Below are 57,671 nucleotides of genomic sequence, written 5' to 3' on the forward strand. Positions count from 1 at the left end.
TGCCACCTGAGGATACGTACAACAGTCCGGCCGCCCCACGTTCCATTGCCAAAGCAGAGCGGGAGTATCTGGACAGAAATGTTTCCAGCCACGCATTGATGCTCTTTGGCATTGGAGACGGCGGCGGCGGGCCGGGAGAAGAGCATTTGGAACGGCTGGAGCGGGAGAAGAACCTGCTCGGTCTGGCGCCTGTTGTGCAGGAACCTTCCTGGAAATTTTTTGAACGGTTAAATGAAGAAAGAGAGCGATTCCAGACCTGGCGTGGGGAGTTGTATCTCGAAAAGCACCAAGGAACCCTGACCAGTCAGGCACGGAGCAAGTGGTATAACCGCAAGATGGAGAAAGCTCTGCGCGAGCTGGAGTTTGCAGCTGTACTGGCTGCCCGCATGGGCAAGTCTTATCCGGCCGAAGCATTGGAGACGATCTGGAAGGAAGTGCTTCTGTACCAGTTCCATGATATCCTCCCCGGATCTTCGATTAAGCGAGTATATGATGAGTCGTTAATACGGTATGAAGCATTGCTTCAGCAGACGGAAGGCATGATCACCGAAACCTACAGCTATATTACAGATTATATCTCTTCCCAAGAGGGAAGCTCCAATTCAACTGTGGTATTCAACTCACTGCCGTGGGAACGTCAGGAGTGGCTGCACCTCCATGGACGATGGCATAAGGTGCAGGTTCCATCCATGGGCTACACCGTGATATCTGATCATGAAGACCAGGAGGTCATGGGGGAGATCGCAACTGGTATTGAAACGGATGTTGCTACGCTGGAAACAGATTTCCGTGACACAGCCAAGGAGTACAGTATGGAGAATGACATTCTCATCGTGAAATTTGACCCCAATGGCGGCATCACCTCGATCCTGGATAAGCTGGAGGCACGTGAAGTTATCCTACAAGGACAGCAGGGGAACGACCTTCGTGTATATCATGATGAAGGCGATGCCTGGGATTTCCGCCATGATTATTCAGCGCAAGTGGGGATGCCATTAATTCTGAATGATATCCGTGAGCTTCGGGATGGTCCGAAAGTTGGGTTGGTTTTTGATTACAGCTACGGAGAATCGTCTCTAACCCAAACCGTTATTTTAACGGAGGGCAGTCGGCGTATTGATTTTGAGACGGTCGTGGATTGGCAGGAATACGGTAAAATGTTACGCACTTCGTTCCCGGTGCAGATTCGTACCGATCAGGTTCACTGTGAAATCCAGTTTGGCAGCCTGAGCAGGCCGACTCACCGCAATACGATGTGGGACTTTGCCAAGGATGAGATATGCGCTCACCAATGGGTGGATATATCGGAACCGGATTACGGAGTCGCCTTACTCAACGATTGCAAATACGGGCATCGAGCCATTAACAATGTGCTTGACCTTCATTTGCTGCGCAGCAGTTCCTACCCGGATCCGGTGGCGGATCGTGCAGAGCACCAATTCACCTATTCGTTATATCCGCATCAGGGGAACCATGTTCAGGCTGAAATCTATCGAAGAGGCAATGAGCTCAATATTCCGCTGCGCCTGAGTTCCTTGTCTGCACCTTCAATGGATGTAGAAGAGGAAAAGCTGCCTTACACGAAAGCATTCCTGCAGCCAGATCATCCGCACATCATGGTGGAGTCCATCAAAAAAGCCGAGGACAGCAATGACATTATCGTCCGTCTGTATGAGACCTCGGGAACCCAGGTTAAAACGAAACTGTCTATCGGATGGGATACTGCTGAAGTTTGGGAGGTTGATCTCATGGAAAATAACATTTCATCGCTGGAGCTTCAGGATCAATCTGACGTAGTTGTATCCTTCACACCATTCGAGATCATCTCGCTGCGATTGAACGGTTAGATTAGCAAGAATAACGGTTTCAACCTTCCGCAAGAGAAAGGAGCGTTGGGAATGTGATTAAGAACAGTGTGTTAATGAAGCGAATCTGGAAGCATAAGCTCTTTTACTTGTTCATGTTACCTGGCATCATCTGGTTCTTCCTATTCTCTTATGTTCCCTTATATGGAATTCAGGTTGCCTTCAGGGACTATACCTTTGTTGGCGGTTTTACCGGAAGTCCCTGGGCAGGCTTCAAGTATTTTCAACAGTTCTTTAATTATTATCAATCCGGTGATATCATCCGCAACACAGTGATTATCAGTCTTATGAAGCTGTTAATCGGTTTTCCGATGCCAATCATTCTTGCCATTCTTTTAAACGAAATACGCATGATCAGGTTCAAGAAAACCGTTCAGACACTTTCCTATTTACCCTACTTTGTATCCTGGATTGTGGTTGTCACCCTGATGCAGAGATTGCTCACGCCATACGGCGGGCCAGTGAATGATTTGCTGGGGTCGTTCGGAACTGATCCAATCCAATTCCTGAACAATCCCACCTGGTTCTATCAGATGATTGTTGGATCGGATATTTGGAAGAACATCGGCTGGAACTCCATCATATTCATGGCTGCGATTGCCGGAATTGACCAGCAGCAATATGAAGCTGCCAAGATCGATGGTGCAGGGCGTTTCCAACAGATGTGGCATGTGACCCTGCCGGGTATACGTAATGTCGCCATTATATTATTTATTCTCGCCGTGGGTAACTTGATGAGTGCGGGTTATGAGCAGCTGCTTCTCCTGAATGGACCTGCGACCGCTGGCATGGGCAGTGTACTCGACGTGCACGCCATTAACTCGGGTATCCGGGAAGGGCGTCTGAGTTACGCGGCAGCTGTGGGGCTGTTCCAGAGTGTAATTGGGCTGATTTTGGTGCTAACGGTCAACCGGATTGCCCGCAAAGTCAGTGATGTATCCCTGTTCTAAGGAGGTGATGTGATGACACGCAAATGGTCCTTATTTTCAGTTATAAACTATACCATTCTCGCTTTGGTCGGATTCTCCATGATCTACCCGTTTATTTACATCCTGGCGTACTCGCTGAATGACGGCAAAGATTCCATGCAGGGCGCGATCTATTTCCTTCCACGACAATTTACATTGGAGAACTATGCCCAGGTATTTGATAACGCACGCATCTGGAAGGCGTACCAGATCACCATCATGCGAACCGTGCTGGGTACGTTCCTTCATGTGATTCTGTGTACATTGATGGCTTACGCGCTCTCGAAGAAATCATTGCCGGGCCGTTCATTTTTCACCTTTTACATCTTCTTGCCTACGATTTTCAGTGCCGGATTCATCCCGTTCTTCATTACGCTTCAGAAGCTGCATCTGATCAATACCTTCTGGGTGTACGTCTTACCGCTGTTATTCAACTTCATGCATATCATCATTATCCGGACCTTTCTGCAAGGAATTCCGGAAGAGCTGGAGGAATCAGCCCACATTGACGGGTATGGGGATTTTCAAATCTTCATTCGCATCATTCTGCCTCTCTCGGGACCCGTACTGGCAACCATCTCCCTCTTCATTGGGGTCGCCCACTGGAATGACTGGTTCTCAGGTGCCTACTATGTGTCCAACAAGGATCTGATTCCGGTGCAAACCCTCTTGCAGGAGATGCTGACCGAAGCGGAGTCGCTGTCCAATTCGATGCAGCGCGCAGCACAACAGGGCGGGCAGACGATTGGCAGTTCAGGCGGAGCGGGTGCGACACCCGAATCCCTGCGTATGGCTTTGCTCGTCATTACGGTCTTCCCGATCCTGTGTATCTACCCGTTCCTGCAACGATATTTCGTAAAAGGAGTGATGATCGGTTCGGTGAAAGGTTAGGTGATCCTAACCTGGAATTTGCTGAGTTTTATCAGGCTTGACCCAGATCATTCATCATCATATTTCAGGAGGCGATTGGTTTGAACCGAATTTGGTCGAAAGGCGTATCCGTATTACTCGTGTCCATCTTGGTTGGAGGATCGTTGAGCGGATGCACGGATTCATCAGGAAACGGGAATAGCGGAGAAGCAGCTGATGGTTCATACAAGCTCAAAATATTGCACAACTGGAACGGTTCGGGTGGTTCGGATAACGGAATAACGCCTGTGGAAGAAGTCATCAAGGAGAAGACTGGCGTCACGCTGGATTGGGAGTATACCAAAGGCAGTGAGACCGAGAAGGTAAACCAGATATTTGCTACGCAGGATCTGCCGGATATCTATACCGGACCCGCATGGGGGGGCGAGTTGGATGGCATTATCAAGGCGGCCAAAGAAGGGCAGCTCGTCGATATTTCCGACAAATTGGGGGACTATCCTAACCTCGCGAAATCCATTGCTGAAGAAAATGTACCCCCAGCGCTTTACGAAAAAGCAATAAATGCATATGACGGCAAAAAATATTTGCTTCTGCAAAACCAGCCTTCCCAGAATGAAGATGGCATGGATTGGCTGTACGGCTTTTACGTTCGTAAAGATATCGCGGATAAGGTGGGTATAGACCCTCAATCGGTCGTAACGAAGGAGGAATTCTATAACTTCCTCAAAGCCATCAAGGATGCCAATCTGCAAGAGAACGGGCAGCCGGTCTTTCCACTGGGTGGCTTCAGCAACGGCTGGTCCGTCGGCATCGGCAATACCATGTTCAATTCGGGTGGCAGTTATGTTGACAAAGGTGACGGAACGGTAGAGCATAACTTTTTCACCAAAGGTTATGAAGAATACACCCTGTTCTATCGGAAACTGGTTGAAGAAGGGTTAATGGACCCGGAAGCATTCACCCAGACTGACCCGATCGCCAAGGAGAAAATCAATCAGGGCCGCATCGCCATTCTGGCCGCACACTATCCAGCCATTCTGGATGCCTCCAAAGAATATGTTACTTCACACCCTGGAAGCGATTACATCCCGATCGGCCCTTTGGAGCGTGCAGATGTTGAACCGAATCGCCCTGCGGATCTGGGCATTCAGGGCAACAACGTAACAGCGATCACCAAAAACTGCAAGGGCGCATGTGTAGATGCGGCGCTGAAGTTCCTCGATTACATGGCTTCCGATGAAGGATTTATGCTGGCAAGATACGGAGTGCAGGGCGTTCATTGGGATTTGAAGGAGGGTAAACCTGTTGCCAATAAGGAGTGGTTCGATAAATTTACGGCAGATCAATCGGGTAAAGTTCGCAAGAACGAAGGCATTTCCATTGGTCTGGAATCCATCACGGGGCCTGATCGAATCAATTCGGTCGCAGGCGGAGATATCTGGGCCGATCAGAAACGGCTTGATGCCATGGAGAAGGCACGCAAAATCCTGCGACCTAATGGCATTCATGTCATTACAGCCTATAACCCGGGCGATGTGATGACTAAAGCACCGGAATGGGAGATGTTGAAGCCTTCCATGGACCGGATGGGTGATGCCTGGAAGGAAGCAATCTTTGCGAAATCGGATGAAGCAGCGTTGGGCATTATCAACGAGCTTCGCGAGCAGCTTCGAAAGACCGGATATGATCAAGCCATGCAGTTTACGAACGAAAACTTAAAAGGGAAAGACGTAGTTACCGTTCAGATGCCGAACTGATCACCTCCATATTCTTACTTTTAATTTGAAGGAGTTGCATTCATATGACGACTGAGTTCAGACCGCCTTCCGTACCTCTGGTTACTGTGGACCCTTATTTTAGCGTATGGTCAGCCGCGGACCATCTGTATGAAGATCATACCCGGCATTGGACGAACAAAACGAATGGCATGGTGGGCTTGGCGGTGATCGATGGAAAGCTTCGACGATTTATGGGGAAAGTGGGATCGGAGGAGCGTACAGCTGTCCAGGAACCTGAAGTGCTGGTGCAGACCAACCTGACTGTCCAGCCCGTAACGACTCGATATACCTTTCAAGGCGAAGGAATAGAGCTTAATGTTCAGTTCACCACACCTTTATTGCTGGATGATTTGGACCTGTTATCCAGGCCGGTGACCTATTTGAATTTTCAGGTCAAATCGATCGATGGGGCCTCCCACCAAGTCAAAATTTACGTCGATGTAACAGGCGAATGGTGTGTAAACACAACCGATCAGCACGTAACCTGGGAACGCCATGTCATTGAGGAACAATGGAATGCCATTTCCATGGGTACTGTGGATCAGCCCGTATTAAAACTTGCTGGTGATGATACACGAATTGATTGGGGATATATGGTTCTCGCTGTTCCTCAATCCTCTCATATCCAGACGGCCATTCACTCAGTTACAGGCCGCGAACAGTATGTACGCTCCCGTCAATTGCCGACAGAAGATGATCATCCTCAGCCGCGAGCTGTATCGGACAACATGCCGGTTATGGCCGCCGAGATCGATCTGGGGGCTGTCCGGGACGAACCGATATCCGAATTTCTCATGCTTGCGTATGACGATATCCATGCGATTGAATATTTTCAACAGCCTTTACATGCCTATTGGAAAAGAAATGGATTAACGTTTCATGAAATGCTATTACTGGCAGCCCAACAATACGAAGAGATTCAGCAGCGCTGTGACAGCTTTAATCTTGAACTCATGGCAGAGAGTCAGGCCGCAGGCGGTGAGAAATACCGGGATATTGTGGCGCTAACCTACAGACAGGCGATTGCAGCGCATAAGCTGGTTGCCGATGAGGAGGGGAATGTTCTATTTTTCTCCAAAGAGAATTTCAGCAATGGATGTATCGCTACGGTGGATGTCAGTTACCCTTCGATCCCATTATTCCTGAGATACAACCCTGAACTGATCAAGGGCATGATGCGTCCAATTTACAAGTATGCGATGAGCCCGGATTGGACGTTTGATTTTGCTCCTCATGATGTAGGAACCTACCCTAAGGCCAACGGTCAGGTGTATGGAGAGAATAAGCTGGAATACCAGATGCCGATTGAGGAATGCGGCAATATGCTGCTGATGGCTGCGGCGGTCAGCAAATATGAGGGAGATATCGAATTTGCTCGGCAGCATTGGGAACCTCTTACGCGATGGGCAGATTATTTGCTGCACAATGGACTCGATCCTGTAAACCAGCTGTGCACGGATGACTTCGCCGGGCATCTGGCGCACAATACCAATTTATCGATCAAGGCCATATTGGGTATTGCTGCGTATTCCTACCTGTGTGAAAAGCTCGGTTTGCAGGAAGGGGCGAAGTACCTGGAGGAAGCTCGGAACATGGCTCAGGAGTGGGTGTCCATGGCAGATGCCGGGGACCATTATAAGCTGACGTTTGACAGTCCAACCAAGTCATGGAGCATGAAGTACAATCTGGTGTGGGATCATCTGCTCGACCTGTACCTGTTCCCGAAAGAGATCGCCGCCAAAGAACTTGAATATTACATGCACAAACAAAACCGCTATGGCCTGCCGCTGGATAGCCGTGAAACGTATACCAAATCCGATTGGTTGGTATGGTGTGCCTCCATGAGTTCAACGAAAGCGCAGTTTGAGTCTTTCATTTCACCGCTGTGGGATTTCATGAATGAAACTTCGTCTCGTGTTCCCGTAACGGATTGGTATGACACGATCACCGCTAAGCAGATGAATTTTCAGAATCGTTCTGTGGTTGGCGGCTTCTTTATCCAATTACTCATGCAACAGTCTACAGACTGATGGGTGTGAAGGCAGGTGGTGAATATGAAGGCAGGCGCAGAGGAAGTCTGTGATCATTTACAGCAGCTCAAGCAGCAATTTGCGAATCCGGATGCAACGTATCGTCCGCAGCCTTTCTGGTTTCTGAATCATGCGCTGGAGAAGACCGAACTGGAGAGTCAGATTCAATCCATGTATGAAGCGGGTGTTGGCGGTGTGGTTCTGCATGCCCGGCACGGAATGCTAATCCCATATCTCTCGCCGGAATTTATGGATGTGCTGGAGTTTTGCACAGCAGAATGCAAGAAACGGAATATGGTCGTCTGGCTGTACGATGAGGAGAATTGGCCGAGCGGAACCTTGGGCGGCAGACTGACACGGGAACAACCGGAATATCGCATGCGTTATTTGAGAATAGAGGAAAAGCGATATGTACGAGATGTGCCGCAGGAAAGCTTGAAGCTGGATTTTGCCTCCCATGATCACAATGAGCTGATCGCCATCCTGGCCTATCGCGCGGTTAACCTCGATGGAGAGTGGTTGCTTCATGATGAACCGGAAAATATCACACATTGTTGGGGAGAAGAGTGGAGTCCGGGTCACGCCCATGATTCTTATATTGTTCTCGCTTGCTGGTCATGTGAGATTGCCGAGGGAATCACCTTCGCTAAAGGGTATTACCTGGATACATTGAATCCGGAAGCGGTTCAGTCTTTCATTCGGATGTCTTATGAACCGTTTCTGGCATTAAAGCCCTATTACGGATCAACCATTCAAGGGGTGTTTACTGACGAGCCGGGTCTTATGATTCACGATGGCTTCTTCGGGGTGGAGGCCATCCGAACCGCCGTTCATGATGTGGAGGCTACTTTGCCGGGGCTCGTCTTCGCTTGGACTGAGGGGATGGTCGAACGATATCAGCAAGAGAACGGGTATGATTTAATCCCGCGGTTGGGGGCATTGTTGTATCCCATGACAGACGGCAGCCGATCCACAAGGCAGCAATATTATGATACGATCACCCGTTGGTATGTGGAGGGATATCATGCCGCGATTCGTTCATGGTGTGAACAATCCGGTCTGCTCTATATCGGTCATACGCTGGAGGAGCCTGTCTGGGGGCAGGCTCGATCTCAAGGCAATCAAACCCGGGTATTGCAGCAATTCCACTATGCAGGCGTGGATTATCTCACTCCCGGCATCGGGTCAAAGGCGAATCCGCATCGCATTGTGTCCGTCAAGACGGCGGCTTCTGTCGCGCAGCTGAACAGGAAGGAACGGGTGATCTGTGAAGCCTTTGGTGCAAGTGGTCATGGTTATTCCATGCGCCAGCGGCGACTTGATGCCAATTTTATGGCCTTTTTGGGAGTTAATCTGTTTATTCCGCATGCATTCTATTATTCGTTTGCCGGGTATCGGAAGACCGACTTTCCACCGACTGAATTCAAACATGCACCCCATTGGCTGCATTATCGTGCTTTTGCCGATTATATAGGGCGATTGAGTCTGCTTGGAGCAAAAGGAAAACGAACGCCGGAAGTTCTGCTGTTATCGCCTATCCATACGGTATATGAAACCATGTTCACATCAGGCGAAGCGGATATGCATCCTTCATCAGATGTGCTGTTCTCGCTTTTGTCAGATCGCTTGCTGCGATCATCTATCGACTACGACTATGTGGATGAATGCCAGCTTCGCGAAGCGCTCCTTGTTGAAGGAGAGGGTTTGCAATTTGATGGCCATGGCCATGGATATTCGATCCTCGTTATGCCGGAAATAGAGGTGCTGTCAAGGGATGTTGCAGCCAGGCTTGTATCCTTTGTTAACCAAGGCGGCACGTTAATTGCGATAGGTACGATTCCGCAGCATAGTGAATCTTTGCGGCATGATCCGGTGTTGTTGAAGGATATCCAGCAGCTGTTTGGTTCCGATCCGCCGCACGGAAAATTAAGTGCTGTTGGCAAGGGTCACAGCCTCTTTTATTCCATGGATGACGCTGTTCATCAAGGCGGTCAGAATCAGCGTCTGGATCAACTCGAAGCGTTTTGTATTCAATTAGGGGAGTTGATCAGGGAACCACCGGTAATACGATGGGATTGGATTGAAGGTCAGTCTGACGATTTGATTAGCGTCGAACGCAGAATTGGAAATCTGGTGTATGTATGGTTGATGAATTGGTCAGAGCACTCCGTGACCATTAAGCTCATTTGCGATGAAAAGAAAGGTCACTTGGAAGAGTGGGAGTTGGAGAATGGAAGAGTATGCAGCATTGACGCTGAATCGTTCCTTTCGTTCGTACCCGGAGAGCTGTGTGTGCTGTCGGTAAGCCCTCAAGAGAGCTCCTCTTTTCCGCAAGAACGTACGGATCATGCGGAGTATACAGAGCAAGCGTGCCTGGGAGATAAATCTTTTTCCACGAATGTGGTAGAAATCATTCTGGATGAGCAGTGGGGGTTCAGGACCGCAGGCCCCAACGTTCTTCTGCTAGATCGATGGCATGTCACGTTGAATGACCGACATTCCAGGATGAACGCGACCATGCCCGGGCAAGTAAATACGTTTCGCACGACGTTTGGCATGACGCCAAAATTGATTGAACGGCTTCAATCCCGGTGTGGTTCGGATCGTTCCGGTAAGGCGGGAGAAGAATCATGGGGCAGGATGGAATTGCTTCTGGATGATGTAGATCAGAACATTCCATCCCATATCGGATTTTTGCAGCGTAGGCGTAATCTGGAAATATTCGTCAATGGGGTACGTCAGGAAGCGTTAAGACGCTCTTCGTGGCAGGATGGTGATTATGACAGTGTAGATATCACTCCACATTTGTTGGTCGGCGAGAATGAGCTGGAAATTCTGACGGTTTCGTTATTGGAGCCGATGCCTGCTATTTCATTCCCAGCATTTCTGATTGGTCCGTTCGCGATAGAAAACGATACGACGTTAAATACCGATGTGGAACAATGGGGTGGATGTTGGAATACTGCTGGCTATCCTTATTATTCAGGTACGGGTGTCTACTCGCAGCAGGTGGATCTGTCTAACATAAACTTAGCTGCAGATGAGGAGCTATGGCTGGTAGCCGAAGATATAAGGGAGACAGCAAGCCTATATGTGAATGATATTGAAGCAGGTATTCGTTTATGGCCGCCTTACCAATGGAACATAACGCCATATATTCAAGAAGGATTGAATGAAATGAACTTACATGCCGCAAATACACTGGAGAATTTGTATGGAAAATCAGCGCTGACATCAGGAATTAATGGACAGATGAGGTTGATCCGACGAACGCGAAGAACATCACAGACGCAACATCACAACAAATCATAAAAAACATTAAAAATGCGTGTTCAAAAAGTCAGTTTTTCAGCACCGAGAAGGTTGGATGAAGCTAGGGACAGAGTAGCGGAGCTACACGTTTTTGGAGAAAACGGCTTCGGAAGCATGTGCTTGAGAACCTACGTGAGCAACGGAAGGCCCGGCTGAATTCAAGATTCGATGTCGAATCCGCTTCTCGAGTTACCTCGTGATCAAAATTTGACTTTTTGAATTACCTCTAAAAGGAGATATGAACTTTATGATTCGTAAATTAACCTTTTTGTGTGTTGCCCTGGTCTGTACAACCGTGTTATCGGCTAGTGCATTTGCTGCCACAGATGAGTTGAAGCATACCAACTCTTTGAAGTGGCCGCAAAATCAAGCGCTTCCAACTTTCAATAAAGTAGAACGTTTGGATGTGGCGAATGTATATGAGGAATCTGGCGATATCAAATTGCTTTTGACGACGCTTGAAGGGGTAATCAATCGAGAAAAGCCGCGAATCTACATTCAACAGAATAAAGCAGACCCTTGGCTGCAGGACTTGAACGTCCCTTATAAGCAGCATGACAACGTAATGGATGTTCTCAAGAAATATGCGAAAGAGATCAAAGGCATTATCGTATATGATCCGCAGCTGCCGGACTCCATTAATGTGGCAACGACACTTGCCGGACTCAAAAATGCTCTTGTTGCCAGTCCTGAACTGGCTCAACAATTGACTGCTGCACCGTATCATCTGTCGGTAATCGAAGACTTGCAGGACAAGTTCAAGAATCGTATGGATGCATACAACTGGCAGTATGAGCATCTCTGGAGCCAGACCACTCAACGAATGTTGGTCGGATTGAGTCCAGACACCTCCATCCCGATTCCGTCCGGAAATTTTGATTCATTCCAAACGGTTGGAGTCGAGAAGGAACAGATTCGTGATGCAAGCAACAGGAAGACCTATGACTATGACTTGTCATCCTATTTGGGAAAAGAAGCGGTCTACCTACGCTTTAATGATGCCTTTCCTCAGGATGGCTGGGGGCCTGCCGTTCATCAAGTGACGGTGAAAGCAGATGGACAGATTATTGCGGATTTCAAAACGGGTTCTTCTGAGGAAGAAGCATTTCTCTATGACCGACATAACTCCAAATTTTTGCCTGGAAGCGATCACCGCTTCGCAGATAACGGAAACTACTTTGTATACGAATTTAAGCCTGCAGCGGACACAAAGCAACTAACCGTGACGATCGAGATGTGGAACCAATACAAGGTATCTGCGAGCAATGTTCAACCACTCTCGTCAGAAGAAAAGGAACCTTATGGCTATCTCCGCGATTATGCTGTAGCGAACAAAGCCATGGTGTTCTGGTTGTCTACCAGTGTGCCAGAGGAAAAGGCGCTATTTGAGAAGATTCTGTCCGATGTAAAACCAGGGACACCTTATCTGGGTTGGTTCGACAATGATTTTGAAGGCGAAGTTGCTGGCATAGAACTCACATCTCGTCATGGTGTCTATGTTGTTCCTTCCGACTGGTTCCATAACATGACCGTATTTTCAGGAACAAACGTAAAACAACAGCCTGCTCCCAAACCGGTAAAACCCAAGCTGGAGAACAAAATCTATGTAACCTATACCTTTGGCGAAGGTGACAACCTGCAATACGATCAGAATCATATGCGCAACCTGTGGGCTGATCCCGCTCGGGGTAAAGTGCCTATCAACTGGACTTCCAGTCCGTTACTCTACGATGCAGCGCCTGCCATTCTAAACTATTACCGTTCAACGGCGACGCCAAATGATCAGCTAGTTGCAGGCCCATCCGGAGTGGGTTACTTCAATCCAAATGTCTGGCCAACAGACACATTCCCGGAGTATCTGAAACAAACCTTCTCTTATCTGAAGAAAACAAACATGTCGTACCCTTTTGTACTCAATCGTGAACTTGGAAAAGACGTTCCGCTGAGTGATTCGATTGCAGCTGCGTATGAGAAGAACTATAAACTTCCAGGCCTGTTCCTCGCAGGCGAGGACAAAGCCAATGTTCAAATCATGAATGACAGCTTTCCGGTTTCCATTCTGCGAGGCATCTCAACGGTGCAGGATGGTAAAGATATTTTGAATCGTACCAAGACCGAATGGGATGGCAAATCTCCAACGTTTATTTCGGTTGGGATTAATGCATGGAGCATGACCCCATCAGATGTGCTGGAGATTACGGAATCTCTTGGTGCCGAGTTTCAGGTGGTTAAGGCAGACGAATATTTCTCGCTGATCCGAAAAGCGTACGGCTTGTCCAAGTAAGATGTCAAAGTGAGCTTAAGGACCTTTGGGCCGTCTTCAAAGCAATCGGAAGCTCGAATCTCGCAAAGCGATTTATAGATATTTAAATATCATTCGGCCAATAAAAGACCTGCCGGATCCTTGCGGATCAGGCGGGTCTTTAGCTTGTTAATACGTTTATTATGGTAGAAAAAGGTAATTATACAATTGAAACTACATAAAGAGCAGTCGGCCGCTAGGTGGTGGTCGGAATAGACTGTTACCTTAGGGTGGGCGGTCTATTTCTTTTCATGTAAGCAAGAAGCACCAAAATAAAAATGCCGAAAAGGAATATTAATGAAAGTGTGTCTTTGCCTCAATGCTTGGGTTTATGGTTATTTCTTGATTGGACTTGCTTTTTTACCCATAATGTAAATTCCAATCCAGCCTAGCAATAATAAGATCTGAGCCAGAACGACCAGCCACAACACTTCCGTGTAACCACCTATAATGCAAAATATAGTATTGACTAGGGGGAACCCCACGAAAGTAAACATGATAGGAAAATCTTTTTTGGGAGTGATTGAATAATTAACCTTCCGGTCCCAAAACTTTATAAAAGCTAATGCTAAAATTCCGATTGTAATTACAGAAAGTGTAATCAACATCACCCATTGCATATTAGAGGTTCTTTCGAAGAACGGCCCCATATAATTAAGGAAGTTAGATAAAGGTGAGAACATACAAGCTAATGACAGAATGGCCGCCAGAAACGGATAGATATAACCAATTGATTTACTGTAGCCTTTCTTTTTATGCCACCATTCACCAATTAGAATAAAGATGGTCCAATATCCCGCTATATAAATCCATCCTGTAAAATTCATCACAGGTTCCCCATAGATTTGAGGCTCACCGGCTAGCGGATAATAAGTCCATCTTGCCATAAGTCCATCTGTAGTCTGAAATATCTGTTTAACAGCCACCGGGTCCAATGAAAAGTCAAAAACCATAGCGCTCAATCCCGTAATAAATGGTTTAGTCCAGGACGGTATATTTACAGACTTTAGAACACGCAAAGTTGAATAAATGATCAGAAACTCAATAATAGGGACAGTAATCGGTATATTAAATAACATTAAAATACTCCGCCCATAGGCGTAAAAACCTTCCCCAAGCGATGAAGCAGTAATTTCAAAAACGGCTGCGTAAAAAAACACAAAACCTATAAACTGCAGTAGAACCGTTTTGGGATGTGTTTCCTTATCAAGGATATAGAAAACCATTAGAACAGCAGCAATTAAGACTATAATATCTTGAATTATCCATACAGGTACTACAGTTATATCACCCATATTTTACCTCCATTTAAGTTTAAAAATAGAATTGAACGTTCAAATAAATTATAATTTCACTGTGTTACTTAAACAACAGGCTGTTCGATTGAGATATGTTAGTTATCATACAAACCACCTTAGATTTGTTCATTATTTTAAATTGGGAGGATATTATGGCAGCCAAAAAAACAGATCACAGAGTGAGATATACAAAAATGGTTATCAAAGAAAGCCTGTTGAAGCTTTTGACAGAACGGTCTATCAATAAAGTTACAGTGACCGAAATTTGCAGAGAAGCAGGGATTAATCGCAACACCTTTTATACACACTATGCTAATCAGTTTGAGCTTCTTTCAACGATTGAAAATGATCTTTACGAAGACATTAAGCAAGTTGGGATGAGTTCTTCAAATCCTCAAACGCTATCTTATGAATTATGTAAGTATATAAAAGCGAATAAAACGATATGTGAGGTTCTGTTCTCAGAGCATGGCGATAAAGAATTATTAGAACGAATCCTTTATATCAGTCACGATTTAACTATTGAACGATGGAAGACGGAATTAAAATATTTTGATCCACAATTATTTGAGTCCTGGTATACGTTCACCGCTCATGGCAGTATAGCTATTATTAAAAAGTGGGTGAGTAGTGGTCTGAAGGAAAGCCCCAGTAAAATTGCAGCTTTTATTGATAAAGCTACGGAATCCGTATCTAAAGCTTTTTATTCTGAAGAATTGTAGGATTTCCCCGCTTCTCACCAAAAAGCCCGGCAGCTTCTAATCAGTATGAGTGTTGAAACTCACGCCGGCAAGGTGTGCGGTATTGTATTCGTAGGTCATATCAAAGGAATTATCCCTATCGACGAAACTGAGTTTGAAAACGGGGCACGATTGAGAGATGCTGTCGGTACGACAATCTGTTATAAAGTTCTTCAACTTGACCGTAACTCAGCAATTTTTGGTGCATCAAGCAAACAAGCTATTAACCATCTTCAAGGACTGACTTGGGATCAGCTTCGAGAGAATATGGTCATTGAAGCTAAATATAGTTCATGGGACCATTGGTTTCATCCTGAATTGCATTGGTGTTCGAAGTGTATGGAGGGGGGAACATTCTTGACTGCATCAGTTTAAACTTCTGGATGAATGCGCATTTCATGATCTAAATTGAATAATACTTGCCCTAACTGTAGATCAACAATACCTTTCTTGTTGTCGAATAAACAGTTAGAACATGCATTTCAGTGCAAGTGTGGATATGCCTGGAGCTTAGAAAATTGAATGAAACGATTGAATTCCCTGAAATTTGTCCCTATGCATATGCTTTTGTTTTTTGGAAAAAACCTCTGTTAAAGGAGAAGCATTTCTACGGCTTTAATTCGTTAAGAACAAGCTCATTTAGCACCACTTCTAATCAGGGAGCTTCTGGATCAGGTCGTTAAATATCAAATGAAAGTCAGTAGAAGTATTGATATGGGGGCTTTCCTGGATTCTTGAAAAACTGATCTTGCAGTTTTGTGAGAATTTCTTCTGTGTATGGATGAAGACCGCAGGGAAGAAAAGCAAAGAAATTAGCGTACCTTCTTGGAAGGAAATTGAGAATATGAGGGATCACTCGTTTCCAGTTGTTGCTTTCAAAAATAATTTTGATGAGAGAAGCTCATCGAGCAGCATTGAATATTATCATTTACAAAACAGAGAACCGTTGTTGACTAACAAATGCAATTGCCCGAATCAACATGAAACCGCTAAACAAGATATTCAATCAATGATATCGTATATACCACAAAAAGTTGCCATGCTGAACATTAGTAATCCATGTGATGATTATAAGATTCTCCAAAATGCGCAGGCCAACCAAGTGTGGAGGGACAAGTCTGGTGCTCATGAATACACCCCAGGGCATGGCCGAATTCATGCATGACGGTTCTTTCGAACTCCGATTCCTCGGTATCCTGGTCAAACCAGCCGAAATTCATGGTTGCCCCCATATTGAACAGCAGCGTATCCGTCCCTACGGCCGAGTAGGCTTTCCCTTTGTCGCGAAAGATAATCTATATTATGAACCAAGGATCACCCGGTACCCGGATTAATTTTTGGGAAATCGGCAAATGCGCTGCAGTGGCTTAACACGTTAACAAAAAAAGCTGCTCAAGTCTTAGGTCTATCTGGCGAGCCTAATATGTACACCAGCCTGCATGGTAATATCGGTAATGACTCTGGGAAAGCATCAAGACTCTCAACATTTAAATCTTATATTAATACCTACGAAAGATATGTAGTTGATGGCTTGGAATATAATAATAAAATGGAAGCACAAAGCTGGGGCGGAGCAATTGCATCTATGGTATTATTTTACCTCACATATTCCGGCCCTGCTGGATGGGTAACCATGGTTTTAAACTCTTCTAATGCATTAACTATACTAATTGGAATTACCTCATCAGCTTATGAAACCGCTTCTAGACTTACAATAACTAAAAATACAGCTCAATACCAACAATATGCTATTGATCAGGTTTATGTTCAACGATGCTAATTACGGTATAAACTACAAACCGGGCTTCTAATTTTAAAAAAAAGGGGGTGAGATCATTTTTCAAAGAATAGGATACGCTGTCCCCCTATTAATTATTATTATAGCAGACATCGGGTTACTCATATTTATCCTTAGAAATGGTAATGGATTATCCGAAAGCGGAATCTTTGGTATGATACTGTTCGTGTTTTGTTTATTGACTGTGCTTATTATAATCTCAATATACCGTTACTATACTTGGATTAGAGACAAAAAATTATAATAAATGTAGTAAAGACCGCCTTGGAGAATACCAGGCGGTCTTTACTACTTAACTTCACTCAAACAACAAACCCAACGGACATTGGCGAACGCAGTATGCCTTTCTTAGTCAAGTTCCGGTTTTGACCTTCGTCCGAATCTGCGGCTTAAGCTGATGTAAAGAGTGAGTGTTATCTAAGAAGATAAGAGCATATGAATACATTACATTAATAGATATCAATTACGCCAACAGGAAACGATAGCTCAAATATACAAAGAAAGCAGTTGATCCCTATGATCGGCTGCTTTTTAGTCAACTACTTGAATGTGATGGAGGGGTAATTTATAAGAATAAAAAATACTTTCATCTGATAAATACCTCTAGCTATGCGTATTTTATAATTGTTCTCCCTAAATGGTTTCCGTGTTTTATAGCTTCAATCGTTTGAGATAGTTCTTCAAGTGTAATTTCTCTCACGAGAGTACTTTGACAGATATTCCATTCATTTGCTAATTTACCCCATATATATCCGCGGTTTTCAATAGGTACATTTACAGAATCAATGCCCAAGAGGCTGATTCCTCTAAGTATAAACGGCAGTACGGTCGAGGTTAGTTTTATGCCGCCTGCATTCCCACACATACTCATACTACCACCATAAAAAATTTGGGGAATTAATATGGAAGCAATATCTCCACCTACAGTATCTAAAACAAAGTCAAACTTTTGCTTATTTAGTGGCTTAATTTGCTCACCTAATGTTTCTGCGTAAACGACATCTGTAGCACCTAAAGATCTTGCCACCTCTAATTGATGTTCTTTTCTAATTAAGGCAGAAATATTTTTGTAACCGATTTTAGATAAAATTTGTAAAGCAATACTACCTACTCCACCAGTTGCACCGGTGACTAGGATTTTAGGATTTTTATTTATGTCCATACCGTTTTTCTCTAAAGCCATTATAGAAAGAGCAGCCGTAAACCCTGCGGTTCCAAAAATCATAGCCTCTTTGGGGGAGAAGTTCTCTGGCATAGGAACAATCCAAGCTGCAGGGACCCTTGCATATTCCGCAAATCCTCCTGTATGACTCATACCAACAGCAAACCCTGTAACAATGACTTCCTGTCCCACATGGTAACGACTATCTGCTGTGTGAACAATCGTTCCACTCAAATCAATTCCTGGAATCATAGGGTAATCTCTTATAACACCACCATTTTTTTGGACAGCCAACATATCCTTAAAGTTTATTGAAGAGTAAGATACCTTAATTAAAATCTCCCCATAGGAGAGACTATCCAAATTAACAATTTCCAAACTGTAACTTACTTGACCGTTATCTTCATTTACGACGATTGCCTTGAAGTTATCCATAAAATCCCCCTTAGTTCTGTAATAGAATATTTCTGTAACAGAAATGTTTTATAACAAAATCTAACATGGTATAATAGGTATTGTCAAGATGGGGGAGAGTGGGACAGAGACTATGGAACTAAATGATTGCATGAACTTTCTATTAAGTGTTAGTCAGAACAAAGTTTTTAAATATTTCAGCAAGCTTATAGAAGAATATGGAATAACACCGTCTCAATATGGCGTGTTAAATGTTTTATGGAGAGAAGGGCAATTAACCCCAAAACAAATTGGAGAAATGTTATTTTTAGAAGCTTCAACTGTCTCGGGGGTATTGGATAAAATGCACAAGGCAGAATTAATCGAACGTTCTGCAGATCCAAAAAATCGTAGAAATGTCTTCGTGATAGCCACTCAAAAATCTTTAGAAATCAGAAATGGTGTTGAAGCAGCAACTATTAAGTTGAATCAAAAGGTGCTTCTAAACATGACTGATAATGATAAATTAGCACTAAAAAATGCATTAAATACAATAATAATGACTGAATTTTAATTTTGCTGTTCAACGAGTTGTATCAATTATTGTCGCGGGACAAGAACATTGTTCCATTCAAAGTCGCTATTATAGCGGCTTTTTTGTTTTATGGAACCAAGTTCTTGTCCCATGCTGAGGACAAGAACTTGGTTCCTTTGCCGAAAAGGACAAGAACATTGTGTCATTGCTGATTTAATGTTCATCTAAAGAGATACACGCTCTAAATAGGGTGGTACTTGCAGTGAATCAATTCGTTTCAAGATGAGACAAACAGAGGTTCACCATTAGAGTCAAATATATTTATTAAAAATAGAATAAACATGATTGAAAATGAAAAAAGCTCAAGTTTATAAAGAATTCCGCTTTTCTATACGAATTTTGGAGGAAAATTATGCTTGAAATAACAGGTGATGAAATCGCTCAACTTAACGATACTGACTTGCGATCCTTAGTTGGTCTCCTTTGTGAAGCGGAGCTGGCGTCTGAACAAGTTCCGACAGCAGGTGTAACCTGGGGAGGGGATCAAAATGCTAAAGATGGTTTTGTTCTTAGGGCAAATACAGCATTTCAAGTTAAGAAACCCGATATGCCTTGTAGGGACATTATAGAAGAAATACGACCAAAAGGGGTACCGAGAGAAGTTTATAAAGAACTTAGCGGATAATAACGGTTCAACCCCTTAATATTGGACACTAGCTAGCTTTTTCTCAGATTGACGCATCATAACGCAATGGATTTGGGCGCTATGGTTCCTTCGTCCACCAGACGTAAGGGTGACGTACAATAGTTTGTGTACCATGATTTGGAGTCTATCCAAAACATAAAAAAGTAGGGTATCCTCGGGATTGCTGAATCACCAGAGAAGGAGCCCTACTCAATGACTACTATACCCGAAAATAGCTTTAACAATCTACTTGAAAATACTGTTACTCAACTGCTTCAGGAAAAACTGGAGCTGATCATGCGCGAAGAAATCAAACACTTCCTGAAGACAGAACAGCCACAGACGCGCAATAGTCGAAACGGACATTACTCCAGAAGCTTTCAAACGCAACATGGCACCATCCCGGCACTACGAGTCCCACGGGATCGTAAAGGCTTGTTCCGAACCCGTCTATTTGAGCCGTACCAGCGGCGTGAGGGATGGCTGGAGGAAGCCGATCATTCACATGTACAAAGGCGGTATGAGTACACGTGAGGTTGCGAGGTTTATCGAGTCCATGTTTGGCACGCACTACTCTCCAACCATGATTAGCAACATCACTCAAACCGTCATGGAGGATATTGAAACGTGGCAGAACCGCCCTCTGGAGAAGCGGTATTCCGTCATTTATCTGGATGGGCTTTATGTCAAACTGAAGCGCAACTCAGTGAGCAGTGAGGCCGTGTATGTCGTGATGGGCATAGATGAAAAGGGCATTCGCCAGATTCTTGGCTTCTATGTCGGGGGGCACGAAAGCTCCAATGGCTGGCGTGAAGTGCTCAAAGACCTCCAGAAACGCGGCGCAACTGATGTACTTCTAGGTGCATTCGACGGTCTGCCGGGTCTGGAAGAGGCCTTTCGCGAAATCTATCCGAAGGCGGATGTCCAGCACTGCATCGTTCACAAGGTTCGTGCGACCTTCCCTAAAATTCGTGTTGCGGATAAAACAGAATTTTTGGATGATCTCAAGCAGGTCTATACCGCGGTGGATGGGGATGTAGCACGCGCCATCTTTGACGGGTTTAAGGACAAATGGCGTAAGCAATATTCAAAGGAAGTGAAGTCATGGGAAGAGCAACTGTCTACGCTGCTCACATTCTACAACTACCCTGTGCTCACTCGGCCCGCCATCTACTCGACGAATCCGATCGAACGAATGAACAAAGAACTCCGGAAACGTCTCAAACCGATGAACAGCTTGACTCACATTGGAGCGGCTGAAAAAATCATCTATTTGCAAGCCACAGATTACAACGAGAGATGGTGTGGCAGAGCCATTCGTGGATTTGTTGATCCCGATACCAAAGCTGCATTCGAATCGATGTACCGAGAACGTTACGGGAGCAGGCCAAACCAGGAGTAAGAGTCGTGGCCTACCCTTATTTAGCTATGCTCACAATCTATACAACAACCTATATCCCATTCAACATTCCGCTGGATAATCTTACTACACAAAATACTTGACGCTACCGGAGTGAACGAATGTTAACTAAAAAGTACCTGCTAAAACAATGGCTGGTTTGACCAGGTTAACCATCAACGGTATATATTTCTTTTCCGTCAGGAAACATGAATCTAGATAAAGCAATTATTCTTAAAACAAATAGAACAATTAGCAGTCAAAGGTAGCTCTAAAGATACTAATTATATCTTATATATTGTTTCTGAAATAGAAGGCATCGTACCAGTGTGTGTTGGGCGAAGTAATAACCCTCTCAATCTCTGGAAAGTTCATTTAAAAGGCCTAGCTAGGGGACAAGGCTTGTATAAAGAGTGGTGTACTCTGCTACTTGATGATGCTGGTTTATTCAAATATAAAGTTGGCTTATTTATTGTCGCAGATTCCGTTTTATCTCATCCGCCAATTTGTGAGTTTATAACCGACGCTTATCCAAGTACTCTTTTAAATCTTGAAGGGAATAGACGATGATTCCATTTAATGAATGGCTTAAATCGTATTGTCACAGCAGAACAATTGTTCAGCAATGAACTGATATTATCGGTGAGAAAATAAGGACATCAGCTGTCAGCCGCCCCTGATTGAACAAATGCTATTCCTGTAACTTTTTTTCAGTGTCCACACGACACAAGTGGAGTGTTCTGGTATGATAAATACAATATATTCTAAATTAAGGGAGAAAGAGGAGAAGGAATGTCTATTACTTGTTACTTTCAAGGTTGTATAAAGCAGGGTGAAACTAGGGAACACATTCCACCTAAAGCATTTTTTCCAGAAGATCAACGAGAACAACTCTTAACTGTTAAATCATGTAAGAACTGAAAAATCCACTGATGATGAGTATATTCTTGCGCATATCTGCTTAAATTCTTCTCCTGTTAATAACTCAAAAGAGGTATTCCTTAGAAGTGTAATGCCTCAATTAGGCTACAATGAAGGTGCGTTTCGAAAGAAACTTATAGAGGGATCTATAAAACACAAAGATGGGACTGTAAGTTACAAGGTTGATGTTAGAAGGTTTGATGATTTTTTTACAGCACTGTCATGTGGAATTATTTATAAATCTTGTGGAAGTCTACCATCTAATTATTCAATTAACCACATATATCATAATTTGATAGATAACTACATGTCTAATGAAGAAAAAATGTTAACTGAGATGATATCTAGCTTTTATGAAGATATTGAAGAAGCTGATATTATGAAATTTGGACATCTCAAGACATTGAATTCTTCGATATATTCCGTTAAGATATATGGTCTTTCTTCTATTACAATTATCCATGAATTTTATGGCCAATTTCGCGTGACATCTATGCTCTCTCGGATATTCCCATGATTATCCTGATAGTTCAGCGGTCTCTTCGAGAGACAAATTAGATAGGGCTTAAACCATCATCCTATTGCGCTACTAAATAACATGAAGTAGGCGTAATTTATCACTTTAGACTTAATTCGTCTTGAAGTAAACAGTGAATTTTACCCTCTCATAATTTGATGCCACTATACACACCTCAGATATTGAGTCTTGCTCACTGTTGATTAAAGTGACCAATATTTGAGGTGTATTGACGGATAAGATTAAAGAGTGGGGAAGAGGGATAACTGAATGCAATCAAAAACTATTTGAGAAGCTATTGTCGTACAAAATAACGGCTCAAAACCAAAATTAGCGGTTGACGAATTGGATAAGCGCAGAACGGTATATTTAAATGGAAAAACATCTGAAGATCCTGCAATGTGCTAAGTTCTACCGACCAAAGATCAAAAGGATATGAAAGATGCCACCCACTATAGCGTCGAAATAAAGTCTAAAAATCTAAACAACAATCTTCTCCATACATACCCAGGAAGTTTCTCTTGAAGCATACCTTATAGCCACAAACAATACTGTCCCATCTGCAATTCGGAACAAGATGTTTAACGTGATGATCGGAACAAACTTGTTTTCTCTCCATAGTTACGCAACGTTTGGGAAAGTAAAGAAGCTTTTTCTATGTAGTATAAATGTTCATCAAACGTTGATATTGCCCGTTTAGGTTTACTCGCTGGCTAAAGTAAGGAGAAGAGGTCGACCATAATGAGGTGAGAAGCACCTTGAAAACGACGTGCAATTGGCAGGATGAGATGTTGAATTACCCGTTGCCTCTGAGCCATCTTAACCGTAGAAGGGCGGTACAATCGTATTAAAGCTTGCCAATGCCGGCGCTACTTTACTCGTAATCTAAAGTGCTACAAATCCAGCATTCTAATCGAATGAAATCTTCTACGTTTGCCGAGCTGAAAAAGTTCAACCGCTTATTTCTAGATAGAGTCTACAAATATTAAAATATTTCATAATACTAATAAGGAATGATTAAGTTTATGGGTAATGATCTGGATTATATATCGGTAAAAGATTTAATGAGATTTTCTTTTATTGTTCCATCCTATCAAAGAGGATACCGTTGGGGGAGTGACCAAGTCGCACAACTTATTGATGATATTTATGAAGAGCAAAATAAGAAGTATTATCTTCAGCCTCTTGTTATAAGTAATGTTGCGAGCACTGAGCTAAAATGGAATGTAATAGATGGCCAACAGCGACTAACAACAATATTTATTATAATAGGGGCTTTAAATTATTTGAATTCAAAAGATCCGGGCAACACCATTCATGATTTAAGCCTAACGATGCATTTAGAATATGAGAGCCGTAAAAGCAGTGCTATATTCTTGCGTTTTTTAACAGAGTATAAAAACTTCACTGATCTGCCAGTCGAGGCCTTGAACCAAGAGCGTTTATGGGAAACGTTTAAATGCTATACGATAGAAGGGAATGTAGAGAAAAATTTAGATTTCGATTATATGCTCGATGCATTTTGCACATCCGTCAATAAAGTAAAAAAATTATTGGGGGAAAATCGATTTAATAATCTGATTGATTTAAAGCAGCGACTGTTAAATGAGTGTGCTTTCATTTGGTACCCAATCAATTCAACAGAAAATGATAAGAGAAATTCGGAAATAACACAATTTTCAAAGATTAACATGGGAAAAATAGAACTGACAGATGCAGAACTTATAAAAGCAGAGATAATGAATCCTACCCGAATAAACAATGAACTTGAAAGAAACAAGATCAAAGAAAAGCAATTTGCCATTTCGGAAGTATGGTATTCTATTGAAAATGAATTGCGGAAACCGGATTTTTGGGCTTTTGTGCCTCATGAAAACCAGTATAGTATTAATAATCATAGTAGAACCAGAATTGATGTTTTATTTGAATACCTATTATTGGAAAATGAATTAGAACTTAAGGGTGGATTAGATCGTTATATAGAAAAATTAAGTGTATCATTTGAATATTCGTTATTTACAAGAGTGCAGAGGCTTCTAAATAATGATACAACTTGGGGGAAAATCGTAGATATTTTTGAACAATTGAAAGAGTTGTACGAAAGCGACGGAAGAACTCAAATAGAAGATGATAAAAGTAAGAAAAAAGCCGAAAAGGGCACTAGTATATACAATTTACTTAGTTTTATTACCCTTTATCAACAAAAAAAAGGCGAGAAAAGTAACTTTTTATATCTGAAAAGTTATGAAACATTTTATGAATTATTACAAAAAGACCGGAATGAACGTATTCCTTACATAAAAAATAAAATTAGAGAACTCATGTATGCGGAAGAAAATATTGAAGAAAAGATAAAATCGATCAGATACGGCAAAGGTGACGAATTGCGTGAAGTATTGCTGTTATACAATTTGATAATTTTATCAAGATCTACAGGAATTGGTAATCGTTATAATTTTCTTGAGCATAATAATGTCAAGCGTGAGTGGACTAGAGAGCATATATTTCCTCAAAAAACTAAAATTCCTAAAGAAAACATAATAAAGGCTCGAAAGGATCTTTTAAGTATTTTTGTCGGTAATTTGGACGTAAATGGAAATATTGTATTAAAGAACAACATGATCTTTAAGTATATCAACTTTTTATACGGGAAAGAGGAACATTCCCATTCGCCCTTTAAACATGATAACTCTCCCTCTAAACTTGTTAACTCTGGAATAATTAATTGGAAAAAGGATGAGGAAGCAATTAAATTATTTTTAGAACAAAAACATGTTGAGAATGGCTATGAAAAAGAATATGCCCAAAAATTAATACTGATTCAAAAATCCATAGATTTATTATCGAAAATCAGGGTTTTGGAAAGAAACAAAAAATTAATAAACAAAGAAAACCAGGAAGCAATAATTAACCATATAACAACCAATAATGATATATTTAGAAACATTAATGCGGAAAAGATTGTCTCATTGTTTGAAAAAGAACGCGAGAATTGCATTAAAGTGTTAAAGGAATTACTACCAAATATACAATTTGCTGATTCTATCAAAGGGTATATTGATAAATATATGGATGGATCCTTGTTTATATTGAATTCTAAAGTTCAGGAGGATACTGATGGTCAAGAAGGAACTGATTTCAAAGGAATATTTACAAGGATGTACGAAACTATCATCGATAATATAGAAAGCATAACTAATATAAAAAAATGTGCACATTATCATTCTTTGCTGAAGGAAATATTCACCAAAGTAAACCTGTCAATCGAAGCCGAAGTAAACCAATTTTTTAAAGATGAGTTTAATGATTTGATGTCTGATAATTCAATAGGAAATATGGCATTGTTAGATAATATAGTTAATGGAAGCGAAAGTGTCGGCAATAAACCTTTTAACGAAAAAAGACAAGAAATCTTTAAAAAAATGAAGTCGGGAGAATTTATTCCTTTGGCGACTATTTTAGCTTTTACAGATGTACATTCAAAAAAACGAACTACAGATGAATACTGGATGTATGAGAGTAGATATGCGTATGCAAATGATATTATCCAGACAATTAAAGATTTTCTAAACATTAAAAAAGTTGGGAAGGATAAAAGGAATGTTAATAGATAATAAAGATGTCTTAACCATCTCCAAACAAGAGTGTTCCTTATATAAGTTGTTAGAGGAATATAATATATGTATACCTGCCATTCAACGTGATTATGTTCAGGGACTGGATGAAGTAAGTATTAAATACAAAAGAATAAGAATGATCCAAGATGTTAAAGAGAGCTTACAGACGAGAAAAAAATTAAGTCTTAATATTGTATATGGTTTGCATGAAGATGAAGGAGATAATTTCATATTTTATCCTATTGATGGTCAACAGAGGCTTACGTTCTTATATTTACTGCATTGGTATTTGGCACTAAACTCTGCAGAGGGAGAATTTGCGCGCTTTTGCGAGCTGAAGTCTCTTTCCTATGAGACAAGAAATTATGCAAATGAATTTTTCAGCTTTTTGAGAATTAAAGATAACAAAGAAATGTGGCTAAATATTTTCAAAAGCTGTGATCGCAATAAACTCACACTGTTAGAGCATATTAAATTGAAAGCGTGGTTTAAGTCGCAGTGGCTTACAGATACTACGGTTCTTTCTATTATTAATGTGTTTAGCGAGTTTATAGACAATCCTGAAACAAAAATTGATATTTCTAAGGCTGAGGAATTTTATGATCAGTTAAAAACCAGTACTTTAATTTGCTTTGATTTTCTTTCTGAATTTGCTAAAGATGCAGAACATACTGCTTCTACCAATTACATTCGATTAAATGCTAGGGGAAAGCAGCTGGATGAATTTGAAAATATAAAAGCAATTTTGTCTTTGTTAGAGAACAAATTAGGAGAAGAAATTAAAGAAAATCAGAAATTTGTATATCAATATGATCAGAAGTTTATTGATATTTTCTATAAGGAATGCTCAGAAGAGAAAAAATTAGAGGAAAAAACCAAACAAATTAATGATAAAACCCTTAAACTGTTGATGAATACATATATCCTCTTGCGATCTATTAGGGGTGAAGCCAAGGATGAACATATAACATTTGATGCTTATTATTCCATCATTTATTCTGAATCTCAAAAAGATGACATCTCAGAATTTTGGAGAGAATATTTTGAGTTTTTAAATATTTTGCTAACAACAATAGATGGTGATGGTGGAATTCAAAAACGCATGACATTATTCTGGGAAAATATATATGAGCTTAAAACAAATGATTCTGATAACCTAGTATCTAATTTGCGATATATTTATTATTATTACATATCACAACAACAATATGTCAACGAAAATAAGCTTGATCAATTAGATTATGTGCTACTTAACCTGAAATATGGAGATTGGAAACAGACCGGGTTTCAAACAATTGAATTACTGGCTCAGTACAGTGCAGAATATGCAGATGTATTTGAATTTTTCGCTCAAGAAACACCAGATGAAATGATTGCAAAGTTGAATGTACATACGGATAATAGTGAGATTACTGATGTAGATGATATAAAAGTCAGAATTAAAGAGCAGTGTATAAAAGCAAGTATTATTAGGAGGTTAAATGAAGATTACAAGCTATTTGCATCGTTAGAAGTCAAATCGGGTAAACGGCAAATTCAATATTTATTAAGTATATCTGATATGTGGGTAAATGAAATTACGAAAGAGAAAATAGATTGTTTATTGAGATATATGGAGGTGGCAGAAAGATTTCTTTGCAGTGAGATAAATCAAGAAAAACTACTTTGGAAAAAGCTCTTCGCTGTAGCGAGTTACTGGGATGTAAACAATAATTACTTATTGACTTCTAGTATGATAAACCAACAAATAAGTGATAAGAATGAGACAGGAAAACAAAATGTTCATTATTGGAAAGATAATTATTATTTCATAAATGATGATATAGAACATAAAGATAATAAGTTAAGTGAAGAAAAATATAAAATCATAAAAATAGCATATGATAATTGGATAGCCAACGATCTATCAGACGAACTGCAAAGAAAAGTCTGGCTAAAGAATCAATTTTCTAATTCAGCTTATGAAGCTTGTTGGTTAAAGTATGCAATTGATAGAGATATTGAGGAACTATTTGATAACAATGTTTCGTATGACGATGCTCAGGGAACAGTTCATATTGACATCAAGCATAGTTACAATAAGAGATTTCATAACGGTGGTTGGGTATCTTGGAAGTGTAATTATTTCGCCACTGTTTATTTATTTGATCAAATAAATAATGGTAGCTTCAATCAGAATAATGTATATGATTCTTATATTTGGGATTATTATGGGAAAAGTTTATATCAAAGGTCTAATATAGTGGATGGGGTTATATTTGATTCATATCCGAAAATCATAAATCAATTTGGTTTGCGGTTGTTATGGGAAGGACGTGCGGAAAAATATTTATTATATGAACAAGGTGGTTCTACATGGAATTTAAGAAGTTTCTTTGGTTATATGTATTATATTTCATTTCCATATGATTCTAATTCGACCATCTCGGTAGCTGATGGAAAAGTTGTAATTACAGAGTTTTTAAGGGGGAATAGTTACAAGCAATACGAGTATGATCTTAACATTTCCACTGAAAAACAAACTATTAAAGAAAAAGAGAATGATTTCAATAGAAAAATTAAAGGTTATAAAAACATAGAGGATACCAGACAGGATAACTGGGATAAACGTAGCTACTCATACAATTCTGAGGATATATATAAGTATTGGTACAAAGATAAAGCTAGTTTCCAAATTGAGAAAGAAGATTTTGTTTCATTAGATGTTCTTCAATCTATTGAGTGCACTCATCTTCTCAAATAATCCATTGTAAGCCAACATTAATGGACTTAATCATGTCAACGCAGGGATTTTTTCATGGCTAAAAAGGTACAAACATTCCGGCGGTACTCCTTGGAATTGAAATTGGAGGCAGCCCGGCTAGTCAATGAAGAACATATGAGTATACGTGAAGTAGCGACACGTTTAGATATTCAAAATAAATCTCAGCTGCAAGTATGGGCAGCAAAAGTGAAACGGGGAATAAGTCTAGAACCTGCTACATCCAAACGGGGACGCCTAGAACCAAGTTTTCCAGTATGGAAGAAGAAATGGCTTACTTGCGGGCGGAGATTGAATATAATGAATGTCAAAGGACAAGAACATATACCCATTAAAGTCGCTATTTTAGAGGATTTTTTATTTTATCCGTACAAGTTCTTGTCCTTAGCTCGCGATAAGAACTTGTACCGATTACTGGAATGGACAAGAACATAGTCCCATTGGCAACTCGACCTGATGAAGGTGAAGATGTCGGGGGACAAGAACTTGGTTCCTTTGCCGAAAAGGACAAGAACAACATTGTTCCATTTCGGATTAGATTGTTATCTAAATATTATCATGACAGAAATTATGTGGCGAGAGAAAAGCACAATTCGCTTTCTGAAGGCAAGAACTCAGTTCCATTTGCTGAAAATATTAGGAACATGCCATTAATGTCGATAAGAATATTTTATCTGTTTCATTAAGCTAACGGGAAGGTATCGCCATAACTTCTTCAGCAGTTGTTTTGTGACCTGGTCGCCCTGATTTCGAAGCATAGTTATCCTGATTGCTCTCGGATCAGAAATGTAAAAGTACTTGGTTAAAACACGGTTAGCCTTTGTTTGAATAAATACCTTTGGGCCAGGTATCCAAAAACCAAAGCAGGGATCAAACTCCATTTAAGTGTGGCCTTTCGTGACCCCGAAACCGTGTATACCGAGAGAAAGCAGTTCTGACCTCAGCCAAGCCTGCCGACCGTACAGAGATGGATTCTTGTTCGATGAAAAACAAGTCACCTACCTTTTCGATCGTGGATATTTAATTTACGGGAAGTTCAATCAGTATGGCAGCTTGGACTGCATCTTTTTTGTCATCTTACTCAAGCATTACGCGCCCAATCGAATTTCTGAGTGAATTTGACGTGCCAGAATATTTTATCATTACGCGAGACCATATGGTGAAAATTGGTCAAGGAAAGAAGCTGTCGCAAAAAGCATCAACCTGCTAAACGAAGAAGATGCTTTTTTTGCTCAAGAAATTGGGGATGGATTTGCCGTTAGGGCCCCGAAACGAATGAAATACCTAGTACAGTGGAAGCCGAAACAATTTTAGTTCTGGTCTTATTTTAGAAAATCTCACATCACGAGGCTTACGATCGTCAATTACCTTGTGTGTGGAGCTATGTTCAAGCATTATATTATCAGGAAGCGGTCAGCACTCTTGATCCCCTTGAGATTTAAATAAACTTCACATATGATACTTTTAGATGAATGGAGGAATGGATAGTGCAGAAAGATGGTCTCACTAGTTTAGTTAATTCACTAATATTAAGAGACTTTAAGCTACCGATAGATTTGGAGGATCGTAATACTCTTTTATTTGATATATTGAATGCTGCATTTGAGCAAAGGCGAGATAATAGGCAATTGTTACTACCAAATTTCGACAAAACGAATACTGTTGCGATATTATCTGATTATGGGGGAGAAGCTCCGAAGAGTAAGTATCTTACATATACCTTTACATTTGCAGACTATGATTATCTTGGTGGTATATATAAAGACGAGATCTTAAAGATCCGCAATACGTACGGACTAAATAAGCCGTATAAAGAAATATCATTCAAAAATCTACGTTATGGTCAAGTTCAAAGAGCACTAAAAGAATACCTTCACATGATGAACTGGGGGGGGAATAGTTTCCAGTAAGTGAAAGTATAATTCAGAAATATTCGTATAGACTCATAAACTGTGGTGAGCTAAGATGTTTTGAAGGAGAGGCTTGTAAAAAATAATTAAAATCAGGACGATTAAAACATGAGTATATTTTTACTATTTGCCCGGAATGTAAATTGTTCCATTCAAAGTTGCAACAATAGATTCTGCATTTAACTAAACATGAGAATGTATATTTGAAAAGAGGTACCATAATGTTAATTAAGGAAGTCTATATAGGTAAATACAAAAAAATAAAGGATTTTAAACTCGAATTTTCAAAGATGAACAATTCTAAATTTAATTTATCTGTCCTAATCGGTGAAAATGGGACTGCAAAAACGTCAATACTTCAAGCGATCACTAATTTGTTGTCCGACTCCAAAGAGAAGCATAAGATGCTTGATGCATATATGAAGTACGAATTAAGTTCAGATGAACAATATCTCTTATCTACTATTGATATCCCTATACAACTACCAAGCAAACTAGTTATCTCTTCTTATACACCAATAGAGAGAGTATACATACAAGCGAAATATTCGAAGTCCTCCTATTGCCCGATAATTTATTCCGAAATGGGATTAAGTAAATTGAAATATGTAATTAAAGAATATGTTTGTAAACATTCAAGTAAAATGCATGACATTGTTGATTATATTGGCTATATACCAAGCGCATACTATCTTGAATTCAACATTATAGGGTTCACAACTAATCGTTTCAGAGAAAATTTGTTTAGAGGGCTTTATGATGAGATATTGAAAGTTGTTTTGCCTAATTTAAATCAAAATTTGAGTATGGATGAATTAATTGATGAATACGATTATGAGATTAGAAGTTATGATAATAGTACGAAAAAATTCAGAAAATTCGTGTCGGAATATATGCAGGATTTGTTTAAAGATGATAGATATTATGCACACAAATCTGCATTTTCAATAAATCAGTTGGAACGAGTGCTAGTAGAGTATTTATATGTAAACATGAAAATTAAAGCTTTTTCAAGTGCTTTTTCAAAGAAGCGAGAGACCTATTATAAAGGCGAAGTTCGAAAACTAGTGGATTCTGCTGATATAATTAATTATTTTGAAGGTGAATTTCAATTTTATAATGATATTAAGTTTTTGGGAATGTTTGATAGATATGTGATTTCAGATCTGTGGTTCTATCCTAATTCTGATCATTCTGATATTATTCCATTATCTTATTGGAGTTCTGGCGAACTAAGTTTATTCCTAAGACTGGTTGAAATAGCCCACTCTGTTTCAGAAAATTCAGTCTTATTAATCGATGAACCAGAAACACACTTACATCCAAAATGGATTAACGGTTATATTAACATCTTAAAAGATATAATTGATGTGAATTGCCATGTAATTATTGCTACTCATGCGCCATTAATTGTTTCAGATATACCCAAAGAAAACATTATTTTATTGAAAAAAAATGGTACTGCAATCTACCAAGATTATATTGAAGAGCAAACAATAGGTTTAGAATACGATGGGATTTTAAAGAAAATATTTGATGTTGAAGAGAAGGAAGGTACAGTTCTAGAGAGCTATGAAAAAAAAATATTGCAATATATAGAAGAAAACAACATTAACTCGGCTATTGAATTATACGATCAACTAGGCGATAGTCCAACAAAATTTCAGTTATTTTTAAAATTAAAAAAAATATACGAGGCAAGGAATGAAGACTGACTAATTATGTATAAGATAACGGAAAACATAAATTTTTTAAAGCCATATCATGATTTTATGTGTACGCTATTAAAAGCAATAAGAATATCTTCAAAGAGGAATCCCCATTATACCAAGGGTGAGTTGAAAGTGAATATGATTTTAATTAATCCCAATGTAAGGGATATTCTTAACAGAGGAGTACTCCTTGATAAACTCTATAGATTGAAAGAGTGCCCTATAGATTTATGTAAAGAATATGGAAAGTTTGTTAGAAGGTATAGATCTATACTAAACGGGAAGTGGAGAGGGAGATCTAAATTTACGGATATTTCAACTGAAGAGTTTAAAGAAATACTCATTTTTTTGTATGAAAATTTACTAAAATACAAAACTTTCAATAATGCTTATTTCACAACATCTACGTCTTTGGATGATTTTAGAGCGATGATGTCTCTGAATCAAGTTTGTCCTTATTGTGATATTACTAAAACAAACAAAGATATAGTATCAGTAGATCATTTTTTACCAAAGGCTAATTTTCCAGTATTGTCCATATTTCCAGAAAATCTTATCGTAGTTTGCAAAGCCTGTAATGAGGTTATAAAAGGAGATACTATATATCTTCCAATAGCACACCCTTATTATGAAGAAGTGTCTAGTTACTTTACTTTTGTTGTTAACGAAAACGAAAACAATGAATTCAAAATAGAAATTGAATTGAACAATACAAACTCACAGCTGATAAATGATAAAATTAATAATTTTATAAAACTATTTAAAATTATAGATAGATATGAAAAATATATGACGGCGGAATTACATGACTACCGAACTGGGGTTCGAAAAAGTGCAATCGCAGAACTTAAAGGTATAGCACGATTTAGATCAATAACTCATGACGATATTGAAAGCTGCACTTATAAATATTTCCAAGAGGCTATTATTGACAACAAAGAATTAAAAAGAGCGATGGATGGATCAAAAATTAAGAATGACTACATAAATCAAATTGTTAAGGAGAATGATTATCAGAATGACATAGAATATATAGAATCTCACTTCTTTGGTTTTATCAGTTCTAAGCAATAATGATTCTTAATCAATTCTTCTATTTGGGAAGAGTCTTTTGATAACGGTTTATCGATGAAAAGTGGAGCAAGCCTTTATTACAATTTTTAGGAAGATTGTGTCGGTGAATGGAGGATCATCATTGAAGAATTTTAGAAAATGTAGCTTATCCGGATGTATCCGACCGATTGACGCGATATTTTCCCTCAGTATAGATCAGGTTGTTCACCAATAGTCCAGTGGCATAGTAAGTGGGCAACTACCCAATGCGATTTCAGTATCAGAACTAGCGCTTGCCGACCGATGAATAGTGAGGAAAAACAATCTTAGAAAGAATCATGAAAACAGTCACTTTCCCATAGAGGATAATTACTATTCTCATATATTTTCACTTCAATTGCCACACCTCCCATCATCTAGAGAATCTTTATCATATGATTTTCACATATACTAGCACTGATAATATTTAGAAGTTAGAATAAGTGAGTCAAATATTCTATCTTGATTAGGAGACTTTACAAATGAATGGAGAGACACTTTTGAAACTTAGCAATGAGAAGGAATTTAAAAGTCTGTTTGACTATAACCTTGGTTTTAAAGAAGCTCTCGCCCGTTTTTTCGAACAAGTGGCCAACAATTTTTCTAAAGTACTTGAGGAATTTTCCTCTAAAACAGAATGGATTTTAGATCCCGGAATGTTTATGAACACAAAGGTACTGAATAGTGTGCTGTTTTATCTCAATAGCAACAACATACATAAAGCAGAAAAATTATATCGGCGATATATGTTAAAATATTATACTTTAGAGAGAATTAACGAGATTGAAAAAATATGGACCGCCAACCCTACCTTAATTAACCGAATTAATATACTTAAGCAGGTGCTAGATGCCCACAACAATGGAATGTACTTTGTATCTGTACCGACCATACTTTGTCAAATCGAAGGCTATGTTTATCATTCTTTTAATTATAGTGAACACCTAAGACAAAGAGCTCTAATAAATCTAATAAAGGATAAGAACAATTTCCTTATCTATGCTGAATCAATTGGAAAATATTGCGAGAAGGTAATTTACACTTCTTTTAGACCCGAACAGCCCATTGAATCTAAAATTAGTAGAAATGCCATTTTACATGGGTTTGACCTCAACTATGGAACAAAAGAAATATCTCTAAAATTGATTATTTTAATGAATGTAATGCAGTATTTGATCCCATTAACAATACATGAAGAAAACAAAAATGTTAGTAGTGTAGAGATTGTAACTGAAAAATATAAATAGTCGAAGTTGTACTGAAATCAATGTAATCAAGAAGACCATAGGAAGTATCCAAAAGTCTATTCAACCAATGAAGAAATAACCACAAATGCAGAGAAAATGATCAAATATTTTAAGTTCATAATTCAAAAAATCCAAAAAGCTATAGGTTTGGAAACCAAGTGGGAATGCCGGCAAATCGAATACACTTGTTGGAAATTATTAGTATGGATAATAAATTCGCATTAGCAACTGAAGGAATTCGTGAGATTTTGACTCTGGACGAACATTTTGAAATTATTGGTGAAGTAAACAACGGACAAAGTGGGGGGACAAGAACTTGATTCCATTACTGATTGTTGTAGACCGTCAGTTTACCCCTAATAAAAATAAGTAATCGGAAAATTATTTTGTTCAGTATTAATTATAATTTTTCGTGTCCTTGTGGAAGAATTCACCTATCACGAAAGATAAAAACAGATCTGCCACAACCAAAATTGAGTAGAAAGCGAATAATAAGAGCAATTATATTTTAATATTTCGATGAAGTGCTTGGAGTATATTGAAAATCTTAGTGGTGACTTCGCAAAGAAATTGAAGTGTTTATGATAACATCCATATCTCAAAAGATCATTCATTATTCATAATTTCGCTCAGGTAGAACAGAATCCTATGGGAAGATTGAGCAGTTAATTGCATACGTACAGGAATTGGAGCCAGATGCGATACTGACATTAATTTTATTCATAGGCTAATCGCCTTTAGACCAATCTAACTAAGCTTTTGAATGAAGAGTACCTTCCCTATAGATTATCAGCTCATTGGCGAGTTTCCACATCCTTGATGACCCACCAGTGATAGCTAGGGAGTGAATAGTGCTAATTCTAAATGCTAGATAATAAGATGGATAGGGAGATCGGTGACTGCTTATATGGGAAAGATGAGAAAGGGAAATTTCCGGAGAATAAATAAGAAAGCAACCAACCTCACTGCGCAGTACCGGAGGTTGTTGCTTTCTTTCCTTAAACAGTATTAATTCAAAGGATTATAGATCATTAAGAATCTTTTCTTCAACTAGAAAGCTGAGAATAAGGATCGTTGCAATTAAAATGAGTCTGTACACTATAAAAAATCAAACTCAAAGTATACTTTTTAGATCCCGTATGAACTCTGGACTGAAGACATCATTTTTTAGGGCAGATTTGAAAACAGATAGAAGTTCAGACTCAGTGAGATCAAGAGGTCTTGATTGAAAATGATATTTTCCATTCTTATTCTTGTACCAGGCAAATCGAATCTCATGGCGAGATTTACCCTTGACGAATATTTTTTGAATGGCAGCTGTGTCTTCGTGATCCATAGCATTTCGACCTTCGGTAATTAAATTGCAATAGGGAGTGCTTTTAATCAAATATATCACCTCGTTATTGTTATCATTTTATTATGTTTCGAGGAGTTATCCCTATAGTCCTTTATTTACCTGTCTGTTTATCTCACGTGTATATTTTCAAGAAAAGTTCATAGAGTCTGTTAATTTTCTTGAAAATGAATTGCTCATATATAAATACACGAATGAGTAAAAAGAAAGACTAAAAGTAAAAACAGATAAGGATAAGTAGACGGAGGGTGAGAATCAAATATACTAAAATGGAGTAGGTTTTTCTTAATATGACAAGGACATAATTATAGAAAATGTCTTATTTAGTATGATTGTACATAGAAGCCAAAGGGGAGAAAAGCATGTGGGAAGATGTAAAATCGGTAAGAGAGTTATTAAGTTATAAAAGGTACAAACCAGCTTATGAATTGATGAAAAAGAGCATTTCGATTGCAGTGAAAGAGAATAACCATGAAGCAATAATCACCTTTTTGAGAAAGGAAATGATTCTATTAAATATGTCAGGTGATCCTAACCAAACATCGCTTTTCTGTAAGCTAGTTGCAGAACATTGTTTAGCCCTTGGGTTGCAAATTGAGGATTATTCAGAGCAATGTCGTGTACTTAATGTAGAAATGGATTGGTATAGTGAAGAATACAAAAGAATTGTTCGGAAACTGCATTCTCTAGATTCTTTTACTGCATTGCATGTAATTCTAGCGACATTCGAAAACTTAAATCAGGGCCTATTAGGAGCAAAGCCTACTAAGTTGGATCGTGTATTTTATTCGTTCTACGTTTATGGTATGGAAGCTGACTTTGAAAGTGGCATATCCGCCCTAAATCGTATGTTGAAACTATGGAAAGAAGGTTCCCAAATAGGGACCTTTAAAGGAAAGTTTAAGGAGCTACCTTACGTAGCAGATGCATTCGTTGATCTGCGATACCAACTAGCGCCGATAATTCGTGGGCTGAATTATCTAGAGTGGTTAACCAAGGAGATTTCTCTCAATCATGTCACAATGAATGTTTACGAGCATGAAGTCTCATTTATAATTCGTGATAAGGAAGAGTTTCTGCGTTATAAACTTCCATTTATCCGAGATACAGCGCGTATGCAAAACGTACTACGAAATAAAGGAAAAATCGAGGAATACTTCGGCTGGGGGAGCCAGGAAATTGACTATAGCACAGTTATTAAAATTAAAGAGAGCGGCGATGATTTTAAAGTTAATATTATACATGGAGAGGTCACCGACACTAGGAAAATTTCTATACATATGTACAAAATACGAGTTTTGTGAAACAGTACTAATGATTTAAAAGCTGCACAGTGATTTTTACCCCTGCACAGCCAGTTCATTCTTCGAGTTAATCCCAAACTACTTCTGTTCCTGCTATAAAATCGTGAATCGCACGTCGATCCTCACGCAAACCAACCATAAAAGCACTCACAATAATTCCGATACCCAAAGTTATTACATACACAAGTCCAGCCACAACAACTCGCATCAGCATCGTACCAATTTTTGGCGGTTCGTGTGTATCGTATTGGCGGATTCGAATTCCACATATACGTTTGCCTATGGTTCGACCATACCAGTAAACTGGTAATAAAATTGAGTATATTGCACTAAGTAGTTTGGCAATCGGCTCATCCGTATCAAAGTTACCCGTAAGCACACCTGCAATAATCACTAACGGAATTGAAATAATAAGACTATCCAACACATTTGCTCCTAATCTAATCCAAAAACCTGCTTTATACAAAATGCTTTCCTCCAAACTACAATTTTAAACTAAACGGCTAATTTACTTCATGAACTCCCTTCATTAAAATATCTAACTTTATGTACACAACTCAAATAGTATAACAGAAAATTTTACCTTTTTACGATAAAACCCCTATTTCATTTTACTTGCATCTTTTGTGAATTTTATAACAAACTATCGAATCAACTTGACTGCTGTTCATGTTCACTACTTACTCTTACATAATCCTTTCTAATATTGTATTTAGCTTCTGAGTCTTCATGAAAACACCATAATAATTATGTAAACCAAGAAAGCTACTCAACATTTGTTAAGTAGCTTTCTGTTTGTTCTGCATCTGCCCTTTTCGCCAAATCTTATTCTCCACAAGGGTATAGACTAAACCGGCGATGGCAAATATCCATATCGATGTTATTCGGTTCAGATGGTATCCATTCACGAAATATGGATTGTAGTTGAGATCAAAAACCCACAGCCCGCCCCATCCAAACCCAATCATATAGATGAAAGTTCTCATCATAGGAAAGCATACATATTTCCGCAGCAGCCATGAGATCGGGATAAGAATAACAATATAAAAAGCGACTAAATAGTGACCGAATCCCAGGATAAGCGACAAAATATATATCAAGCCCCCTAGATTACGTAAGCCGTAATACTCTGTCGTTGTAATATGGTACCCTTCAATCCTCTCAAGAACGATGAGTGATGTAAAGAAGATCCCGATAAATATCAGTCCTAATACCATGTAACGTTGAACCGCGTTCACCAACATCAGATCACCCCAATGTCTAAACGCAGCCAGAACCGTCCAAGTTACATGATTTCGAACAAATTACACAATTACACATAGGCGTTAATAGGTTCTGTTAAATGTTAAAGTTAAAGCATCGTAAATTGTTATAACTCAACGACTACTTCTGACCTTCCAGAATCATCGTACCCAGGCGGTCCATAAGCTCATTTTATAGATCTTTTCATTCTTCACTGCATTCATGTCATTCCACACCTTGCTGTCTACCATCTTATTCTCGCTATTCTCCATCAATAGCAGACGATCCGGATTAACGGTAGCCAGAGCCTCCAGTGCAATCTGTTTACCGCCCCAGCCCTCTGGATCAGGGATCCCCTCTGTGCGCTTCAGGCCCCATTCACCGTATAACATCTCAGCTGCACCTTTATCGGAATAGATGACCAGGTTGTTTGGATATGTCTCAATTACGGCAAAGGATTCACCATGTACAGCCGCCTCCAGCTTTTGTTTCCACTCTGCCGATTTCGCATCATACTTGGCCAGATATTCATCTTTCTTGCTTTCTTCTCCAAACGTATCTGCCAAGAATGTCAGGTGATCTCTCCAATCATAGTAAGAGTAAGGCAATGCAATTGTAGGTCCCATGATGCCTTCCAACCCAATGGAAGCTGACTTCAATTTATCAAAAGAACGACGCAGCCGTTCAAAACGTTGGCCCCCCATATTGTGAGCCTTAATCTCACGAATACCGCTCAGGTATTCCTGCAGCCGGCTGGCGGCTTCGTTTTTGGCTCGAACATGGTTCTCACTCAGTCGTGCCTGAATTGAATCCGTGAGCCATAACAGAGCCACACCTAAGGGAACCGCAATTCATAGCTACGGCCATTCTCCAATCCACCAACAGAAGCCCGCCAAAAGCAAGCACAGGAAGCACAATTGCACTGATTAGCTGCGACAGATTGTGAGAGATCGTATGCTCGACCTGACCATAATCACTCAAGATCAGATTCGTCAGATCCCCAGGATCATGTTTTCCGAAAAATCTTAACGACAGATGACGAATATGTTCGGCCAACTACAACCTTCCTGAGGCCGCGAGGCTGTATGGTGCCCGATAGGTCTTGTCATAGAGCGAGGCATAAGCCGCATACTCCACCAGAAGCCACACAAACAAGATTATAAGCCCTATTGGACATATGACCTCGTCGCTTAACTTGAGAATGAATGGTGAAGTATTTACATTCTCGCCAAGCAAAAGAAGTGTTGTTGGAGAAAGTTTTCGTTTTTTATTGTATAGACAAATATGACTTATTTGATCTGTAACTCCCGCAATATTTTCCATTTAGTATGGATAAATATGTGAAGGAGTTACTTACATCATTAAACTGTCGCCTATTGAATCCAACTGCTAGTATGTTATATTATATTTTAAAATGCTATAACATACAAAAAGGAGTGATGCAATGCAATCGCCAGTATTAACCATTGGAGAACGGTTAAAAGAAATACGAGCAACTAGAAATCTTACACTTGAAGATGTTTCTAAACTTACTGATGTAAGTAAGCCTATGCTTGGACAAATTGAAAGAGGACAGTCTTCACCAACGATTACAACTCTTTGGAAAATCGCAGTCGGCTTAAAAGTCCCTTTATCTTTATTATTGGAAGAGCTAGAAGATGAGTGCAGTGTGGTTGATACACGGTCCAAAGACGCTATCATTGAAAATGATGGAAAAATGAGAGCATTTCCTGTTTTTCCTTTTGACCCTACCCGTAACGTAGAAATATTTTATATCGAATTTGATCCTGGATGTCACCATCCATCTGAAAGGCACCTTGATGGTGTGGAAGAATATGTTTTTGTGGTACAAGGTATGTTAGAAATGGTAGTCAACAAAAAGAAAATTGTTTTAAAAGAAAATCAGGCACTCCGCTTTCGTGCTAATGTTTTTCATTCCTATAATAATCTCTATCAAGAACCATGTATCATTTACAACATGATTTTTTACCCAAGAACATAGGCAAGTTTCATCTATGATCTTCTAGAAAATATTTTAAAATGAGGTGTGCTGATTATGGCAATTGAAAAAGTAAAAGATTTTTTTAAACAATATGGTATGGATTCTCAAATTATCGAATTTGAAGTATCTAGTGCAACCGTGGATTTGGCTGCAACTGCATTAGGTTGTAAGCCAGAGAGAATCGCAAAAACACTTTCTTTTATAGTGAATGGACAAGCTGTTTTAGTAGTTGCTGCGGGGGATGCAAAAGTGGATAACAAAAAATTCAAAGAGTATTTCAAAACAAAAGCAAAAATGCTTTCTCCTGATGAAGCCATTGATATGGTTGGTCATGCCATTGGAGGTGTTTGTCCATTTGCTATCAAAAATGATGCTTCTGTTTATCTAGACATATCTCTAAAACGTTTCGATACAATGTATCCTGCTTGCGGGAGTAGTAATAGTGCTATTGAACTTACAATAAAACAATTAGAAAAATTCTCTAGTTATTCAGAGTGGATTGATGTATGTAAAGGATGGAATGATTGATTTATAGTAGTTCTATATGGGTAGCGCCAACATTTTGACTGTTTTATACGCTAAGTATTAGCGGACAGTTGCTTAAAGCAGGAAAAATCCGCTGTCTTTGTGCCTTAACGTCCTTTGCGTATATTTTCGTTAAAATGTTGGCTGTACCCTCAATCAACTATGAAAAGCTTTCCAGAACGAACCTTCTGTATTAATGATATCCTTGATTTGCACAAAAGGAATCGTAAACGTTGGAAACCCTTCCGCATAGGGCGCGATATCATATGGGTTGAAGTAGAGATGCAGAGCATCCGCTGTAACAAAAAACGGCTGATCCGCACTAATGCCCGTATAAGTGTCTGGAAACACATAAGAGTATTGAGGATCATTTTTGATCTGATCCCCCACAATCTGGCTTAACACTTTTACGTAGTCACTATTCGGCTTAAATAAATCCTTCAGCTCATACAACTGACCATTCGTCAGATTAATAATCGCATAGATCATCGTAGGCATACCATGCGCTGCACCAGCCGGGTAGTTGTAACCTGTGAGTTGCAATTGCAATAATTGCTGCTGATAAAACGTAATATCAAAATCCCCTGTATACGTATAATCCAGCTGCTGATCCGCAGGGATCGGTTTAACCTGGGAGAGTTGCTTCAACCTGGCATTCAGCGCAAGCTGCTCCGCTTGGTTCGTTAATCCCTCCACCTGCGGATAATATACGAGGTAGTCCCTGTTTGGTTTGTACTTCTCTTCGCGTACACGGTACGGCGGATGAAGCGGAACGATTGTATTTTGCCGCCAGATGATCTGTCCGGCCCGATTCACATACGATAAGCGCTGGTCTACATAGGCCTTAATCAGATCTGGTGCCACGACCTCCAGCGTACCCGAACCTTCTACATGCGGATACCCAGCGGCAGGTCTTCCACTCAGATCCAGCAGATAGGTTTGTCTTCCATCCGATGCGGAAGCAAGGCCGTTTTTGTAATTACCTACTTCGCGATATAGGAACTCCGTAAGTCTTCTGCCATTGGTATCTGCAATCGCGTATACAGAGCCAATGTAAGGCTGCTCCGGATTAATTGCTTGCCCCAGCGCATAACGATGCTCGCCTAGTTCGCGGATGTCATTATAGGCGGGTTGAATGATAAACGATCCCTCCGTATTAATGACACCATAGTTCGATTTGTAATCCTCTGCTGTATTAACAATCGCTTGCCCGCCGCTAAAAGGAAATGCCGATGAAAACTTGGGCTGAATGCGAATATTACCCCGTTCGTCGATGTATCCATATTTGCCCGAGGTTTCTTTTTGAAAAGCAAGCAGTCCATCCCCCAGTGGTCCCACATAGGCATATGGATACGTTGCGAGCCGATGTCCATTGCGATTAATGAGCGCATATTCATTGTCCTTAATCTGCACAACCGCTTTACCATCTTGAAAATCATTCGCCGAAGCGAACTGTGCAGGTATCACCTCATTGCCCGACGCATCCAGATAACCATACCGACTCACCGAACCATCTGCCTGACCAGGGTTTGAATCGTAAAATAAAGCTCGACCGTCGTTCATATTCGAGATATACGGGTACGCCCGTTTGGTCAGGACTATACCTTGTTCATTAATCATCTTAAATCCTTGAGAATCAATGGTTATCGCCCGTTCTTCGTAAAAGGAATTGATGGAATCGTATACAGGTTGAACGACATACTGCCCCTGAAGGTTAATCACACCGGCTCGACCATCCTTCACAACCACAGCCAACCCATTGGGCTGAAACGCTTGCGCGTCATTCAATACCGGCTCAAGCCGAATGTGGCCTTGTGCATCCATATACCCCCAACGCGTCCCACTCGTAGTTCGAACGGAGATTGGATATAACCACGTTGTTACCCGGGCATGGCTTATAGGTACCATCGCCTGCTTAATTTTCTTTTCGAGCTCTTGTAGTACCTCTCTGGAAGGATACGCTTCCGGGAAACTGAGTGCCTTCTGAACGGAAGCGAGTGCTGCCGGATACTGGCCGGCATGGTACTGAGCATCCGCAAGGTAATACCAGTAAAAGATATAATCAGGGTATTGCTGGGTTAGTCGCTCGTAATATTCCACCACTTTGGGATAATAGGTTGCATATACATCCGGTGCAGGAACCCATTTCCCATTCTGCCATCGGATAATCTCCACACGATAGGCTTCCCCTGTATCATGAATCCAGAGTGCAATCTCCACCTTGCCATCTCGACCATGTGGACCAGGCATATCTATAATCTCTGCATAGCTATAGTATAAATCGTCAGGCGCCAGATCTTTGAGCCCGGATTCCGTCCACTCATATACGGCAAGTTTAGACCAAATAGAACCAATCCGCCAACCGATAATGAGATTATTCCTTGCCGTTGAAGTTACAGGGGCTGCAGTCATTAAAGTCACCCCGTACCCCAATCCCTTGATTAGTGCCATCTTGATCCAGTGTCCTTGAACAAATTTCAGAATGAGCAGGTACAGCTCACCATTCAACTGGTAGACTGCAGCAATCTCTGGCATACCATCACCGGTAAGATCTGCCGCGTAGATCGCTGGATGTTGAACAGGTTTATCAATAGTGACGACCGTTGCACCAGCCGGGATATGTTGATTCACAATCTGCGTTAACAGCGGTTCGCTCATGGACATCTCAGTTTCCTCCCTTATGACCGCATTCGCCTAATGGTATGCTTCATAAATCGGGATATGACATGTAATTCATTTTATATAAGTTGAACTAAAAAATACTCACACTTACCACTCTTATGACAGAACAAACTTCTGATCGCATTTACCCCCCGATTCTTTGATTCACTTTTCATATTATCTATCTTGCAAAGTTACTTTCTCCCCATTGAGTAGCAGATAGCTCACATCATTCACCGGAATGGTCTTAGGGGATATCCACTTAATGAGATCCTGATCCAGCTGGAGGAAACCAGATTTGCCAGTCAACTTGGTACCATCCTTCAGGTGAACTTCAATACTCAGATTCTCCATGCGAATCTTGCTCCGAGCCTCACCTGTAAGTGTGACGCCAACTGCGGAGAGGGTTACATTTGCCTGTGAGGCTCCATTTGCATCAAGCTGAACGTTTCCTGTTTTACTCAAACCATTTTGACTCAAGTTAAAGGTCGTTTTCCAATTCCCTTGAACAACTTCACTAATACTCGTAAAGCTGCCTTGAAGTCTCAGCTTATCTAATTCGTCAACAGCAGACAGATCATACACAAACTCCTCATAATCTCCTCCATACCCGACCCCATCTTTCATATAATGTCCATAGCTAACGGAATATTCAGGTATATCGAGCTTTCGACCTTGCTCATCCGTGAAGTAGAAATATCCATGATTATACTCGCCAATCTCATTATCCGGATTAATCTGAATGTGTAACTTGCCATCCACAAAACCCATATTGGAAATATGCATCCAATCAATACCGGAAACGGGGACATTCGTTACATCTTGATGCAGTACCGGAATTGGATCATTTTCCAAATGAATATCGGTTTTACCTCCCAAGCCACTTATACGATCTTGATCCACGATATCATAGTTATTGTTTTGCTTTTCTTGGAGCAACTTCTCCCAGTCCACTTGTACGTTGTAACCATCTTGAAGAGATGTACCTGACATTAGCGTATTGATCTGAACGGTAATCCGATTTTTGCTGACTTTTCCTTGAATGAGGAATCGGACAATAGCCGTTTTGTTAGCTTCATCATAATGAATAATCTGAGCGTTGTTTGCAGTACCTCCGGTGACCCTGTAATCATATACATCCAGCGTCTCATCAATACGTTGCCCCGTCAGATCTGACAAAGAAACATAGATTTCCGTTGTATCTCCGTCCCTGACAGCACCTATAACCTCCATTCGAATCCCTTGATCTTCACTCACCTGATGAACAGGCTGAAGAATGCCAATCCGATCTGCACCTAGAAAATGAAGAATAGAAGGCAGGTCAATGATGCCCATGGATGCAGCTGCCCCTGTAACAAGACATAACGATAACGCAGCGGTTACAGGAATATAGATGGCTTTGCGATACCTTTTTCTTTTATTCATGGACTTCTTGGTCTGTGCGGATGGATATAATACAGGTGGATAAAATGATGAATCTGATCTCGTAACGGTTGATGGTTCATTCAGCGCCAATTTATCATAGAACAACTTCTTAATGTTAAAAAGGTTCTGTTCAGTGAATTCTTTGTCGGATTTTCTCATTTGATCGCCTCCTTTATTTCCTGTTCATCCACCATGTCCTCAATCGTTGCCTGGAGCGATAAAGCTTGTTATGGACTTGCCTAACGTGTAGGGACAACGCTTCCGATATCTCATGGGGTCTCTGTCCTTCGTAAAACCGACGTTTCATAATCTCCCGTTCCGGTTCTGGAAAAGAGTCAATCATTTGATTAAGTTCCGTATATGTCTCTTTACTAATCATCTGAACCAACAAATCATCCGTTTGCACCGAATGAATCTCCTCTTCATATGTAAGCTCAGTTCTTCGATTAAGTTTCCGGTAGCGATCAATCGCTTTATGTTTTGTGATTGTTGCAAGGTAATTTTTCAAGCTACTTCGCCCAGATTGGAATGCATCCGGATTCTGCCAAAAAGCAAAAAATGTATCTGCTACGCATTCTTCAATCTCTTCTGCCGATGCATGATGTAGGATGGAATAAGCAATCTTCCATAACAAACCTGCGTAGTGGTTCATCACCCATTCCATGGCTTCAGGATCACGATTCACTACTGCCTTCCGTATCTGTTCTTCTTCCACGATTATGTATCCCTCCCTTCCATGCTCATATCACGAATGCTCGTGTTGATCCGTGCTTCCTACCTATATTCGTTTGGCAAATGACTTTTACTTACTCCACGATAAAAAAAGATTTGCAGTGACCTAGAGGCCTTCTGCAAATCTTCTATATTCTATACTATATCTTATTTATTACATCATATCGCTTCATGTGCCTTCGCTTGGAATACTAACCAATATTACGCCTCTTCTTGCACACTGAGCTGTACATATTGGGTGAGACGACAATACTGAAATAACAGCAACTCTTCATTACCTTGTCCAAGAGCCACGCTACGCCCTTCCTTGATGAGGTGATTCAACAACTCATACAGGAAACTCATCTGCAACCGCGAGGATTCCGCTGCGAGCTGCTCAAGCACCTCAATATCCCGGATCGTAAACTGGGATAACCCGCGCAGCAGCAACTCTTCTGACCAGCCGTTAATTCTCTGCATGAACTGATTATATTCTTCCAAGTCTGCCCATCCTCCCATTACCGATATCCAGTTTCAGACTGAGCACCGTTTGACCCTTCAGGAAACTAATTGGGCTAATCCGTTTGGGTTCCACACGCACAAAGGCATAGAAGTGTTCAAGTGTTTGGGAACCATATCCTGACTCCAGTCTTTGGATCATCGCCTGCCAGTCCGATGAATACGGGAGAGTGAGTGCCAGTCTTTCCCCTTCGGTATTCTCAACTGTCAGGACAAGCTCCTGCGTTTGTTTGACAAAGTTATGGTCCACAATTCGAGCAACTTTGATCACAGCCAATCGTTCTTTGGGAGCAGCAAACAAGTCGAACGATCGCGATTCCTCTTGAAGTACAGAGTTTACATCTTGCATGGTTTTGCCCAGATTCAACGTTTCCACACCCGTTCGTGGCAAAATCGCAAGTTTGGCACCTTCCCCGGAAGAGATCCGGCGTTCTTCATTCACTTTAACGGAATGGAATTGAACTTCTTCACCCACAAACTGGCGAAAGGTCAGATTAGGCAACCATGGTGTGAATGCACCATAATGCTCTGTATATGAGAACTGCTGATCATCATAATATACAGCACGTACATCGCTATAGGTGTAGATTTCCTCATCATCGAAACAATAGAAGTAATAGGTGATTCCACGGAAACCGGATCGTGTCTCCCACGCATCAGCTCCCAGTCCATACAGGTGAAGTGAAGGAACCGTAAAGTATTTACTTCGAAAACTGCCAATGAGCTGACTCTGCTGAATGACAGGTACCTTTTCTTCTTCAAGAACCTGGAGTGCAAGATACAGCTTGCTTACCCGATCCAACATGGATTGCATGGAGAAACGTATATGTCTGTTAAAAAATAACTGTAGTTCCCCTTGAATCCCTCGCAAATTGCGTTCTATGTCAGGCAGGTTGCCACTATGAGCTGCAATTGCCAAAGTCTCCAGTTGTGCCATGTAGGACTGAGGAAGGCGGGCCAGTCCCGTCTTCAACAATCCTGCGAGCATCATGCGACATTCCTGCACCGTCTGCAGAGAGAACTTGGCTTCGTACACCCTTCCACTTAATGCATCCGTATCATCCAGCCCTTTTAGCGAACGATATCGTAGCAAAGCTTCAAGTTTGGCCATCTTTCCGGCTGTCTGCGGCAACTTGCAAAGAGCTTTCGCAAGACTGGCTTCCTCGGTAAAAGACACCTCCATATCCTGACTTGTTAGCTGTACCGTAAGAAGTGAATCTACGATGATCTTCACCTCTTCAGGGTACCTTAGGCGGAATACAACTTCCTCCAACATGGAAGAGCTATACGATTTAATCAGTGTTGTAAGGTCAAACTCCGTCATCCAGTGAAAGCGAGACTCCATTTCAAGAGATGGCGAATGCGAAACTACGTTTGAATCATCCCTATTTGATGCGGAGTTTGATACTGATTCTGTTACTGATACGTCTTTTGATGCGTCCAACGAATCGTTATCCGAAATCCCTGAGTCTTTATCCAGCACATGGTTTTCATCTGCACTCATCGAATCCTCTAACAAATGTTCCCGTTGATCATATAGAATTGCGATCAGCACATGCTTGCAGATATGCTCTGACGGACAGGAACAATTCCAATGATCCAGCGTATTTTCAAGCGTACATTGTGTCCCGTCACTGAGCTGACAACTCACAGATGATTCATTCCATTTGTACGTTACACTTACACCATTGTCCAACTCTTTCAAAGACCTTTTGTACAACCCTTTGTTGGCATACCGAATCAGATAATCCTCTGTACACAGCTTCGAAAAACTTCGGAATTTCTCTTTGAATCCACTCACGTCATCAACGCCCCGTTGCTCTCAATATATCGTAGATCGTTTCACTGAATACTCGACCTGGAACGTTGCCCAGAGCAATCGGTTTGTTGTCCCCATAGTAATAATATTGCTTGTTATTCGGTTTGAAGAAATGAAGGGATTCCAGGGTAATGTCATCCAATCCCTCGTAATACGTGATGCTCGTACCGCTGAATTGTAATTCTGCAACAAGATCTCCGTACTCTTTATAAAATTCATGATACCAGCCGCCGTCCTGTGCCGGCCCTTTGATCCAGCCATATTTCTCCAGTGCTTTGGGGAAAGCCGTTGGTGAGAAATCAGACTCAGGCAGATGATCGTATTCATTCTTCGTTTTATCCTCATCTTCCGGCTGGTGAATCTCACGATTCAGTTGCTCAAATGGCTGCTTGATCTCATAATCCTCCAACTGCGTTGTCCAACCTTCAAGCGTTACCTGATCCAATTCCAACGGATGTATAAGTCCCACCTGCGCACCCGAAGGCAGATCAACCTCGTCTTCATCCACGGAATTGAATGTGCCGTCCTCCATATAACGGAAGGTGCTGATCAGTGCGCCATCCTCATACGTTCCCCAGATCAGACCAACAGCAAATTTTTGCATAATGACATTTTGTACAAACAAGGCTTTCCACTCATCGGCAGACCACAGACGTTGTTTGGACAATGACTCTTCCAGACGCTGCGCCTGAATGTTAACCATGGATTTGAGATCTTTTTTCAGCTGTGTAAAACGTGCCTTGGACTGTGCTGCCAGATCAGCATCATCTTTCTGTGCAGGAGCAGGCAGACTCTTCACGGATTTGCCCGTTTCTTCATTGAGAACAACCACTTGCAAGTCTCCATTGACCTTAACCAGGAAGGAGCGCTCTCCGTAACTCAGCTGCATGGTTCCTTTTTCATCAAAACCCAGTGTAGTGACAAGTCGATCTTCCAGTTGTTCCGAGGTAAGTCCCATATTATCGGCTGCAAGCTGCAATGCTTCTTCTGCTGCACCTTTCACCTGACGGTTCTTCACGCCACGTTTGATTTTGTCAATCGCCATAAGAGCGGATGGATCTTTCAGATAAGCAAGCACTTTCACAGCATCTGCTGCAATCGCCCCACGACTGTTTTCTGTCCATTCCTTAATTTGCGGAGTCAGAATATTTACAATCTGAATATCGCCAAAAAGTGCTGAAACATACATCACCCACTTTTCTTTCGCGGGGGCACCTTCCTGAATCCAGACCTGAAGCAATTCACTTGCAAAACGAACGAGTGATGCCTCACTTACGTAGTCCCGTAATTCATTTAATCTTTCATTGGGTCCTGACGTGTGATCCAGCGATTGCACCATAACATATAGCTTAATTCGGTCATCTAACGGCTGATTGTCCTCTGTTCGCATCAGGGAAGGGAGATCTTTCAGGGACAACCAACTTAGTCTGGACAGCTTTTTGTTATCTGCCTGATCAGCAAGTGCAGCATGAGCATACTCTGGGCTCAGATCTGCGGTATCCAGCAGAATTTGAATCAGGTCCTTCCAATCCGCTGCCTTCTCTTTCTTCAAAAGCTCACCGTACAGCTCCTTGCTGTTTTCCAGACTTCGGATTGCAGTCAGAGCCATCTCTTTGATTCCCGCTTTTTTCTCCGAGAGGTATACGAGCGTATACAAGTCCTGATCAGGAATCCGGTTGAATTCGGCTAAAGCCACGCCGCTCGCCTTCTTGGACGAATCCTGTAGTCCAGCACGAATCGCTTCGGCCAATATTTTCTTCGATAACTCATCACGCTGTTCAAAGGTAATCTCCAGAATTAAAATACGCGTATCCGTTGGCAGTTTCTTGTACTGTGTCAGTGCATAGTCCAGATTCTGCTGAATGATTCGGCGGTATTCGTCATGTGGCATGGATTTGTATCTATAGTCGGTCATGCCATTGAGTGAGATCAGGCTCGTTAGCAATTTCTCACGTTTCACCTCAGGATCTTGCCCATAACGTTGAAGAAGCTGCTCTCCACTAAACGCGTAAGAATTGTACATGTCTGAGACAATATCCAGCGTCCAATCAGGATGAGTGGTCAGGATTGCGAACCTGCGCATCGCCTCTGAGTCCAAGGGCAGAAAACTAATACTAATGAGGTTGTGAACACGCTTCTTATCCCGATTCAGTTGATTAAACAACCCGCGACTATTCGGGTCCTCCCAATATTCTTCAAGGGTGTTTTCCCCACTTAAATATCTTGCAATCGCAATTCCTTGACGTCCCCCGTCCAAAGGATGCCGCAGAGCGTTGAATACCGCTTGCTCCACTGACTCCTCCGCATTAGGCAATGCCAATCCTTGATCCTCCATGAATTTCTGAATGCAAAGTTTGAGGAATGGCGGTTTGATAATCTCGTATGCTCGAATCGCTTGTTCAGGACGATTTGCGATCGCGGATTGTAGCATGTTCCAGGATACCGTGTACGAATTAAGCTCGTCCCGCAACATTTCAACTAACTGATAAGGCTCATCCAGAGGCACAAGTCCAGCAAGCAGATCATTTGGACTCTTTGCTCTCGGGTCCATACTTAGCAGGTAACTGCGAACTTCAAGTGGATAAATCTCATGTAACTGATGCAGGGTGTGAAGCAAAACATGCCCAATCTCACTATTTGCATCAAGAAAACGTTGTTTACCTCCACTAATGTTAATCAGGTACAACAAGGCACTGCTCACCAGTACCATCGTTTGATGGAATACAGCTTGTGAACATTGCTCTTTTGGAGAGAAAGACGTATTGGGATATAGCTCCGCTATGAGCTGATTACGCTTTTGCTTGAGGAATTCATCCTTCAATTCTTGGGAAGATCCGTTATGCTTCCCTTGAATATTACTGACCACTACAGGTTCAATCAACGTATGTAGCTCTTCCCGCAACTGATCTGGATCATTAGCCATCACATGTTGAAACAACGCTGGCAACGATTGAGCAGAAGATTCAACTTCTGCATGAGAAGGGGTATTACTTAGCTTCGAATATAGTTGCAGGAGCATTAATGCATTAATGACATCCCGATAATTCCCCTGACTGTCCGCTTTTTTGGAATCAAAAAGCCACTGGGCACGTTTTAATTTACTCTTCAATTCAGCCAGAATTTCGTTCTCGCCCGCAAACTGTTTGATCTTCTCCAACCGGGCCAACAACCCGCCCATGCGATCAGAACTTTTGCTCTTCCCGCTTAAGCCGTAGGCTTCTGAATCATTTCCCATACAGATGGTAAAGGCATCCGTTCTCCATGTATTTCGTTTGGAATAAGTCGATTCCAGATATATCACAATAGCCCCGGCACGGTAAAAGATGTCGCCGTCCTCTTTTTTGGCGAGCTTCATGAGCAGATCAATCGTTTGATACACATAATGACTCGAATTTCCCAACATATCCGGGAACTTGTCTGATGTTCCCAAGACATAATCAATAATTTCGGAGCTTCGATCTGTTTTTAATGAATACTCGTTTGAACAAGTTACTGCGAATTTCTCCACCAATGTTTCTACTGCACGGTCTGTGGTAAGCATTACACATTCCTCCTCAAATTTAAGTGATGATCTCGCCAATCCAATCCGCAAGCTCGTTTGGGGTAATTGCTGCTACATGTGCGCCCATATTGGTCAACGTCTGTGCTGCATGTTTGTTATAGACTGAATCCCCGTTAAAATCGAGTGCGGTGAGAACCAGCAATTTGCATCCTGCATCGATGATATCTTTACACGCTTTGTACATCTGCGCGATTGGATAGCCCTCCTCCAGATCGCTGACAAGAATAAAGATCGTTTTGCCTGGATTATCGATTAACGTCTCGCCGTAACGCAACGCTTTGGTAATATGTGTCCCCCCGCCGAGCTGTACATTCATGAGCACGTCTACCGGGTCCTCCAGCCTGTCGCTCAGGTCAACCACCTGTGTATCAAAAATGAATAATTTCGTGCGCAGCGCATTCAAGCGATAGAAGATGCTGGCCATCACCGAACTGTAGATGACTGAATCGAGCATACTGCCGCTTTCGTCCACACCAATAATAATGTTCCACTTGTTATGCGGCTGTATATTCCCGTCGAAATAGAGACGATCAATCACAAATCTGCGCTTATTTTTATCATAATTTTTCAAATTTTTGGTGATGGTTCGTTTGAAATTCAGATTGCGCAAGGAACGTACCGAACTGGAGGTATAACGACTGCGCTTGCCCATGATACTGGCTCGAGTCTGAGATTCCAGCTTGCTGCGGAGTTCTTCAACCACGGTTCGAACGATATCCTTGGCGCTCTTTAACACCTCACCTTTCATCCGTCCTTTGAACTGCATAATGTTCTTGAGCAGATTCATGTTGGGTTCAAGGGATTCAAGCAACTTTTTGTCCGTTAACAATTCTGTCAGCCCATAACGATCAAGCGCCTGTTTCTCCAATATTTCGACCGTTGGTTTGGGGAATAGATCCCTGACCTTGTGCAGCCATTTCGGTACAGTCAGGTTAGACGCACCGCGTCCTCCCTCTTTTCGATAACCTTGTTCTTCACCGTATTCACGGTTATAGAGATACCCCAGAATCTCATCGATTTCCGTATATTGAAATTCAGCCGAAGTATATTGGTCTGTATTACACAACCCTTCTTCAGCGGATTCACCGAGAATCAGACGCCATCGATTTAAGGTTTCAGCAGAATGTTGATCCCCTCGGTTGCTTCCATCCGGATTGGAACTTTCATTGATTTCTCTGGTTTCGTCCGTGCTCCGATTCGCTTCATTCATATTAGCTTCCATGCGGTAAACTCCTTTCGAAGCGCTTCATCCCACGTCTTGGACTGAATCAGCATCTGTTCATCGACTGCTGCCCTCAACATTTCCTCTGGCTCAACCTGATGCAGACTCGCCACCCGCTCGGCAATCAAGCCCGTCTCCATTGGTGTAAAGTAGGTGAATGCCAACCGCAATTCCGGTACCATACTGATGAAGTCGTCGTATGACAGATGTTCAATCAGATAATTCAACTCAGACAAGAGCTGATCCTCATATAAAAAAGCATCACGTGCTACAGTGAATACTCCCTGTAAAAAAAGTGCCGTTTGACGGGTCTGATCCGGTGTACCATGGATATAACCGCGAGCACGATCAACAATCTCATCTCTGGGCCTGTCGCCGAGCCCTGAGGAAATAGCCACACACACACCCTCCAGCTGAGCCGGAAGCTGGTGATCCGACAGAAGCTCATTTAGATGTATTCGGAATGTCTCATCCTGAAAATGCGCCTCTGATGACTCCGCGAGCATGGCTAGTAACTTCAATCCCTGAATAATGGCTTCATGCTCATCCGGGTTGGCTCTGGAGAGCTGTAGCAGCTTGTCTACGGCATTCCTGTAAGCCTCAGATACCAGCTCAGGGAGTTGTTGCTCGTCAGATAATCCCAGTAGCCTGCGGTGCTGATGAATTCGGTTCAAGACATGCAGACTGTTACATAAGGAAAGGAAGTTCCCATCGGTTCTCAGCGCCGAGCGCACCTGTTCATAAAGCTTCATCGCTGTGTCCTGAAGTCCCATGAGCAACGCTTGAAGCATGAGTCGGGCAAGTTCACCGCTATGATGATCCGGTATGTCTTGCATCTGTTCTTCCATTTTGCGTGTGGCTGCTCCAGCAAGTGTTCCGCCATAAAGAGAGTTTTCTATCAATCTGGCTTCAATACGGGATGAGTACATATAAACCCAGGTTTCGCGCACGAGATTCATGTCCCGTTCTGCGATCCAGTCCGGCCCCGATTGCCGTTTCGCAAATTCCGGAACCAGATAGGTAATGCATTGAATCAATTGGCTGATCTGACGGTGCTCCGGTTTCGCATACAGATCCAGCACTTTCTTGTGTTGTCCTGTTGTGCGGATCTGCAGTTTGTGTCCTGTACAACGGACCTTGAAGTCCTCCACGATGGGAATACTGAATGAATTGGGAGCTACGCTTCCAATGACGTCTCCTGTCAATAATTGCTGAAGCTCTTGCAGCGGTTTATCGGTCGCTAGGGTAAGTTCCCCCTTCACAAAGGAAGAGAGTGCTGCATCCATCAACTCATAGACGCCGCCTTCCCTTTTTCCTCGAAGCCCGGCAAGACCCTGAATCATGCTGTATGCCTCAATTGCATCACTGGTTGATACATGTTCGTGACCGTCCCGTAATTTGCGCATCAGCCGAGATAACAAGTCCAGAGCCGTTAGATTGTACGGTGTACTCTTCTTGCGAAGCAGCTGGTTCCAGATCTGATCGTAATAATTCACATATGGCATGCCGCTTGCATATCCATTAAGCCGATCCGCTTCAGCAAAAGTATAGACCATCGGATACATCTGTTGGTGAACCGCACTTTGTTGAGACGTACCTGGTTTACCTTGTCCATCCGAACGTTGGTCTGCATGCTGTTTATCCATCTCTGGCTGTTCCAATTCTGTTTCATGTTCCTCTGACATCAACAATCCATACGTATGAAATCCACCGGTAATGACAAGCACACGGTCATGCTCCTGCACCGCTTGTTTAATACGTTGTTTCATATGTGCTTCTCTTATCAGATCACCTGAAGACTGTAATCGTTCCGTGGAATAACACATTCGGGATAAAGTACAATACGTGAATACATCCCGCACGAATGCCTCAGTAGATTTCTCCAGTCCACCAATCTCAAACACCTTTTCCCACAATTCATCAAAACTGCGACAGTTTGTTTTTTGACACAACCGGTTAATGAAATCAGACCCCGCAAGCAAGGTTTCGTCCTGGATGGAGATCTCCTTTTGTTCTGTCTGGCCGGATTTGGATGCACGAGTGAAGAAGTGTTGATAGTCCAGATCAATAAACTTCACCGGAATGTCCAGCCGTTTTGCTTCTTTCAAAGCTACATATTCAGGCGAATAACGAAGCATCGGATAATAGCAGGCTTCTCTCTGCAACTCACTCTCATAGGTGTAGTACAGACTGACTGGAGGCAAGGTTGCCTCATCACTCAGAACCGAAATTAATGGATTACCGCTCTCCGGTCCTTCGATTAGAATGATATCCGGCTTGTACTCTTCGATTAATCGTAATAAGTGATATGAACATGCAGGGCTATGGTGTCGTATTGGATAATAGACCGTATGATTACTCAGGTTATACACATGGGACTTGAACAAGGATTGTAACTGATCAACATCAGGGTCCCGAACTGCTGTTAACCGATCCATTTTCTCTCCTCATAATAGTCCTTCCACATTCCTTCTTCCCTGGAGCGCTCTTTAACAACCTTGGAGAAGTAGGTTTTGAGAATGGACAGATCCTTGTCGTTTTCCTTCGCAATGGTCCCCAGCATATTCTGCACTAACCGATCCAGCGCAATAGCCTTATCTTCGTAGTAATAGGAAGTCATCGCACTCTGGACATAGACAGACACTGCTTCTGCCGTACTCATGGAGGCTTGAGGTGTATCGAGCTTGTAACCTTCCCGTGTCATGCCGGTGCGCAGTTCCATAAATGTTGTAGCCAGCAATTCAACCACGTCTGGGTTAATTTCAATATCAATTCCACTATGTAACAACAGGCTCCGTGCCTGGGATTCAATGATTTTGGCTTCCATTTTCACGTTATGAATGGGCTTGATCGTTTCGAAATTGAACCGCCGTTTCAAGGCACCACTCATCTCGTTTACACCTTTATCCCGAATATTGGCTGTAGCAATAACGTTAAATCCCGGCTGGGCAAACAGTACACCGCCATCCAGTTCAGGAATGCTCATGACCTTGTCACTGAGAATACTAATCAGACTATCCTGCGCTTCGGCGGGACAACGTGTAATCTCTTCAAAACGGGTAAGAATGCCTTTCTTCATTCCGTTATATAACGGTGATGGCACAAGTGCCGCTTCCGAAGGGCCTTTATCAAGCAACATGGCGTAATTCCAGGAATACTTGATCATATCTTCCGTCGTGCCTGCCGTACCCTGAATCGTATTCAGGCTGGTTCCGGAGATTGCTGCGGTCAGCAGTTCGCTAAGCATGGTCTTGGCTGTCCCGGGTTCTCCCACGAGCATTAATCCTCGATTGCCTGCCAGAGTAACCACTGCACGTTCAATTAACACGTCATTGCCATAGAATTTGCGGGTAATCGGGATCTCTTCTCCATTCAATAATGCAGGCTTATCCCTGCCTATAATAAAATCGCGCACATAGGCGGGAGATAACAGCCAGTTCGGGGGGCGTTTCCCCTGATCTTCCTCTCGCAGCGCGCGTAATTCAACCTCGTATAATGTCTCGGCGGGTGGCTTAAGCATCTCCATCGTCAAGGTGTCTCCTCTCACTTAAACAGATCGTATGTTCTTATTCCTATTATTTTATCACAGCCCTTGAACAACTACCCCGTAAAACGTTAAAAATGGTTGAAACGTCCTTCTTATCAGCACTCTCCCTAAGTCCATGGACATAGCCTCTAGCGCAAATATGCAGGTGAAATATCCTTACAACCTTGCCAACACACTGGTTTCGGATCCGAATCAGCATGCTTATTACCCATGTAAACGCATTGTAGGCCATATGACCTCAGGATTCATTACACTTTCGATCATGTGTTTCAACCAAATGAAGCTGAATATCACAAAGAAAACACAGGCCATTAGCAGCCTGTGTCTTCTATATGTTCAAATTTCACCCAACATCTATGAATTTTAATCGAAACTAACCAATCTCTCAGAATTCCCTACTTACATTCTACGCCCGCATGAAGCTGAATACAGCTCGTACCACTCATATCGGGTAAGCTCAATATTCGTTGCATCACGACAGGCCAGAATACGTTCTGGTCGAATCGAACCAATGACAGGCTGAATCCCTGCCGGATGCTTCATTAACCAAGCCAGTACAATAGATTCAGGTGTCACCCCACGTTCCTTGGCCATTCGATCTACCAGTTGAGCCGTATACTCAATCTCCGAGCGTTGTCCCTCGACGATCCTGCCAGTAAATCGCCCCTGAGCAAGGGGACCCCAAGCTTGCAGTTGAATATGTTCTGCCTGACAATATTCCATCGTGCCATAGGGAAACACGTTGTCTCTGGCTTGGGGCCGATTAACTGTCACACCGGCTTCTACGAATCCGATTTTATCCAGACTCATCTCCAACTGGTTCACAATCAGGGGTACTTTACTATGAAGCTGAAGAAGGCGAATCT

Annotated in this window: 40 protein-coding genes and 2 pseudogenes (2 of these 42 only partly in view); 25 read left to right on the plus strand and 17 right to left on the minus strand. The window is 41.4% G+C overall.

The features are described 5' to 3' along the window. The 7 genes from ACETMN_RS17350 to ACETMN_RS17380 all read left to right on the plus strand — a co-directional run. A protein-coding gene (locus ACETMN_RS17350) for an alpha-mannosidase (RefSeq protein ID WP_411734829.1) crosses the window boundary here: on the plus strand, positions 1–1,847 show its 3' portion. It extends 1,228 nt beyond the left edge of the window; the window shows 1,847 of its 3,075 coding nt (coding positions 1,229–3,075); its start codon lies off the left edge, out of view; its stop codon occupies positions 1,845–1,847. Positions 1,848–1,900: 53 nt separating this feature from the next. Continuing rightward, positions 1,901–2,815 (plus strand): ABC transporter permease, encoded by a 915-nt coding sequence (locus tag ACETMN_RS17355; RefSeq protein WP_240661880.1) that lies wholly within the window; start codon positions 1,901–1,903, stop codon positions 2,813–2,815. A gap of 12 nt (positions 2,816–2,827) precedes the next feature. Then, positions 2,828–3,724: a carbohydrate ABC transporter permease gene (locus tag ACETMN_RS17360; RefSeq protein WP_091020055.1), complete on the plus strand. Its 897-nt coding sequence runs from the start codon at positions 2,828–2,830 to the stop codon at positions 3,722–3,724. 80 nt (positions 3,725–3,804) lie between these two features. Then, a complete protein-coding gene (locus ACETMN_RS17365; protein ID WP_091020053.1) occupies positions 3,805–5,460 on the plus strand; it encodes an extracellular solute-binding protein in 1,656 nt (551 codons plus the stop codon). A gap of 44 nt (positions 5,461–5,504) precedes the next feature. Next, entirely contained in the window at positions 5,505–7,511 is a 2,007-nt protein-coding gene (locus tag ACETMN_RS17370; protein WP_411734830.1) for a glutaminase domain-containing protein, read from the plus strand. Between the two features lie 24 nt (positions 7,512–7,535). After that, positions 7,536–10,823, plus strand: coding sequence for a glycosyl hydrolase (locus ACETMN_RS17375; protein WP_411734831.1), 3,288 nt, complete (start codon positions 7,536–7,538; stop codon positions 10,821–10,823). A 247-nt stretch (positions 10,824–11,070) separates the two neighbouring features. Continuing rightward, a complete protein-coding gene (locus ACETMN_RS17380) occupies positions 11,071–13,107 on the plus strand; it encodes a GxGYxYP domain-containing protein (protein ID WP_341073266.1) in 2,037 nt (678 codons plus the stop codon). A 238-nt stretch (positions 13,108–13,345) separates the two neighbouring features. On the opposite strand, the pseudogene ACETMN_RS17385 reads toward ACETMN_RS17380, so the two are convergent. Together ACETMN_RS17385 and ACETMN_RS17390 are read right to left on the minus strand one after the other, a co-directional pair. Continuing rightward, positions 13,346–13,435, minus strand: a pseudogene (locus ACETMN_RS17385) (putative holin-like toxin); the annotation flags it as partial. A 25-nt stretch (positions 13,436–13,460) separates the two neighbouring features. Continuing rightward, the gene (locus tag ACETMN_RS17390; protein WP_091020045.1) at positions 13,461–14,420 is read right to left on the minus strand and encodes a carotenoid biosynthesis protein; all 960 of its coding nucleotides are present in this window, start codon (positions 14,418–14,420) and stop codon (positions 13,461–13,463) included. Positions 14,421–14,575: 155 nt separating this feature from the next. Between ACETMN_RS17390 and ACETMN_RS17395 the strand changes: the two genes are divergently transcribed. The 4 genes from ACETMN_RS17395 (at position 14,576) to ACETMN_RS17410 (ending at position 16,943) form a co-directional block, all read left to right on the plus strand. After that, the gene (locus ACETMN_RS17395; protein WP_218780914.1) at positions 14,576–15,145 is read left to right on the plus strand and encodes a TetR/AcrR family transcriptional regulator; all 570 of its coding nucleotides are present in this window, start codon (positions 14,576–14,578) and stop codon (positions 15,143–15,145) included. A 45-nt stretch (positions 15,146–15,190) separates the two neighbouring features. Then, a complete protein-coding gene (locus ACETMN_RS17400) occupies positions 15,191–15,538 on the plus strand; it encodes a hypothetical protein (RefSeq protein ID WP_091020044.1) in 348 nt (115 codons plus the stop codon). A 689-nt stretch (positions 15,539–16,227) separates the two neighbouring features. Then, positions 16,228–16,497 carry a hypothetical protein gene (locus ACETMN_RS17405; protein ID WP_341073268.1) on the plus strand — a complete coding sequence of 90 codons (270 nt, stop codon included), beginning with the start codon at positions 16,228–16,230 and terminating at the stop codon, positions 16,495–16,497. An 89-nt stretch (positions 16,498–16,586) separates the two neighbouring features. Further along, positions 16,587–16,943, plus strand: coding sequence for a hypothetical protein (locus ACETMN_RS17410; protein WP_143786582.1), 357 nt, complete (start codon positions 16,587–16,589; stop codon positions 16,941–16,943). A gap of 625 nt (positions 16,944–17,568) precedes the next feature. Here ACETMN_RS17410 and ACETMN_RS17415 read toward each other — a convergent pair. Beyond that, entirely contained in the window at positions 17,569–18,558 is a 990-nt protein-coding gene (locus ACETMN_RS17415; protein WP_091020040.1) for a YhdH/YhfP family quinone oxidoreductase, read from the minus strand. A 112-nt stretch (positions 18,559–18,670) separates the two neighbouring features. On the opposite strand from ACETMN_RS17415, the gene ACETMN_RS17420 reads away from it, so the two are divergent. The 12 genes and pseudogenes from ACETMN_RS17420 (at position 18,671) to ACETMN_RS17475 (ending at position 37,570) form a co-directional block, all read left to right on the plus strand. Continuing rightward, positions 18,671–19,090 (plus strand): MarR family winged helix-turn-helix transcriptional regulator, encoded by a 420-nt coding sequence (locus ACETMN_RS17420; RefSeq protein ID WP_091020038.1) that lies wholly within the window; start codon positions 18,671–18,673, stop codon positions 19,088–19,090. Positions 19,091–19,463: 373 nt separating this feature from the next. Beyond that, complete coding sequence (locus ACETMN_RS17425) at positions 19,464–19,736, plus strand: hypothetical protein (RefSeq protein ID WP_091020035.1); 273 nt, start codon at positions 19,464–19,466, stop codon at positions 19,734–19,736. A gap of 213 nt (positions 19,737–19,949) precedes the next feature. Beyond that, positions 19,950–21,138 (plus strand): annotated as a pseudogene (locus ACETMN_RS17430) (IS256 family transposase). Between the two features lie 2,460 nt (positions 21,139–23,598). Continuing rightward, on the plus strand, positions 23,599–26,187 hold the full coding sequence (locus tag ACETMN_RS17435) for a DUF262 domain-containing protein (RefSeq protein ID WP_411734832.1): 2,589 nt from the start codon (positions 23,599–23,601) through the stop codon (positions 26,185–26,187). After that, complete coding sequence (locus tag ACETMN_RS17440) at positions 26,174–28,933, plus strand: DUF262 domain-containing protein (protein ID WP_411734833.1); 2,760 nt, start codon at positions 26,174–26,176, stop codon at positions 28,931–28,933. The genes ACETMN_RS17435 and ACETMN_RS17440 overlap by 14 nt, the downstream gene beginning before the upstream one ends. A gap of 54 nt (positions 28,934–28,987) precedes the next feature. Further along, positions 28,988–29,386: a transposase gene (locus tag ACETMN_RS17445; RefSeq protein ID WP_091020687.1), complete on the plus strand. Its 399-nt coding sequence runs from the start codon at positions 28,988–28,990 to the stop codon at positions 29,384–29,386. 1,052 nt (positions 29,387–30,438) lie between these two features. Continuing rightward, positions 30,439–30,861, plus strand: a complete 423-nt coding sequence (locus ACETMN_RS17450) for a hypothetical protein (protein WP_091020685.1) — start codon at positions 30,439–30,441, stop codon at positions 30,859–30,861. 221 nt (positions 30,862–31,082) lie between these two features. Further along, on the plus strand, positions 31,083–32,576 hold the full coding sequence (locus tag ACETMN_RS17455; RefSeq protein WP_411734834.1) for an AAA family ATPase: 1,494 nt from the start codon (positions 31,083–31,085) through the stop codon (positions 32,574–32,576). A 6-nt stretch (positions 32,577–32,582) separates the two neighbouring features. Next, positions 32,583–33,647, plus strand: coding sequence for a hypothetical protein (locus tag ACETMN_RS17460; protein ID WP_411734835.1), 1,065 nt, complete (start codon positions 32,583–32,585; stop codon positions 33,645–33,647). Between the two features lie 500 nt (positions 33,648–34,147). After that, positions 34,148–34,912 carry a hypothetical protein gene (locus ACETMN_RS17465; protein ID WP_091019399.1) on the plus strand — a complete coding sequence of 255 codons (765 nt, stop codon included), beginning with the start codon at positions 34,148–34,150 and terminating at the stop codon, positions 34,910–34,912. Between the two features lie 185 nt (positions 34,913–35,097). Beyond that, positions 35,098–35,232 (plus strand): hypothetical protein, encoded by a 135-nt coding sequence (locus tag ACETMN_RS17470; protein ID WP_411734836.1) that lies wholly within the window; start codon positions 35,098–35,100, stop codon positions 35,230–35,232. A gap of 1,396 nt (positions 35,233–36,628) precedes the next feature. Next, positions 36,629–37,570 carry a hypothetical protein gene (locus tag ACETMN_RS17475; protein WP_091019402.1) on the plus strand — a complete coding sequence of 314 codons (942 nt, stop codon included), beginning with the start codon at positions 36,629–36,631 and terminating at the stop codon, positions 37,568–37,570. 67 nt (positions 37,571–37,637) lie between these two features. On the opposite strand, the gene ACETMN_RS17480 is transcribed toward ACETMN_RS17475, so the two are convergent. The 4 genes from ACETMN_RS17480 to ACETMN_RS17495 all read right to left on the minus strand — a co-directional run bounded on the left by ACETMN_RS17480 (position 37,638) and on the right by ACETMN_RS17495 (position 39,868). After that, positions 37,638–38,036 (minus strand): RDD family protein, encoded by a 399-nt coding sequence (locus tag ACETMN_RS17480; protein WP_105599016.1) that lies wholly within the window; start codon positions 38,034–38,036, stop codon positions 37,638–37,640. Between the two features lie 313 nt (positions 38,037–38,349). Then, the gene (locus ACETMN_RS17485) at positions 38,350–38,559 is read right to left on the minus strand and encodes a hypothetical protein (RefSeq protein WP_143786566.1); all 210 of its coding nucleotides are present in this window, start codon (positions 38,557–38,559) and stop codon (positions 38,350–38,352) included. 414 nt (positions 38,560–38,973) lie between these two features. Further along, positions 38,974–39,645 (minus strand): ABC transporter substrate-binding protein, encoded by a 672-nt coding sequence (locus ACETMN_RS17490; protein ID WP_411734837.1) that lies wholly within the window; start codon positions 39,643–39,645, stop codon positions 38,974–38,976. Further along, positions 39,599–39,868 (minus strand): ABC transporter transmembrane domain-containing protein, encoded by a 270-nt coding sequence (locus ACETMN_RS17495; protein WP_411734838.1) that lies wholly within the window; start codon positions 39,866–39,868, stop codon positions 39,599–39,601. The genes ACETMN_RS17490 and ACETMN_RS17495 overlap by 47 nt, the downstream gene beginning before the upstream one ends. Positions 39,869–40,256: 388 nt before the next feature. On the opposite strand from ACETMN_RS17495, the gene ACETMN_RS17500 reads away from it, so the two are divergent. Both ACETMN_RS17500 and ACETMN_RS17505 read left to right on the plus strand, forming a co-directional pair. Continuing rightward, entirely contained in the window at positions 40,257–40,814 is a 558-nt protein-coding gene (locus tag ACETMN_RS17500) for a helix-turn-helix domain-containing protein (RefSeq protein WP_091019408.1), read from the plus strand. A 54-nt stretch (positions 40,815–40,868) separates the two neighbouring features. Beyond that, positions 40,869–41,342, plus strand: a complete 474-nt coding sequence (locus ACETMN_RS17505) for a YbaK/EbsC family protein (protein WP_411734839.1) — start codon at positions 40,869–40,871, stop codon at positions 41,340–41,342. 153 nt (positions 41,343–41,495) lie between these two features. On the opposite strand, the gene ACETMN_RS17510 is transcribed toward ACETMN_RS17505, so the two are convergent. The 10 genes from ACETMN_RS17510 to ACETMN_RS17555 all read right to left on the minus strand — a co-directional run. After that, positions 41,496–44,003, minus strand: coding sequence for a WG repeat-containing protein (locus ACETMN_RS17510; RefSeq protein ID WP_091019412.1), 2,508 nt, complete (start codon positions 44,001–44,003; stop codon positions 41,496–41,498). 174 nt (positions 44,004–44,177) lie between these two features. Further along, positions 44,178–45,584 carry a DUF4179 domain-containing protein gene (locus ACETMN_RS17515; RefSeq protein ID WP_091019413.1) on the minus strand — a complete coding sequence of 469 codons (1,407 nt, stop codon included), beginning with the start codon at positions 45,582–45,584 and terminating at the stop codon, positions 44,178–44,180. A 13-nt stretch (positions 45,585–45,597) separates the two neighbouring features. Next, positions 45,598–46,140, minus strand: coding sequence for a sigma-70 family RNA polymerase sigma factor (locus ACETMN_RS17520; protein ID WP_091019415.1), 543 nt, complete (start codon positions 46,138–46,140; stop codon positions 45,598–45,600). Between the two features lie 218 nt (positions 46,141–46,358). Beyond that, positions 46,359–46,616: a hypothetical protein gene (locus ACETMN_RS17525; RefSeq protein ID WP_411734840.1), complete on the minus strand. Its 258-nt coding sequence runs from the start codon at positions 46,614–46,616 to the stop codon at positions 46,359–46,361. Between the two features lie 7 nt (positions 46,617–46,623). Beyond that, positions 46,624–48,456, minus strand: a complete 1,833-nt coding sequence (locus ACETMN_RS17530; RefSeq protein ID WP_091019419.1) for a hypothetical protein — start codon at positions 48,454–48,456, stop codon at positions 46,624–46,626. Positions 48,457–48,460: 4 nt separating this feature from the next. Beyond that, complete coding sequence (locus ACETMN_RS17535; RefSeq protein ID WP_091019421.1) at positions 48,461–52,015, minus strand: DUF4132 domain-containing protein; 3,555 nt, start codon at positions 52,013–52,015, stop codon at positions 48,461–48,463. A 19-nt stretch (positions 52,016–52,034) separates the two neighbouring features. Continuing rightward, positions 52,035–53,258 (minus strand): VWA domain-containing protein, encoded by a 1,224-nt coding sequence (locus tag ACETMN_RS17540; protein ID WP_256975297.1) that lies wholly within the window; start codon positions 53,256–53,258, stop codon positions 52,035–52,037. Further along, positions 53,243–55,696: a DUF5682 family protein gene (locus ACETMN_RS17545; protein WP_091019423.1), complete on the minus strand. Its 2,454-nt coding sequence runs from the start codon at positions 55,694–55,696 to the stop codon at positions 53,243–53,245. Before ACETMN_RS17545 ends, ACETMN_RS17540 begins: the two co-directional genes overlap by 16 nt. Further along, a complete protein-coding gene (locus tag ACETMN_RS17550; protein ID WP_091019424.1) occupies positions 55,684–56,784 on the minus strand; it encodes an ATP-binding protein in 1,101 nt (366 codons plus the stop codon). Before ACETMN_RS17550 ends, ACETMN_RS17545 begins: the two co-directional genes overlap by 13 nt. Positions 56,785–57,204: 420 nt before the next feature. Next, a protein-coding gene (locus ACETMN_RS17555) for an aldo/keto reductase family oxidoreductase (protein ID WP_091019601.1) crosses the window boundary here: on the minus strand, positions 57,205–57,671 show its 3' end. Its footprint extends 511 nt past the window's final position; the window shows 467 of its 978 coding nt (coding positions 512–978); its start codon lies off the right edge, out of view — the gene reads right to left on this strand; its stop codon occupies positions 57,205–57,207.

This window comes from Paenibacillus sp. M2, assembly GCF_046713495.1.
Classification (GTDB): domain Bacteria; phylum Bacillota; class Bacilli; order Paenibacillales; family Paenibacillaceae; genus Paenibacillus; species Paenibacillus amylolyticus_B.

Excerpts from the sequence above, each read along its gene's own strand:
- ACETMN_RS17360 (WP_091020055.1), top strand. The coding sequence starts at position 2,828 with ATGACACGCAAATGGTCCTTATTTTCAGTTATAAACTATACCATTCTC.
- ACETMN_RS17370 (WP_411734830.1), top strand. The coding sequence starts at position 5,505 with ATGACGACTGAGTTCAGACCGCCTTCCGTACCTCTGGTTACTGTGGAC.
- ACETMN_RS17375 (WP_411734831.1), top strand. The coding sequence starts at position 7,536 with ATGAAGGCAGGCGCAGAGGAAGTCTGTGATCATTTACAGCAGCTCAAG.
- ACETMN_RS17380 (WP_341073266.1), top strand. The coding sequence starts at position 11,071 with ATGATTCGTAAATTAACCTTTTTGTGTGTTGCCCTGGTCTGTACAACC.
- ACETMN_RS17390 (WP_091020045.1), bottom strand. The coding sequence starts at position 14,420 with ATGGGTGATATAACTGTAGTACCTGTATGGATAATTCAAGATATTATA.
- ACETMN_RS17395 (WP_218780914.1), top strand. The coding sequence starts at position 14,576 with ATGGCAGCCAAAAAAACAGATCACAGAGTGAGATATACAAAAATGGTT.
- ACETMN_RS17400 (WP_091020044.1), top strand. The coding sequence starts at position 15,191 with ATGAGTGTTGAAACTCACGCCGGCAAGGTGTGCGGTATTGTATTCGTA.
- ACETMN_RS17405 (WP_341073268.1), top strand. The coding sequence starts at position 16,228 with ATGATTATAAGATTCTCCAAAATGCGCAGGCCAACCAAGTGTGGAGGG.
- ACETMN_RS17410 (WP_143786582.1), top strand. The coding sequence starts at position 16,587 with ATGTACACCAGCCTGCATGGTAATATCGGTAATGACTCTGGGAAAGCA.
- ACETMN_RS17415 (WP_091020040.1), bottom strand. The coding sequence starts at position 18,558 with ATGGATAACTTCAAGGCAATCGTCGTAAATGAAGATAACGGTCAAGTA.
- ACETMN_RS17420 (WP_091020038.1), top strand. The coding sequence starts at position 18,671 with ATGGAACTAAATGATTGCATGAACTTTCTATTAAGTGTTAGTCAGAAC.
- ACETMN_RS17425 (WP_091020035.1), top strand. The coding sequence starts at position 19,464 with ATGCTTGAAATAACAGGTGATGAAATCGCTCAACTTAACGATACTGAC.
- ACETMN_RS17435 (WP_411734832.1), top strand. The coding sequence starts at position 23,599 with ATGGGTAATGATCTGGATTATATATCGGTAAAAGATTTAATGAGATTT.
- ACETMN_RS17440 (WP_411734833.1), top strand. The coding sequence starts at position 26,174 with ATGTTAATAGATAATAAAGATGTCTTAACCATCTCCAAACAAGAGTGT.
- ACETMN_RS17445 (WP_091020687.1), top strand. The coding sequence starts at position 28,988 with ATGGCTAAAAAGGTACAAACATTCCGGCGGTACTCCTTGGAATTGAAA.
- ACETMN_RS17455 (WP_411734834.1), top strand. The coding sequence starts at position 31,083 with ATGTTAATTAAGGAAGTCTATATAGGTAAATACAAAAAAATAAAGGAT.
- ACETMN_RS17460 (WP_411734835.1), top strand. The coding sequence starts at position 32,583 with ATGTATAAGATAACGGAAAACATAAATTTTTTAAAGCCATATCATGAT.
- ACETMN_RS17465 (WP_091019399.1), top strand. The coding sequence starts at position 34,148 with ATGAATGGAGAGACACTTTTGAAACTTAGCAATGAGAAGGAATTTAAA.
- ACETMN_RS17475 (WP_091019402.1), top strand. The coding sequence starts at position 36,629 with ATGTGGGAAGATGTAAAATCGGTAAGAGAGTTATTAAGTTATAAAAGG.
- ACETMN_RS17485 (WP_143786566.1), bottom strand. The coding sequence starts at position 38,559 with ATGATGAGAACTTTCATCTATATGATTGGGTTTGGATGGGGCGGGCTG.
- ACETMN_RS17500 (WP_091019408.1), top strand. The coding sequence starts at position 40,257 with ATGCAATCGCCAGTATTAACCATTGGAGAACGGTTAAAAGAAATACGA.
- ACETMN_RS17505 (WP_411734839.1), top strand. The coding sequence starts at position 40,869 with ATGGCAATTGAAAAAGTAAAAGATTTTTTTAAACAATATGGTATGGAT.
- ACETMN_RS17510 (WP_091019412.1), bottom strand. The coding sequence starts at position 44,003 with ATGTCCATGAGCGAACCGCTGTTAACGCAGATTGTGAATCAACATATC.
- ACETMN_RS17515 (WP_091019413.1), bottom strand. The coding sequence starts at position 45,584 with ATGAGAAAATCCGACAAAGAATTCACTGAACAGAACCTTTTTAACATT.
- ACETMN_RS17525 (WP_411734840.1), bottom strand. The coding sequence starts at position 46,616 with ATGCAGAGAATTAACGGCTGGTCAGAAGAGTTGCTGCTGCGCGGGTTA.
- ACETMN_RS17535 (WP_091019421.1), bottom strand. The coding sequence starts at position 52,015 with ATGCTTACCACAGACCGTGCAGTAGAAACATTGGTGGAGAAATTCGCA.
- ACETMN_RS17540 (WP_256975297.1), bottom strand. The coding sequence starts at position 53,258 with ATGGAAGCTAATATGAATGAAGCGAATCGGAGCACGGACGAAACCAGA.
- ACETMN_RS17545 (WP_091019423.1), bottom strand. The coding sequence starts at position 55,696 with ATGGATCGGTTAACAGCAGTTCGGGACCCTGATGTTGATCAGTTACAA.
- ACETMN_RS17550 (WP_091019424.1), bottom strand. The coding sequence starts at position 56,784 with ATGGAGATGCTTAAGCCACCCGCCGAGACATTATACGAGGTTGAATTA.